The sequence below is a fragment of the Yoonia maritima genome (assembly GCF_002933395.1).
Lineage (GTDB): Bacteria > Pseudomonadota > Alphaproteobacteria > Rhodobacterales > Rhodobacteraceae > Yoonia > Yoonia maritima_A.
Map to the genome: position 1 here is coordinate 57,672 of NZ_CM009490.1, position 57,671 is coordinate 115,342.

Consider the following 57,671-nt stretch of genomic DNA (forward strand, 5'->3'; position numbering starts at 1 on the left):
GCTTGCGATACCCGTTTGCCGTGCTGTTTGAGATATGTTGCGATCAGTGGTCCTGCTTTGGCAGATGTCGCCCGGTGGGCTAGGGCAAGGATACCTTTGCTGTCCGCCCCAGAGTTGGGATAGCCAGACGACATGCCCCGCAGTATCTGTTCCGCAATCTGTTGTTCCGTGTAGCCGGCTAGGGCCATCCAGTTGTTTTGTTGGGCGACCATATGCTTCGCCATTTCTGCGGCCTTTGTGCGTGCCGCTTCGCCGACAGGGCGGTCGGTATCATAAGACACCCAACTGTTTAGGACCCAATCGGCGACTTCGCTCACGCTTTGCGGTGTCATTTGGTCAAAGTACAGGCCAAACAACGGTGACCCGAGCGGCGATTTTAATTTGAGCGCGAGCCGCAGCCAGCCGTCTAACACGACAGGGTCGGCGGTGGTTTTGTCTTTCCACTTCAGGCTGGGTGCCGTCGACAAAGGAAGCCAGTTCAGTTTTTCGTTGGGTAGCTTTTCAACAAACTTTTGGGCTTCTTTGATAAGGGCATCGCGGCCAAGATATGGCGTCGTATCGCCACCCAATCGCGAAACGGCAGAAATCAGATCAGCGCGGGCGAGTTCGGATTTTTCGGTTTTCAAACGTTTGGTCAGGGCGGGCAGGGCGGATTTCGCGCCCCGATCAGCCAAGAACCGCGCCGCGTTTGCGCGGACGGCTTGGCGTTTGTCAGACAAAATGGCGATCAATTGATCATCAATGCCCGGCGCATCAGCAAGCAGTTTTTGGGCAGGTTCACGCAAACGCGCCCTATCATCAATCGCCACAAATAGCAGCGGTTGCACAAGATCGGCAGGCAGGGACGGAAAGTCAGCGATGACTTCCATAGCGCGTATTGCCGTTTTGATGTCAGAACCGCGGGGGGGGAGTTTTTCAATCAGTATTGGCAAATGAGATGCCGCGATTGCCCAAATGCCACGGGGCACTGTGTACCTTCCATGATAATACGACTGTGGATAGATTACTTCAGTCAGATAATTTCCATCGTAGCCGATCTCGTCGTTTTTTGCGTAATTTGTGGATGAAACGTGGTTTTCTTCAGCAATAGTTACCAGCTGCGAAAGACTTATGCGACCATCAGTGATTGCGTTTTGCACATATGTGTTCAGTACGTCGTCCGTCCAAGTCAGTATTGATGATAGGGTATACGCGTTTCGGCAAGCCAGATCGATTACGCGGCGCAGAGGGAGTTTATCCAATGCAACCTCGATAACAGGTGCGACACTATCACGATGTTTGTGTGGAAGACGGTGACCAGTCGTGTGTCTTCCAGCAGGTTTTATTGTGACGGGTACGTTTAAGACTTCGAACCAAGCGGGACCAATTGGAAGGACTTTGTCTTTGGTCGGTTCGCTGTGTTTTTTGTTTTGCTTGATCCAGTAATCATAACTGTTTTGGTATCGGGTTTCGGCATCTTGGCGCATCTTTTCTTCGATGGGGTGGAACTGCGCGTTAAAGCTTTCGTCGAGAGGGGCGCTGCCGTCGTCGATGAGTTCAATATGCGGTGGCAGCGTGATGTGGGCGCCGTGGATATCGATGTAACCGTTTTCTATGGTCTTCGTTTCGACGACCGGTGCCCCGACAAAGAGTTCAAGCGCCGTCAGAACCGTTTGGCTTTTCTCGGTATCTTTGTGGGCTTTCAACATCGCAAGCGCGGAAGGCGTTCCGAGCATACCAAGCACCTGAACACCAAACGCGCGCGCTGTCGCCTTTTTTGATTTCAAGGTATCGGCGGCCATCGGTTCAACCGTCGCGCCGTTATGTTCGCGGAGCAGATCAACTGCCGTCGCACGTAATGTGGCCGATGTTTCTTCGGATTGTTTGAACAGATAGTTCAGAAATTCAGGAGAAGTTACAAAGCTTTGCTTTTTCAAACCTTTCAGAGCCATGTTACGCCCCTTGCCATCGCAGCGGTCCAGAGCGGTCATTAAGCTGGTTGGCTGGAATTGGCTCCATGTGGTTTCGTTCTTGGAGAGCTTTAGGTTGAGGCTTCGGTTTGAATAGCGTTCAGTTGGCAGAATAAATGTGATGATGTCCGCATCTGTGCCACCAAGTATTTCGACGGCTTTACGCAGGTCCGCCCATGACGTTGGTGTTTCCGTTTTAATGTTATGTCTGCGCTTTAGCACCTCTAGCAGAATGCGTATGTCTTCTGGGATCGTGTCTAAATGGCCTTGGCTTTTCCCGGTATATGTCGAAACGCCCCAATTCATCGCAACGCGTAGTTCAGCATAGCGCGCGAGCCGTTCTGGATGCCCGCCTAAGACAAAGCACAGGTCATTTGTCGCACTGGCCGCTTTCGAGTCTGTACGACCGGGCAAAAAGTTAGAGTTCTTAGCCATCATGGTCTTGATGTCGGCAAGGACGGCCCGATCTTCACCCGTGAGGAAGAATAATTCTGCACGTGCAGGGAGCCCGGATTTTAACGCATTCAGGTAGCGAAATGGCGATATGTCTTCTTGTGAAGAAGGTTGGCTTGGTTTGACGGTCTGCCCCATAAGGCCTTGTAGAATACGGCGTAGCACTCGTTAATATCTCCCTGAAATCGAACCCTCGGCGCGCAAAGGTTGATCGTAAGGTGATGGAAACACAGGCGTTTGAAAAGAAAAATCTGCAGGGGTTCGTGCCGCGCCGTTTGGCGCGACACGGGTTTTTATTTATACGCGTAGCATTGTTTTGATGGCACGGCGTTCGTCCATCGCCTTATAGCCTTCGGCGACTTGCGCGAGGGGGAGTTCAAGATCAAACACTTTGCCAGGGGCGATTTCACCTTTTAGGACCATGTCCATCAAATTGGGCAGATAGCGGCGTACCGGCGCTGGCCCGCCAAACAGACGTTTTTGCGCAAAGAATAACCCTTCGCCTGTGAACGTTACCTCGTGTGGGACACCAACAAAGCCGACAGAACCGCCGGGACGGCAGACGCCCATTGCCTGATCCATTGACTGCTGCAATCCAACACATTCCAGCACCGCATCCGCGCCAACGCCATTGGTCAGTTCAAGCACATCGCTGATCCCTTCTTCGCCGCGCGTTTCGACGATGTCCGTTGCACCGTATTCCAATGCCAGCTTTTGTCGGTCTTTATGGCGGCTCATGGCGATGATCCGTTCCGCGCCCTGAAGCTTAGCAGATAGAACGCCCATCAGCCCAACCGCGCCATCACCCACGACAACGGCTGTGGATCCTGCTTTTACGCCTGCGGCTTCGGCCGCGTAATACCCCGTGCCAAGTACATCAGATACCGCAAGCATATGTGGGATTTGATCGTCTGTTGGCAGTTCATCTGTGGCAACCAATGTCCCATCGGCAAGTGGCACGCGTGCATAGGGCGCTTGGGCACCTGTCATGAATTCGCGTTGATCGCATGATGAAGGGAACCCAAATTGGCAGTGTGGGCATGTGTTGTCGGATAGAACAAACGATCCGACCACGAATTGCCCCGGTTTAACAGATTTCACGTCAGCGCCGACTTCGACCACCACGCCGCAGTATTCGTGACCCATATGCATAGGCTGAGAAAAGTCGCCGTGCCCGCGATAGGGCCATAGATCGGAACCGCAAATGCAGGTCGCCGAAAGTTGGATAATTGCATCTGTAGATTTAAGAATTTTAGGGTCATCGACGGTGTCAAAGCGGACATCACCGGGACCATGCATTACTGTCGCTTTCATATTTTTTCCTTGGTTTGGGTGACGCGCATCGGGAGGAAGGACGCGTCAGGGTTTCAATAGGGATTTGCCATTACCGACAAGCGCAAGGGCAAGCAGCGCGAGGAAGATGCTGCCTGTAAAGGTCGCGTAAATGCTGATCGAGTCAAGCAAAGCGTCATGGACAAAACAGCGTTGTCAGCGTTTGTGATCGCTGATGGGGATGGATCGTTGGGGTTGTCATGCAGGTGCCTGGTTATTGCGCGCCTTCACGAGTTAAGGCGCGTTGTGAACCGCGACTATGGCCGAACCATTCATTGCGCCAATGAATAAAATTCATGAATAGGGGTTTTGGTTAGCGCGAAATATAAATAATCTGGGTCCGCAGCGTAGGTAGTATGAATGAAACGAGATGATATTGCGGATTTGACGGCTTTTGTCGCTGTCGTCGAAGAAGGGAGCTTTACCCAAGCGGCGGTTCGGCTTGGCGTATCGCAATCTGCAGTTAGTCATACCATCCGCAGGGTCGAAGCAGCGCTTGGCTTTCGTTTATTGAACCGGACTTCGCGAAGCGTGTCGACCACGGACATGGGTGAAAAGCTGCTTGCTACATTGCGTCCGGGACTGGCCGAGATTGAAACACGGATTGAAGAACTGCGTAGCCTTGGAGACAGCCCAAGCGGACATATACGGCTGACCACATCAATGACTGCGGCGCGCATGATCCTTTGGCCGGTGATGACAAGGCTTGTGAGCGATTATCCTGAAATCCAGATTGAGCTGAACACCAACGCCCGACTAGCGGATTTGGCAGAAGGGCGGTTTGACGCGGCGGTCCGACTGGCCGAGGCCGTGCCGCCCGATTTAATTGCAGTCCCTGTCGGCCCCGCGATTGAGATGGCCGCAGTGGGTACGCCTGCATATTTTGCACAACGTGGCGTTCCACAGGTACCTTCTGATTTGGATGACCATGACTGCATCACGATGCGGTTTGGCACGGATACGCCGCCTTATGACTGGGAATTCGAAAAGGATGGGCAAGAGCAGATAAAGCGCGTGTCTGGACCGTTCATTTTCAACGAAGGTGATTTTTGCATAGACGCTGCGCGGGCCGGTTACGGTATCGCCTTTGTGACCCTTTCCGAAGTGCAGGCGGAAATCGATAGGGGGACTTTGCAACGGGTGCTGGCCGATTGGTGCCCCCCCTTTGACGGTTTTCAAATTTGCTATCTAAGCCGCCGCCAGATGAATTCGGCGTTTCGGTTGTTGTTGGATCGGTTACGCGATCAAAACGCCGCGGGCGATTAACTGCACTGGTGGTTTGGGGCTGCTGCCTGATATTTCACCACATCGGCGCACGGAACTGTGAATTTCGATCAACTCATTGTGAAATAAAGGGAATTCATCGATTGTGCGTCAATTCACCACGGGGCGTGTCCCGATAGCATAGGCGTAGGCCGCGAATGTAACTCGTGTTCCGGTCTGCCGGTGACCTCCCAGTCTGGCAGATGTCGGACAAGAAGAAGAGGCACGCACTTGTTCAAATATATCAAATACTTGCTGGCATTGGCGGGCGCATTTGCGCTTTCTGGGTGTCAGTACCACATCTTATCCCCGCAGGGTTGGGTCGGCATCCAAGAGCGTAATCTTTTGGTTATTGCGACATTGCTGATGCTGATCATTATTATCCCGGTTTTGATCATGGCAGTCTATTTTCCGCTAAAGTATCGCGCGGACCGATCGGATCTATCGGACTATGACCCGACCTTTGAACATTCCAACAAAATCGAAGTCGCTGTTTGGGGTATCCCGATCCTGATTACTGCAGCGCTTGGCTGGTACACATATGTTTATACGCACCGGCTTGATCCGTATCGTCCGCTTGATCATTTGCAGGCTGGCATCCCGATCGAGGTCGACGCGGTGTCGTTGGATTGGAAATGGCTGTTTATCTACCCGGAATTTGGCGTTGCATCGGTGAACGAATTGGCCGTGCCGGTGGGGCGGCCAGTGAATTTTCGCCTGACCTCTTCTACGGTGATGAATACCCTGTCGATCCCGGCATTGGGTGGCATGGTCTATTCGATGGCAGGGATGGAAACCCAGTTGCATCTGGTTGCTGACGCGCCGGGTGTGTTTCCGGGGCGGTCGGCGCATTATTCCGGCCCTGGGTTTTCCCATATGACGTTCGATACACTGTCGATGTCTGACGCTGATTTCAACAGTTGGATCGCAAACGCGAAGTCGGATGGCACCGATCTGGGCCGCGAAACCTATCTTACATTGGAAAAGCCAAGCATTGCTGACCCAGTTCGTTACTTTGCCACGGTCGAGGATGGTCTGTTCGATCATGTGGTTGAAATGTGCGTCGATGGCGGCACCGTTTGTGCGGGCCAGATCATGACGCAAGACAAGACGGGCGGTGGCGGGATTGCTGGTGTCCCAAACGCGGCGGCGTATAGCTATGACAGCAAACGCGCCATCGACGGGTTTGGCGCGTTGATAGACCTGCCGACCCTCAACCCCGAAGCCTTTTACGAGGCTTTTTTAAACTCTCCCGATTATATTTGCGGCCCATCGGCACGCAAGGAGGCCGTTAGTCATGTCAATTGAAACAATTTCACCGCTGTTTGGTCGGCTTAGTTTAGATTGGATTCCTTACCAAGAACCGATCCTTGTTGGCACGTTTGCTGCGGTGGCCGTCGGCGGTTTCGCGGTATTGGTTTTGATGACCTATTACGGGCTATGGGGATCTTTTTGGCGCGACTGGGTGACGTCAGTTGATCACAAGAAGATTGGCATCATGTATATGGTGCTTGGCTTTATTATGATGGTGCGCGGTTTTGCGGATGCGTTGATGATGCGCGCGCAGCAGGCATTGGCGGCTGGCGGCGCGGAAGGATACCTTCCGCAGCACCATTTTGATCAGGTGTTTACGGCTCACGGCGTTATCATGATCTTTTTCGTGGCGATGGCCTTTGTCACGGGGATCATGAACTTTGTCATGCCAACCCAGATTGGCGCGCGCGATGTGGCGTTTCCGTTCCTGAACAACTTTTCGTTCTGGATGACGGTCGCTGGCGCGTTGTTGGTCAATATTTCCCTGTTCGTGGGGGAATTTGCGCGTGTCGGGTGGCTTGCGTTTCCACCGTTATCGGGGGCGTCGTTCAGCACAGGTCCGGGCATGGATTACTATCTATGGTCATTGCAGATTGCCGGAGTCGGGACGACCCTATCGGGAATTAACCTGATCGCCACTATCGTAAAGATGCGCGCACCGGGAATGAAAATGATGGATATGCCTGTCTTTACTTGGACTGCGCTGGCGACCAACGTTTTGATTGTTGCGGCGTTCCCTGTTTTGACTGCCACGCTCGCGCTGCTGACGTTGGATCGCTATTTCGGGATGCATTTTTTCACCAATGACTTTGGTGGCAACCCGATGATGTATATCAACCTGATTTGGATTTGGGGGCACCCAGAGGTCTATATTCTGATCATCCCAATTTTTGGTGTGATTTCCGAAGTCGTCGCGACCTTTTCCGGTAAGCCATTGTTTGGCTACAAGACGATGGTTTGGGCCACGGCTTGTATCATGGTGTTGTCGTTCATTGTGTGGCTGCACCACTTTTTCACGATGGGATCAGGGGCGAATGTAAACACTTTCTTTGGCATCACCACGATGATCATCGCGGTGCCTACGGGGGTTAAAATCTTTAACTGGTTGTTCACCATGTACAAAGGCCGTGTGCGCCTAGAGTTGCCGATGTATTGGACCATTGGGTTTTTGGTCACCTTTACCATTGGTGGCATGACGGGCGTTTTGCTGGCAGTGCCACCGGTTGATTTCCAGTTGCATAATACCCTGTTTCTGGTCGCGCATTTTCACAACGTGATTATCGGCGGCGTTGTGTTTGGCGTCTATGCTGCCGTCACCTATTGGTGGCCCAAAGCCTTTGGTTTCAAGCTGAACGATACATGGGGCAAGCGTAGTTTTTGGTTCTGGTTCGTTGGCTTTTACTTTGCGTTCATGCCGCTTTACGCGCTGGGTCTGATGGGCGTGACACGACGGATCAACCAATACCCTGATCCTGCATGGCAGCCCTATTTCATCATTGCCGCCTTTGGCGCTGTGTTGATTTTGCTGGGGATTTTGTCCACTTTCATCGGATTCTACGTGTCTGTGCGTGACCGCAAGGCGCTGGCATGTGGTGGTGACCCGTGGAATGCACGGACCCTAGAATGGGCGACGCAATCGCCGCCCGCGCCTTATAACTTCCCACATGATATACAGGTCCGTGGGCGTGATGAATTCTGGCGGATGAAGCAAGACGGGTTCGTTTGGTCGACCGCATATCAGCCGATCCACATGCCCAAAGGCACCGCCACTGGTGTGTATATTGCGGGTTTTGCGCTGGTGTTTGGCTTTGCAATGGTCTGGTACATTTGGTGGCTGGCGACCCTTAGCTTTGTTGCGATGGTCGCAATCGGGATCGGCCACACGTTCAACTATAACCGCGATTATTACATCCCCGCCCAAGACGTGGCGGCAACCGAAGCGAAAGGAGCGGTGACATGACCCCATTGGACAGCACGCAGTTAGCGCCGGTGATGGCCGTGAATGACCACGACCATGGCGCAGATCATGGCAGTCCGACACAGATCGGGTTTTGGATTTACCTCATGAGCGATTGCATCATCTTTGGTGCGTTGTTTGCCACCTATGCCGTTCTGGGCGGTCGTTACGCAGGGGGACCGGGGCCGCTTGATTTGTTCGAGCCAGAGTTCGTCGCGGTTGAGACAGCGTTGTTGCTGTTTTCATCGGTGACCTTTGGCTTGGCGATGCTGCAGGCGGTCAAGGGCAACCTGAATCGTACGCTTGTCTGGTTGGCGGTGACCGGGGTTTTAGGTGCCGGGTTTATCGGCATGGAACTGTACGAGTTTCGGCATTTGATCCACATCGGAGCGGGTCCTGACCGGTCTGCATTTTTATCAGCGTTCTTTGCGTTGGTGGGCACACATGGGCTTCATGTAACGGGCGGGATCATTTGGCTTGTGACGCTGATGGTGCAAATCAAAATGCACGGTCTGATCGATGCAAACATGCGCCGTTTGGTGACGTTGTCGATGTTCTGGCACTTTCTTGATTTGATTTGGATCGGTGTGTTTTCCTTTGTTTATCTTGTGAGGTTGGTGTGATGCTTGCAAAAACACACAATGGGCATGGCGCGGCTAAAGATCACGGAACGATGGCACAGTTGATGATCGGCTTTGGGCTTGCCGCGCTTTTGACGATTATCCCGTTTGTCTTGATCATCGCCGAGGTCGCGATCGCCCGCACCACGTTGATCGGGATCATCATGGGCCTTGGGGCGGTGCAGATTGTCGTGCATTTGGTATATTTTTTGCATGTGAACCGCAGCACAGAGCAGGGCTGGACCCTGTTTGCGTCGATCTTTGCGGTTCTGATCTTGGTGATTGTTCTTGCTGGGTCGCTTTGGGTGATGCGCAACATGAATGAAAACATGATGCCAATGCACGATATGGACCACATGACATCGCTGCAGTCGCAGCAGGGTTAATCCTAACCGGGGCCAAATCCGGCCCCGGTTCTTGCCGGAGAAATTCTATGCCGCTTTCGATCCGCTGGCCGCGGTTTATTTTCATCAGTCTTGTTGCGTTGGTTGGGATTGCGGGGTTTTCGTCGCTTGGTGTTTGGCAAATTCAGCGTCTTTACTGGAAACGTGACCTGATAGAACGGGTGGATAGCCGTATCCATGCCGTCCCCATTCCGGCTCCGGGGCCTACAGATTGGTCCGAACAAGACGCCTATCGTAGGGTTATTGTGACTGGCCGGTTTTTGCACGACGAAGACGTGTTGATTTATACGCCCTCTGATTACGGGCCAGCGGATTGGATCCTGACGCCGCTGGTGACCGATACCGGGATGATTATCATGGTGAACAGAGGCGTTGTGCCCGACGCGCGGGCGCGGGCTGGTGATTATGCGCGTGAAGATGGGACAGTGACGGTGGCCGGGTTACTGCGTGTGTCAGAGGATAAGGGGTGGCTGTTTTCGCGTGAAAACGATCCCGCCAACGGGCATTGGTATCGGCGTGATATAGGGTCGATTACGACTGCACTGGGCTATGACAGTGCCGCCCCATATTTCGTGGATCAAGAACGAGGCGCTGCGGCGGGTTGGCCGCGCGGCGGGCAAACTGTCGTTTACTTCAGGAACGCACACCTAAGCTATGCACTGACATGGTTTGCTTTGGCAGGTGTTGTATTTGCCGGTTATGTGCTGGTTTTGTGGGGCCACCGGACCGAACAGGTCTGTGTTGCGCCGGTCGTGGATCATCACGCCTAGCAGGCAGGCCGGGCGCAAAATGACTTTGCAGCAGAAACCGACAAAAACAGTGGTGCCGTTCAAGACCTGCTGATTTGGTTCAGTTATGTGGCGAGGCATATGCCCGGCGTGCACCGCTACGCCGGCTTTCGCTTAGCCAGCCGTGTGATTGCGTCCCTCGTGGTCAGGATATGCCAGCAAACAGATCCACAAACCAACCAAAAGGTTTTGACCACCGTGACCACACAACCCACCCGGCACCCGCGCGGCCGTCGGCTTTCCGCTCTTCTTTCTAGCTGTGCTATTTTTAGCGTCTTTTGTGCCGTTCCGGCTGTCGCGCAGGATACGCCATATCCGCTGGGTCAGATTGTTTTGGATGCCGATGACGACGATAGCGGCAGTATTGTTAGCAGCCAGACAAGCGCTGGATCAAAGCTATCGGGCGATGTGTTGGATACCGCGGCCAGCGTTTCGGTTATTACCCAACAGGAAATCACCCAGCGCGGCGCGAAGTCAGTGCAAGAAGTTTTACAGTATACATCTGGTGTCGTGACGAGCTTTTACGGGGCTGATGACCGTTTTGATTATTTCCGTATTCGCGGGTTTGACGCCTATGCCTATCGTGATGGGCTTTATCTGGGTGACCCGTTTGGTGGTGTACGCGAAGAACCCTATGCATTTGAACGCGTCGAAGTTCTGAAAGGGGCGAACTCTGCTGGGTTGGGTGTGTCTGATCCGGGTGGGGCTGTGAACTATGTCACGAAGACACCCAAAGATCACCGTTTCGGTGATGCCTATTTGACGGCTGGTTCCTTTAACCGGGTCGAGGCGGGTGTCGATTTTGGCGACACGCTGAACGAAGAAGGCACATTGTCATACCGGTTAACTGGCAAAGTCGTCGATGCCGAACGAGAGTATGACTATTCTCAAGACGATGAAACATTTGTCATGGGTGGCATAACTTGGGCGCCGACGGATGCGACCAGCCTGACCTTTGTTGTTGATTATCTGAACAAAGACAGCGTACCAGGAAGCGGTGGGCATCCTGTGGGTGTCGATCTTGATCCATCAACCTTTTTGGGTGAACCCGATTTTAACTATCGCGGTACTGATCGGACCACAGCAAGCCTGCTGTTCGAACATGACTTTGATGGCGGGTTCAGCCTGAATTCTACACATCGTTTCAGCGCGACGGAAACCGACTTTGGCTATGCTTATGTGGCTGGTACCGATGCCGGCGGTGGCACAATGGCCGATCGTTATTTCTTTGCGAATGATTATACGGCTGACGAATACGTTGGTGATGTGAACGTGCAGCTTGATCGCGATTTCGGCACCGTCCAAAGCCGCAGCGTTGTGGGTGTTGAACGTCGCACATCGGATATCGACAATACCAGCTATTGGGCTTTGGCACCTGATATTGACTGGACTGATCCAGTTTACACGGGCGGCATCGATCTAAGCACATTGACGCCTTACGCGGCCACCCAAACAGAGATCGAAGCGCACGCGGTTTATCTGCAAGAAGAACTGACCTTTGCAGATAAATTCATCGCCCAACTGGGGCTACGTCAGGATTGGATTGATGTTGAACAAGTCGATACTTTGTCTGGCGCAGTCACCAAAGGCGATTTCGAGGAAACAAGCAAACGGTTTGGTCTGACTTATCGCGCAACACCGGGGATGTCGGTTTACGGCAGCTATGCTGAATCCTTTGTGGCTGATAGTCTTGGTGTGGAACCCGAACGTGGCGAGCAGTACGAGCTGGGCGTCAAGTATCGGCCACAAAACGGTCGCGCGCTTTATACCGCTTCGATTTATGATCTGACCAAAAATAACATCACACGTACTGACCCGATCACTAGCATGCCTGAAACAATCGGCGAGGTGCGGGTGCGTGGTCTTGATCTAGAAGCAAAAGCAGAACTGTCAGAAACGATTAGTCTGACCGCATCTTATTCATTGATGGACAGTGAAATCGTTGAAAATGGGACCAGCGGTAACGAAGGGAATGCACTGTCGTTCGTGCCAGAGCAAACCATGTCTGTTTGGGCACGTTATCAGTTGGCTGGCACGGGATCGCGTGGTGATATGACCTTTGGCTTGGGCGCGCATTACGATGGGGCGTATTGGATGGACGACGGGAACACGTTGAAATCTGATCCAGCCGTTATCTTTGACGCGGCTGTGACGTATGCGGTCAACGACAGTACCAGCCTTGCGGTCAACGTCGCGAACGTGTTCGACGAACGCTATGTCGCTTATGGCGGGTTCGGATCTGACTACTACAATACAGGACGCGTGATTAACGCGACTTTGCGCCGTAGCTGGTAAGCGTGGCGTGATCGGCCGTCCGCGTTTTGGCGCGGGCGGTTTGGTATTAGGGCAGGGCGGTGATATGCCGTCGCCGCCAAGCAGCAGGCGTTTCGCCTGAAACTTGACGGAACACACGGGTCAGGTGCGCTTGATCTGAAAAACCAAGCCGGGCGGCGATATCGGATATGCTTAGCCCGGTTTCCAACAGCAGTTGGCAGGCAATTTCGATCCGCTTGTGCCGCTGCCACTGCACCGGAGGCATCCCAGTTGTGGTTTTGAACGCGTGGGCAAACCAGCTTTCTGACAGTCCTACAATTTGCGACATATCAGCGACGCTTAGCCTCGCATCGGGTGCGCTATCAAACCGCGCTGTCAGGCGCTGCATTTGCGCTGGGGTCAGGCCGCCTTGGGCGCCGTAAGATGTGTCACATTTCAAATCTAGCAATCCGGTCAAAATGCTGATTGCGAGGCTCTCTGCGTAAAGGGGATGATGATTTTGGTGATCAAGCTCTGTCGCCAAAAGCTGCCCAAGCGCCAAAAGCGGTTCGCTTGCCGCGTGTTCAACGGGTTGACGCAGCGCGGCCCATGTCTGTTGGCGGCCCAAAGCGGGCACAAATTTATCCAAAAGCCAGCTTTCTGCGAAATGCAAATCAAGATGTGAAAACCGATGTTCTGATGTGAACCGGGTCCAGATCGGCATTCCGGCGGGCACATATGTGGCCCGTAAAAGAGGACGCGCCGCCGATTTTTTCACATTAGGGGTGTCCGCAATAAGAACATGCGAAGAAATGTCCTCGAAAAAGATCATGATGCGCGGATCAGGCGCAAGGTAATATCCGCGGGCATCTGATTGCGCCTGCGCGCGCCAATGTACGGCAATAAATCCTTCGTATGACTGCCAAACCACCGGCGCGGTGCGCTCGATGCCTTCGACTTGTGTGGTCATGGAATGAAAAAAGCCCATCAAGTCAGCCCGCATCATTGTGGAATGGATATTCGCCCTGACATCGGGCGCACCACGGTTGCCGTAGTTATTCAGTGGCAGTTTAGGTTTGCACGCCAGAGACGGCCCTGAATTTCAGGTGTAAAATATACAAAAATAGTCAGGTACTCAAGCTGCATTGGTGGCGAAAAGAGTGGTGGGCTATCGTGCAAATGCAAAAGCCGCACCAGTTTGGTGCGGCTTTGAGAGGTGTTTGGTTGGGTTTGGGCTTAGCCGCCGAAATCGTCGAGCATGATGTCTTCGGGATCGACGCCCAGATCAATCAGCATATTTGTGACCGACTGGTTCATGATTGGCGGACCACACATGTAGAATTCGCAATCTTCGGGTGCTGGATGATCCTTGAGGTATTCTTCCATCAATACGTTATGGATGAAGCCTGTGTATCCTTTCCAGTTATCCTCGGGGAGGGCATCTGAAAGTGCGACGTGCCATTCAAAGTTATCGAACTGTTCAGCCAGATCGTCAAAATCTTTGACAAAGAACATTTCGCGCTTTGATCGGGCACCGTACCAGAATGAAATCTTACGATCACGGTTTTCAAGGCGCTTGAGCTGATCAAAGATATGGCTACGCATTGGCGCCATGCCAGCACCACCACCGATAAAGACCATCTCTTTTTTGGTGTCGCGCGCAAAGAATTCGCCATACGGACCGGAAATCGTGACTTTGTCGCCAGGCTTTAGGTTAAAGATGTAGGATGACATTTTCCCAGCTGGAATGTCAGTCGATCCCGGAGGAGGGGAGGCCACACGGACGTTCAGCATGATCATGCCTTTTTCGTCTGGGTAGTTGGCCATCGAATAGGCGCGTTCGACAGGTTCGTCGACCTTGGATTCAAAGTCCCAAAGTTTGAAACGGTCCCAGTCTTCGCGGTATTCTTCTTCGACGTCGAATTCTGAATATTTCAGGTGGTGTGCGGGGGCTTCGATTTGGATGTATCCACCAGCACGGAAATTCACGTCTTCGCCTTCTGGTAGGTCCAGAACAAGGGCCTTAATGAATGTTGCCACGTTTTCGTTTGAACGAACGGTACATTCCCATTTCTGGACGCCAAAGACTTCTTCTGGAACTTCGATTTCCATGTCCTGTTTGACCGCAACCTGACAGGACAGACGGTCGCCGCACGATGCTTCGCGTTTGGTGATGTGGCCTTCTTCGGTTGGCAGGATTGACCCGCCGCCTGAATGAACCCGCACACGACATTGCGCGCATGTACCGCCGCCGCCGCAAGCGGATGGGACGAACAGTTTTTGTTCGGACAGCGTTTGCAGCAATTTGCCGCCCGCCGGGACCGATATGGTTTTTTCGCCATTGATTGTGATGTTAACGTTGCCGCTGGACACAAGTTTTGAACGCGCGGCCAGAATGACTGTGACGAGCGCAATAACGATTGTTGTAAACAGCAAGATGCCTAGGCCAAAGGTTGCCACTAGATTTCTCCGCTCATAGTTTCACGCCAGAGAATGACATGAAGGCCATAGCCATCAGGCCAGCCGTGATGAAAGTGATACCTAGGCCTTGAAGGCCGTCAGGAATGTCCGAATATTTCAGCTTTTCGCGTACGCCCGCCATCGCAGTGATCGCAAGCGCCCAGCCAAAGCCAGAGGAGATCCCGTAAGTCAGGGATTCCGAAAAGTTATAGCTGCGTTCCACCATAAACAGTGACCCACCCAAGATGGCGCAGTTCACTGTGATCAAAGGCAAGAACACCCCAAGTGCGTTGTACAGCGGCGGAAAGTACTTATCGAGCACCATTTCCAAGATTTGCACCAAAGCCGCAATCACACCAATGTACGAAATAAGGCCAAGGAACGTCAGGTCAACATCTGCAAAACCTGCCCAGCTTAGCGCGCCTGGCGCCAAGAGATAGGTCAGGATCAGGTTGTTGGCGGGCACGGTGATCGCCTGCACCACCATCACAGAAATCCCCAGACCAATCGCAGTCGAGATTTTCTTAGAAACGGCGATAAACGTACACATGCCCAAGAAGAATGACAGCGCAAGGTTTTCGACGAAAATTGCCTTAACGGCGAGTGAGAGTAAGCCTTCCATTAGTGCGCATCCACAACTTGAATTTTGTATTCGCGTTCTTCCACTTGACTAGGTTTCCATGTGCGGAACCCCCAGATCAGAAGACCGATGATAAAGAACGCCGATGGCGGAAGCAGCAGCAGGCCGTTTGGCACATACCATCCACCATTGTTCACGGTCGGCAAGATGGTAAAGCCCATCAGGCTGCCGGATCCGAACAATTCTCTGATAATGCCGACGAGCATCAGGATGAAGCCATAGCCCAATCCGTTGCCGATCCCGTCGATAAAGCTGTCGATGGGTGGGTTTTTCATCGCGAAGGCCTCTGCGCGGCCCATCACGATACAGTTTGTGATGATCAGACCAACAAAGACAGACAGCGTTTTGGAAATCTCGAATGCGTAGGCCTTGAGCATCTGGTCGACCAGAATAACCAGTGACGCAATGATGACCATCTGCACAATGATCCGGATCGAGCTTGGGATATGGTTGCGGATCATCGAGATAAACATTGATGAAAACGCGGTCACAAGTGTCACGGCAATCGCCATAACAAGCGCGACTTTCAACGATGATGTCACAGCAAGCGCTGAACAAATGCCAAGCACCTGCAAAGTGATTGGGTTGTTATCGACCATCGGGTCGATCAACATTTCCCTACGTGTCTGTCCCATCAGATATCTCCTGCTTTTAGGTTCTCAAGGAAAGGACCGAAACCGGATTCTCCCATCCAGAACCTGACCAGATTGTTGACGCCGTTTGTTGTCAGCGTTGCACCCGCAAGCGCGTCGATGTGATAATCGTTGCCAGCGGCTGGTACTGTTTTTGACACGCTAATTTGTAGCGTCCCGTCATCGTCGGCCAAACGTTTGCCGTTCCACAATGCTTTCCAGCGTGGGTTATCGACTTCGGCGCCCAGACCGGGTGTTTCCGCGTGTTCATAAAACTGCAAACCATAGATGTCGTTGCCGTTTTCTTCGAGCGCGATAAACCCATAAAGCGTGGACCAAAGCCCATAACCGTGGATTGGCAAGATCAGCTTGTCGAGGTCGCCGTTGTCGTCACGCAGCAGATAGACCGTTACGTATTCGGCTTGGCGGACAATCCCTGCGGGATCATCATCAAGCGCAACTGACGTTTCCGGGTCGTTAGCCGCGGCGCGATCATCAAATGTCGCTGGGTCGAATTCGTCTGTGAATGTTCCGGTGCTTAGCTCAAGCACTTGTGGTTCAAACGCGGCAAAGGATTCAACCACGTCTGCATCTGGGTCATAAATACCCGCGACTTGCAGGATGTTGACCTGTTTGTCTTTCAACGCGTTGATTTCTTGCAGCGGGCGCAACGTGACGGCGGCCGCAGACACGATCATCGATGCGATCAGGCACAGCACCACCGCGACGAACACGGTTTTTGGCACCGAATCCGTTGGCAGCGCCATAAAGCGTGCAATTGGGCCTTTGGCCGGTTCGGGGAGGTTGTTTTGTTCTTCAGACATGACGTTTAGCCCTGCGACGAATGTTCGCTTGGACGACGAAGTAGTCGATCAACGGCGCGAATACATTACCAAATAGAATTGCGAGCATCATGCCCTCGGGAAAAGCGGGGTTCACGACGCGGATCATGACGACCATAAAGCCGATGAGCGCACCATAGATATAGCGGCCAGCGTTGGTGTGCGATCCGGAAACAGGTTCCGTGACCATAAACACAAGGCCAAATGCATAGCCGCCGACAACAAGGTGCCAGTACCACGGCATCGCAAACATTGGGTTCGTGTCGGACCCGATGGCGTTCAACAGCAGCGAAAACCCGATCATCCCAGCAAGACACCCGACCACCATCCGGTAGTTGGCGATTTTCGTGGCGAGCAAGAACGCGAGACCCAACAGTGCTGCGATTGTGGATGTTTCACCCATTGAACCGGGCAAGAAGCCGATAAAGCTGTCCCACCATGTCAGGCCATGTGCGGCGAGCGTCTGATAGCCGTCAGATGCCGAAACAGCCAATGCCGTCGCGCCAGTAAAGCCATCAACAGGCACCCAGACTGAATCACCTGAAAGCTGGGCAGGATAGGCAAAATACAAGAACGCGCGCCCGGTCAGGGCAGGGTTCAAGAAGTTCTTACCAGTTCCGCCAAAGACTTCTTTGCCGATGACCACACCAAAGATGATCCCTAGCGCGACTTGCCATAACGGCGTCGTTGCGGGCAGGATCAACGCATAAAGCATTGATGAAACAAGGAAACCTTCGTTGACTTCGTGGCGGCGCACCGTGGCAAACACCACTTCGAATACACCACCAGCGACAAGCGTGGTGATGTAGATCGGTAGGAAATACATCATCCCATGCAAGATATTAGCCAACGGGTTGCTTGGGTCGAACCCGATACCTAATGCGCCGATAACAGCCGCGCGCCAGCCCGACGGGCCAAAGTCTGCGATGGCTGCGTTTGTTTGCAGCCCGACGTTATATGTACCCATCAAAATGCAGGGGATCGTCGCAAGCACAACATAAGTCATGATGCGTTTCATATCGACATAGGACCGCGCGTGCGGCGCAACAGTGGTTACGGTTTTAGGTGTGTAAATGAAGCTCTCGATCATTTCATAGATCGGGAAGTAACGCTCCCATTTACCGCCTTTTTCGAAATCCGGTTCAATCCGGTCAAAGAAATTTCGAAGACCCATGGATCAACCCTCTTTTTCGATGGTGGCCAGACAGTCGCGCAGCGCAAGTCCGTATTCATATTTTGCGGGGCAGGCGAAACCAGCAAGCCCCAGATCTTCTTCGTCCAGCTCGAGCGCGCCAAGCGCCTGCGCCTGATCGGTATCCATCGTGATCAGCGCCCGCAACAGCTGCGTTGGCAGATAATCTTGGGGCATTAGCGTTTCAAACGTGCCGGTCGGGACCATTGCGCGGCGTCCGCCGTTCAAATTTGAAGTCAGCGGGAATTTGCGACGCGACAAGGAAGAGCCAAGGACGGGCTGCACCGCGTATTTATCGACCATTGGTCGAATCCAGCCCATCGGGATTTGTTTGCGGTCTTCTTCGATCAATGTGATTTGACGGGCATAACGGCCAAGATAGCCGTTGGCACCTTCGCCCATGCGTCCGCTTAGTACTGAACCGGAAATCATCCGAACTGGTGTATCGGCTGGCGTGTCATTGATCGCTAGATCGGCCATTGATGCGCCGACTACAGTGCGCACCAAACGTGGGTCGGCGCAGACTGGACCAGTCAATGCCACAACCCGTGTTGCGTCATATGTGCCAGTTTGCAGTAAACGTCCGATTGCGATCACGTCTTGATAACCGATCGTCCAAACAGTTTTGTCGCCGTACAGCGGTTCAAGAAAGTGAATATGTGTTCCAGCAAGCCCAGCCGGGTGCGGACCAGAGAAAGCAGCCGCTTCAACGCCAGCGACATCACTGCCCGGGATATCGGCACCGTCCGCATGGCAAAGGTATGTTTTGCCTTCGGTTAACAGTGCGATGGCTTTTAGACCGTCGATGAATGCATCGGATTGTTCGCGGATGATCGGCTGTGGATCGGCGGCCAGTGGCTCTGATTCCATCGCGGTTACAAAGATCGCAGAGGGGCGGCTTTCGGGGGTAGGGACCTTTGAATATGGCCGAGTGCGGAACGATGTCCACAAACCTGCGCTACAAAGGCGTTCCGCCAGCCCGTCGGCGGTTGTCGCATCGCCCACGGTCGAAAAGTCGACAGGTGCGGCATCGCCTTCAACCTGAATTTCCACACTGATCAATTTGCGCCGTGCGCCCCGATTGATCGCTTTGATTCGCCCAGCAACGGGTGAAACCACCTGCACCTGCGGCGTATCTTTGTGGGAAAATATTGGTGTTCCCGCAACAACACTATCGCCTTCGGCAACAGTGAGTCGGGGTTTGAGCCCAATGTAGTCATCACCAAGGATAGCGACAGTCTGTACTGCCGGTGCAGTCTCGACATCTTCTCTTGGCGCGCCCGCAATTGAGATGTTCAGACCTTTATGTAGTGCAAATCGCTGCAATGCTGACCTCGTCGAGACTGTTTTTTGATTTCCGCACGTCTATTGGCTGGCTGCCTGAGCGGAAATTGTGAAAAGTTAAGTGTGTGGCTTCATTTTGCCGTGGATAACCGAGGTAAAATCTGTTGAAAAGGCATTAATGGTCGCATGGCGCTGGCAGAAATGTCGTGTTAGACGGCGGCCCATCGAAAATTGAGGTAAATTGTGTCCCAGTCAGTCAAATTATCGCGCCGTAGCTTTATGCTAGTGCCGCTATGCCTTGCCGCTTGTAAGCCGGGCGAATCGCTTTTGAAGGTGTCGGGTCTGACCATGGGCACGACTTATAACGTAGCTGTTGCTGATGCGCCGCGCTTTGTGTCGCAATCGGATGTGAAGGCGGCGGTTGATGGCGCCTTGGCCACGGTCAACCAGCAGATGTCCAACTGGGACGCTAACTCTGAGATTTCGCGCTTTAATGCGCAGACAAGCACCGACGCACAGGTTATTTCTGCTGAATTGGCCGAAGTCATGACCGCAGCCGAGACTGTTCATCTGGCAAGTGGCGGTCGTTTTGACACGACGCTTGGTCCGGTGATCGAACTTTGGGGCTTTGGCGCTGATGATCATTCACTGTCTACACCGAACGAAGCAAGCCTGCTGGCTGCGCAAGCGAAATCAGGTCACGCCAACACATTGCGTGTCACGCCCGGTGCGCTGCAAAAAACACAACCAGACGCTAATATTTATTTGGCCGCGATTGGCAAAGGCTATGGTGCTGACCTTGTTGGTCGCGCGCTGGAGCAGTTGGGCGTACACAACTATTTGATCGAAATCGGCGGCGATCTTTATGCGTCGGGCCACAATGCTGATGGCACCGCATGGCAGATCGGTATCGAAACACCCGAAGCCCACGGGCGCGGTGTTTTGGATGTTGTGTCGGTGTCAAATGTTGGGCTGGCGTCATCTGGCGACTACCGCAACTTCTTTGAACAAGATGGTCAGCGTTATTCGCACCTGATTGATCCGCGCACTGGTCGTCCTGTCACGCACAACACCGCGTCGACAACTGTATTGGCTGAAAATGCGATGCTTGCTGATGCGTGGGCGACCGCGTTCCACATTATCGGACAAGAAGAAGGTCTGGTACTGGCAGAAGAGCTGGGCCTCGCGGTTCTGTTCACGCAACATAACGCAAATGCGAACGCGCACGGCTTTACAACAAGCGCAAGTTCACGTTTTACGGCCTTAACGCAGGTCTAAACCAAATAAAGAGACGCAGTTATGGCGACGTTTTTTCTGACATTCGGATTTTTGCTGGTCATCATGCTTGGCATGGCGGCTGGCGTGATCTTGATGGGGCGCACCATCAAAGGAAGCTGCGGCGGATTGAATGCAATCGCGGATGCTGATCAATGTCTTGTCTGTAAAAAAGACATTGATCCAGATAGCCCGCTGCGCGAACGTCTTGCGTGCCCACGTGCGCGCAAGATGTTGGAAAATGCTGGCTTAGACCAAACTGCTGATTAACTGACTTTGGCGAGCGGTATGAAACCGAGGGCCAAAAAAGAAACCCCAGCAAGCAGCCCGTAAACCCACAGCTTCCAAGTTGGTCCTTCGACTTTCCAAACTTGGCGGTATCTGTGGCCACCCCAACAGCCAAGCACAAAGATCATTGTTGCAATGGCGGGGGATAAAGTCAGATCAGACACGGTATTTTCCTAGCATGGTGATCTTGCTAGCTATCTTCATTAATTGTTGGCTTGGCAATAGCGTCTGCCGATACCGCGCAATGTTTAACGCGGTATCGGTTTGATCCTAGGTGGGATCTAAGTGCAGACCGCATTCGCGGTTTTGGCCAAAGAACCGTGTATCTTCTTCGCGCATACCATCTTCGAGCTTGCGCGTCGTGTGGGTGTCGCCAACACTGACATATCCCTGTTCCCAAAGCGGGTGATAGGGCAGGTCATGTTCCTTAAGGTACATGTGAACGTCACGGTTGGTCCAATCCACAATCGGGTGGAATTTGACGCGACCATGCTGGAACTCGAGGATTTTACGCTCCGCGCGGCTGTCGGCCTGAACGCGGCGCAGGCCGCTGTACCATGTGCCAGCACCAACATTGCCCATTGCGCGCTGCATTGGTTCAACTTTGTTGATTGTATTGTATTTCTTTAGACCTTCTTCGCCCTGATCCCAAAGCTGACCAAAACGGGCTTCTTGCCAGGCGGGGCTCATCTCTGCGCGGTAGACGTGCAGGTTCAGGCCAAGCCGTTCGGTCAGTTCGTCGATAAACCGATAGGTTTCAGGAAATAGATACCCAGTATCAAATAACAGGACAGGGATGTCTGGCACCTGCGCGGTCATCATATGCAACATGACCGCCGACTGGATGCCGAAGCTAGATGAAACAACGTGATCGCGGGGCAGGTTTTCCAGCGCCCATTCAACACGCGTTGTCGCGGTTTGGTCTTCGAGCCATTCATTGGCAGCAGAAAACACTTTGGGTCCATGCGACGCATGGTTCGGTTCGGTTTTTTGAGCAGCTTGAGTTTTCATATCATTGCACTTTGGTGTTAGTTCAGCTGTGATAATTCGTATGTGTTACTTTGGCTTAGACGATGGTCGTTGGTGTGTGACGTAATCGTCGAACCCTTTGTTAGCGTTACGTTCTCTTAGCTAATCGTAGCGTCGTTTCATTGGATACGTTGCCGTCGATTGCTCTGTCTTGCATCTGATAAAGCAACCCAGCCCGCGATTCACAAGGCAAGCCCGGTACGAAAGGACGATCGTGGCGGGTTTCATTCAAATCAAGAAACCCACATTCTTTATATGGTCGATAAGGGTGAACAACGTTTGGGCTGATCCGAAAGAAAAATCCTGAGACGCCGGGCCTTTCGATGATATTTTTGCTTTACATAGGCGCGATAAATGCGCACTGCCCCATTGAAAATACCCAAAATATTATGGCTCCGATGTATATATTGAAACCTAATCTCTTTTGGTATACGACCGCATACAGCGAGATCCCCTTGGGTCGACAGTTCCTGCCATCACCCAGTTCTGACAACATTTACACTTCCGGATAGCCATGAGCCTGTACACAGAATACCTGACCGAAATCGAAACGCGCAAAAAGCAAGCGTTGCACCCGAAACCCATCGAAGATGGCGCGCTGGTCAAAGAAATCATTGCGCAAATCAAAGATGCGGATAACGCGCATCGTGCAGATTCGCTTAAGTTTTTCATTTACAACACGCTGCCCGGTACAACGAGCGCAGCGGGCGAAAAGGCCGCGTTCCTGAAAGACATCATTCTGGGCGATGTGGTTGTTAACGAGATCACACCGACCTTTGCGTTCGAATTGCTTTCACACATGAAAGGCGGACCTTCGGTTGAGGTTCTTCTTGATTTGGCGTTGGGTGACGACCTAGACATCGCAAAACAGGCTGCTGATGTTCTGAAAACGCAGGTCTTTTTGTACGAAGCTGATACTGATCGCCTGAAAGCGGCCTATGATGCAGGTAATGCCGTCGCGACCGATATTCTGAACAGCTATGCCGCAGCCGAGTTTTTCACAAAGCTGCCCGACATCGAAGAAGAAATCAAAGTCGTGACTTATATCGCGGGTGAAGGCGATATTTCTACCGATTTGCTGTCACCGGGGAATCAGGCCCATTCGCGTTCTGACCGTGAATTGCACGGCAAATGCATGATCACACCCGAAGCACAGGTCGAAATTCAGGAACTGCAAAAACAACATCCCGACGCGCGCGTGATGCTGATCGCTGAAAAAGGCACAATGGGCGTTGGGTCTTCTCGGATGTCTGGCGTGAACAACGTGGCCTTGTGGACTGGTAAGCCAACCAGCCCTTATATTCCGTTCGTGAACAATGCGCCTGTTGTTGCGGGTACAAACGGCATTTCACCGATCTTTTTGACAACTGTTGGTGTGACCGGCGGTATCGGGATCGACCTTAAGAACTGGGTTAAGAAACTGGATTCAGACGGTAACCCGATCCTGAACAACGATGATAACCCTATCCTCGAGCAGAAATATTCGGTTGAGACAGGAACGATCCTGACCATCAACACCAAAGAAAAGAAGCTATATAACGACGCTGGCGATCAAGAGCTTGTCGATATGTCGTCTTCGTTCACTCCGCAAAAAGTCGAATTCATGAAGGCGGGCGGTTCTTATGCCATCGTCTTTGGTAAAAAGCTGCAAAGCTTTGCGTCCGAAACGCTGGGTCTTGAACTGAAATCTGCCTATGCGCCGTCCAAAGAAATTCACCACGAAGGTCAGGGCCTTACCGCTGTTGAAAAGATCTTTAACGCGAATGCTGTTGGTGTAACGCCGGGCACTGTTTTGCATGCTGGGTCTGATGCCCGCGTGAAAGTGAACATCGTTGGGTCGCAAGACACCACAGGTTTGATGACATCCCAAGAGCTTGAGGCGATGGCGGCGACTGTTCTTTCGCCAACTGTTGATGGTGCTTATCAATCCGGCTGTCACACGGCATCGGTTTGGGATTTCAAAGCCCAAGAAAACACTCCTAAGTTGATGAAGTTTATGCATAACTTTGGTCTGATCACCGCGCGTGACCCCAAAGGCGTTTACCATTCAATGACCGACGTTATTCACAAGGTGCTGAATGACATCACGGTGGATGATTGGGCAATCATCATCGGCGGCGATTCCCACACACGTATGTCCAAAGGCGTGGCCTTTGGTGCTGACTCGGGCACTGTTGCGCTTGCGCTTGCCACGGGCGAGGCAACAATGCCGATCCCTGAGTCCGTGAAAGTGACGTTCAAAGGCAAAATGGCCGACCACATGGATTTCCGTGATGTGGTACACGCGACGCAATTGCAGATGTTGAAGCAATTTGGCGATAACGTGTTCCAAGGCCGCATCATCGAAGTGCACCTAGGCACATTGCTTGCTGACCAAGCCTTTACGTTCACTGACTGGACTGCGGAAATGAAGGCCAAAGCCTCTATCTGTATTTCAGAAGACGACACGCTTATTGAATCGCTTGAGATCGCTAAGCACCGCATCCAGATCATGATTGAAAAGGGCATGGAGAACGACGCCAACATGCTGCAAGGTCTGATCGATATTGCGGATAAGCGGATTGCTGAAATCAAATCTGGCGCGAAACCAGCGCTGACCGCCGATGACAACGCGAAATACTTTGCCGAAGTTGTCGTGAACCTAGACGAGATCAACGAGCCAATGATCGCTGACCCTGATGTCAGCAACGCCGATGTGTCAAAGCGCTATACCCACGATACGATCCGCCCGATTTCTTACTATAAAGCAGAGAAAAAGGTCGATTTGGGCTTTGTTGGGTCCTGCATGGTGCACAAAGGCGACGTAAAAATCGTGGCGCAAATGCTGCGGAACCTTGAAAAGGCACAAGGCGAGGTCACGTTCAAAGCACCGCTGGTTGTCGCCGCGCCAACATACAACATCATCGATGAGCTGAAAGAAGAAGGCGACTGGTCCGTTCTTCAGAAATACTCTGGCTTTGAATTTGACGATTCAGCACCAAAGAATACCGCGCGTACAGAATACGAAAACATTCTGTATCTTGAACGCCCGGGCTGTAACCTTTGCATGGGTAACCAAGAAAAAGCCGCCAAAGGCGACACTGTTCTTGCGACATCTACCCGTTTGTTCAAAGGCCGCGTTGTGGAAGATGCTGACGGCAAAACAGGTGAATCGCTGCTGGCGTCCACGCCAGTTGTTGTGTTGTCCGCAATTTTGGGGCGTACCCCAACCGTCGAAGAATACATCACGGCTGTTGAAGGTATTGACCTGACAAAATTTGCGCCACCGCTTGAAAAGCCAGCAGGCACATTGTCAGCCCACTTCTAAGGCGCTGAAATGCAATAAAAAAGGGCCGGTGGATAATCCGCCGGCCCTTTGCGTTTATGATGTAGGTTGATTTGCCTTAACCTGCGGCTTCGGCGCGTTTTGCTTGTTGATGTTCATCTTCGATCAGGCCGATTTTCCAATATCCTGAAATATATGCGTCACCCTTCGGCACGCCGCGCTGGTTTACGATTTCGTCGCGTAGGATTTTGATCATGCTGCTTTCACCTGCAATACAGGTTTGCACTTGACCCGAAAGCTCCGGCAGGGCGCGTATTTTTTCGATGCTTTGCGCGTTTGGAACATGCGGGTCTGGATGGACAAGCCATTGAATTTCGACGCCTTCTGGCGCGTCTATCTCTTGCCTATCTTCTGGCGTGGTAATTTCGAAAAACGCGATCCCTTTGGCATCGCGCGGCATGGATTCAAGCGTTGCCGCAGCAACGGCCAAGGCCGACATGTCTGCCGCTAGCACATAGGTATCAGCGAAAAAGTCTTTTATCTTTACAGGGCCCGGTCCGGCAAATCCCACTACATCACCAGCTTTGCATCGCCGTGCCCATGCTGATGCAGGCCCGGCATCGCCGTGATCAACAAAATCGATGTCGATTTCACCTGCGTCAGCACGCAGATAGCGGATCGTATAGGTTCTTACGTCTGGTCGCGGTCCGTCGGTAAGCTGGGTCTTGAATGCGTCGATGGGTTGATCGACCTTGGGCATGAACAGCTTAAAATGCGCGCTGTCGATGCCCGTTTCCAATGTCTTGATCCAATCGGCGGTACATGTGACGCGGATCATGTTGGGGGTCAGCCACGATTTTTGGGTTACTGTCATCAGCCGTGGCGTGCGTTTCGGTGGTTTGCTCATTGGTCTGTGCTTTCGTGTTTTGCCAGTAAATGTGGCGTCTCTAAATAGAGTAGGATGCGGGCGGCAGCGATTCCAGTAGCGCATTCCAATATGTGATATCAGCCGCCGGATCAGCGCCTAAGATTGTGATAGCGCGTGATTTTTCATCGTAAATTTCAAGCTGGGACAGGCGGCCAAATCTGGTTACCCAGACCGATGCGATCTGCGCAAGATCAAGCGCAAAGTTGCTGTTGGTCCCGCTGACCAATAGGATTTGATCTGCCATCTGCGCAGTGCCAGAGGTGGCTAAATCACCTTGAATAAATCCTGATCCCGGAACAAGGCGTGCGTGACCTATTTTGCGGTCGCAAAGGAAAGACACAAAGCTGGTTAATGTTTGTTTGGCAACGGGCCAAGCCCGGCTTTTTCCGACATAGGGCAAGGTGGTGTGCCGTGTAACACCACCGTCCACCAATATATCGTTCAAATGATGCCCTGTTTCGCGCTGGTCCCAGTTGTCGCGGGCGTTGCGTACAGCAGCAAGCGGTACAACATCGCCGGGAATGGTTGGTGTTTGCGGCGCTGCGCATATTTCGTTTTGGGCCTCGATTGCGTTGATAACGCGGCCATCGTAATCACAGGCTGTTTCAATGCGGTGGGAAATGTCACCCTCTGTACATGCCAACACAAGTGATTGCCGGGTGTTCGTGGCGTCGTTGGACCTAAGCAGGTTGATCGGTACATCCGGCGCGATGCGCATATTGATCCGATTACGCGATAACCTAAATGGCATGGCGCTGGTTTGGTATGGGGCGTAACCGCCACGACCTGTCAAAAGTGCAACGCCATTGTTGGTACTGATAAGTGAATCAGACAACTGCGTCCCAACAAGAGCCAAAGTATCAAGCCCCGCCCCAAGGGAGGTAACCGGCCCTTGTTGGCGAAGCGCAGTCAATGTTCTGGGTAATGGTTGTTCCGAAGTACACAGGCAGGGGGCCTTAAGTTTGGGCATTTGGTGCGCCTTTAATAGACGTCCCGCACATAGCGTTTTTCACGCTTAAGGCGGTTAACGTAGTCTGTTGCCGCCTCGGGGGTCATGCCACCCTGGGTTTCGATGATGTGATGCAGCGCTGCGTCAACGTCCTTTGCCATATGGGTGGCGTCGCCGCAGACGTAAAAATACCCGCCTTCTTCAAGCTGCGCGTAAAGATCTTTGCCGTTTTCGGTCATCCGATGCTGAACATAGATTTTTTCGGATTGGTCGCGCGAAAAGGCCAGATCAAGCCGCGTTAGCAAGCCGCTTTTGCTGAATTTTCCGATCTCGTCTTCGTAGATAAAGTCGCTTGTGCGGTGCTGATCCCCGAAAAAGAGCCAGTTCGCACCGGTAGCCCCACGCGCGTGCCGTTCTTGCAAAAATGCGCGAAATGGCGCGATGCCTGTGCCGGGGCCAACCATGATCATCGGGACGCTGTTGTCTTCTGGTACCCGAAAGCTTTTGTTGGGGGACACGAAAACGCCAGCCGTTGATCCTTGTGAAACCAAATCAGAAAGGAACGTAGAACACACCCCACGGTGCGGTCGATTTTCATACATCCAGCGTACGGCGGCAACGGTCAGGTGGACCTCTCCGGGGTTTGCATTGGGGCTGGACGAGATCGAATAGGCCCGGTGTTGAATAGGCTTAAGCCATCCCAAGACCTGCGCGGGGTCAAGTACAAGGTCAGGCTTGAGGTTTAGCAAATCCAGCGTGTCCTTGCCCCACAAAAAATGCTCAAGCGCTTCTTTATCGCCGTTTGAGATGACGTGGCTCAGTTCGTGATCCGCGACCAAGGGTTCCAAGGCGCGGATCAGGTCACGCGATGGCGTTGTGATTTCAAATTGCGTGCTCAGCTGATCACCAATGGCGGTTCCATTAACATCTGTTTCAGCGGAAATACCCAAGCGATCCAGCCAACCTTGCACAAGGTCAGGGGCATTGATCGGCATCACACCAAGCGCATCGCCCGCTTCGTATTTTAGGCCGCTGTCACCCAGATCGAAACCGATGTGACGAATTTCCTTGGCGGATTTCGTACCCGACAGGACGCGGTTTTCAATCATTTTCGCAGCATATGGGTTTTTGCGACCCCAGCCGGATTTCACGGGTTTAGGGGGCTGCGCCGCAACAGGTGCGGCGGTGCCGGCATCTGGGATCGTGTTCGCAACCCATGCTTCGGCGGCGTCTTCGAAATCGACATCACAGTCGACCCGATCCGACAGACGTTTCGCCCCAAGCTGTTCAAGGCGCGTATCGACCAATTTTCCCGCTTGGCAAAATGCATCATAGCTAGTGTCGCCAAGCGCGAGAACACCGTAATTTAGGCTTTCCAAACGTGGGGCGGTACTGGCTGACAAGGCATCCCAGAACTGATGCGCATTGTCGGGCATTTCGCCTTCGCCATAGGTGGAAATGATGACGATCAGGTTTTGCATTGCCGCAAGTTGGTCGATGCTGATGTCGTCCATTTCTGCGACGCGGGGGGTGAAACCTTTGGTACGGGCCAGATTTGCGGCGCTTTCGGCAACCGTTTCTGCATTCCCAGTTTGTGTGCCAAAGATGATGTCGATCGGTTTGCTTTCGACGACCGCTGCCGCAGGTGCGGCCTGACCGGCACCTGTTGCCAGTCGCGAATGTAACCCGGCAAAGAAACCGCCCAGCCAATTCTTTTGCTCGCCAGAAAATGGTGCGTCATGGGGGATATAGGGGACTTTGGTGATGGTATCGTTCATTTTCTACTCCGCAGGGACCCGCGCCAAAAGGTCAGGCAGGGCGTTTTCAGCAAACAGTTCATCAAAGCTAGGGATGTGGCCCAAAGCGGCCCGGTTTTTGGCGCTTTGGTGCATGATCCATGCATAGGTGCCAGGGCTGTCCATGCTTAGGATGTTGCGCATGCTTAGCGCGCGTTTGAAATCCGACAGCCGTTTGTTCGCAACAAGTGCGGCAAGCCCCGCGTCATCGTAGTCTTCGACGGATTTCTTGGCGTATTTGGCAAGCGCAGACATGACGCCGAAATCTTCGGTCAGGATCAGATTTCGGGCGGCTTTGTCACGGGCAATACGGTCGGCCCCGCCAACCCGCTTTGTTGCGATGACCTGTGCCTGTTCCAGCACAATGTAACTGGCAAGAAGGCGGAACATTTCTGGTGTGTCCATTTCTCCGTAGGCTGGCAGCGCGCCACGGTGCACAGGCCGCCCTTTTTTCCAAGCGACCTTGAGCTCGGAAATTTGATGCGCGGCAAGCGCTGTGGAGAGTTCGTCGATCAGGTCTTTGCGCGACCGCGCCGCAAGGATGGCATCAGCATCCTGATATTGCAGCAACGCCTTTGGCATGATCCATGCCATGTGGTTGCGGGTTGTTTCCCAGTCATTGAGCAGGTCACGCCCAATGGCCGAACCGGTTGCGTTAATGTGCCACGACAGCATCTGCTTGATCGCGTCTTCGTGGATCGCAGCATGGTCAGACCCATCAACCAGCGTGCCCATCAGAACGGAATCATGGCTGATCATATCGGGAAGTCTGTTTTCAGGATCGAACTGATAAGCAAACCCGCCTGACATCCCGTTGCCATAGCCTTTGGCAAAGCCGCCTAAGTTCAATATCGCGCCGTTGGTCATGTATTCCGCGCAAAAATCACCGACACCTTCGACGACGGCTGTTGCGCCTGAATTACGTACGGCGAACCGATCCCCAGCTTGCCCTTCGATAAAGGTACGGCCGCCGGTCGCGCCAAATAACGCAAAATTACCAACAAGAACGTTTTCCGCCCCTTCGGCACCGCCCGGGCTTTGTACGATGATTTCGCCGCCTGATGCGCCTTTGCCGACGCCATCGTTACATGTGCCCGTGTGGGCCATGACCATGCCGTCATTGCAAAATGCACCAAAGCTTTGCCCCGCAGAGCCGTTGGTTACGATCCGAACGCTGTTGTGATCCAAATAGCGGCGACCGCGTTTGTCTTGGAATGCCGCCGCTGGAAGGTCTGGCAGCTCGTGGTTCAGCATCCGTTCGATATCAATACCAAGCTGCCCGCCAACTGTTTTATTTCGGTTATTCAGAGGGGCATTCGGGCGCAATTCAATCTGCTGTTCACCGCCGTCAATCAATCGTGCCTTAAGTTGATCCAGCAAAGCATCATCGACCGAAAAGTCTTTTTCCAAATACACAGGGTTATCGACCGGGTTTTCTGGAACGCGGGTCAGCATCGCACGTAGGTCTAATTTGCCTACCGACGCCGGATGATCCAGTAGATGCAACAGGTCAGTACGCCCGCGCGCCTGTTCCAAGGATGTTAGCCCCAGACCCGCAAGAATTTCACGGACTTCATGGGCGATGTTCAGCAAATATTGCGCAAGTGCGCGTGGATCGCCGTCGAATGCTTCGGCGTTTGTGGTCAGACCTGCGGGGCATTTTACGTTGCAGTTCTTTGCCATCACACATTTTAGCATCATCAAAGCGGTGGTGCCGAATTCAAAGCTGTCACCACCAAGCAACGCGCCTTTGACGACATCAGACCCAGTTTGCATTGCGCCTGAACAGCGCAACATCACCTTTTGCCGGATACCGTTGGCGCAAAGCGCCTGATGGACTTCGGCGATACCGATTTCCGCAGCGCGCCCGGTATATTTAAGCGAAGTCACTGCCGCAGCGCCTGTTCCCCCGGTGCCGCCAGCGACGTTAATGACATCTGCACCCGCTTTTGCGACGCCCACGGCGATGGTTCCGATGCCTTCGGAGCTGACCAGTTTGACGATAACGCGCACGCGTGCGGCCTTGGCATCGTGGATAAGCTGGCCAAGGTCTTCGATGGAATAGGTGTCGTGGTGGGGCGGCGGCGAGATAAGCTCTACCCCCGGTGTGCCGCCGCGTGCAGCGGCGATTTCGACGGTGACCTTTGGCGCTGGCAGTTGACCGCCTTCGCCGGGTTTCGCGCCTTGGCCGATTTTGATTTCGATTTCTTCGAGGTTAGGGTCCGCCAGATATCCGGCCCAGACACCAAAGCGCCCTGAAGCGAATTGTTTGATCCGGCTGGAACGAATGGTGCCGTAACGGCTGATATGTTCACCGCCTTCGCCAGAGTTGGACATCCCGCCAACCATGTTTGTGCCATGGGCGACGGCCTCGTGGGCCGAAGAAACCAAAGCCCCGTGTGACATCGCACCAGAGGCGAGCCGACCAGTAATGTCCGATGCAAGCTCAACTTGGCTCAGTTCAATGCGGTCTGGGGCTGTCCGCAGCCGCGATAAATAGTCAAACGCCATGCCGCGCGCCGCAACTTTGAGCACGCCTTTGGTGATGTGATGGCCTTCGATGTCGGGACCAAACCGGTCTACCAAGGTCGTTGCCAGCACATCCAACCGCCCGATATCCCCGGCCTTTGGTCCTGTGAGATGCAGCAGGAATTCGCCGTCATCTAAGGGTTCGCACCGCAGCCCACGGATCACGAAATTGCGGTTTCCTGCGCGGTTAAACAGCATCATCTCGCGCTTCATTTCTTGGGTGGTATCAAGAAACGTAATATCCGCAGGGAAAGCCAAAACATCGCGCAAAGCGGCCGGGCGGCGGTGCCGTTCTTCGGTCATTGTGCGGCTAAACGTGCGGTAGCCAGGGGTGATTTCAAAGCTGTTAATTTGGTCTGTGGTTAGTTTTTCAAATGACGTGTTCACATAGCCCGCATCATCAATACCAAATGCGTCGTCCATCTGGCGCAGCGTCAACAGACGCAATGGATCGGTTTCGCTTTCGGCCTTGGCAAAGCTGATGGGCTCTTCGGTCAGGTCCACAAACCCACGCACAGCCGTGGTGCCGTAACTATGGCCTGCACCTTCAGAGCGTTCTTTGAACAAACCAAGGATTGGGATGTCCTTGTCGCTTGCGACATTGAGCGCACGTTCGTGCCAATCGGCGACTGATTTGGCCACAACGTCAAACCGGACACCGCCAACTGGCGTTTTCATGTTTGGTAGATATTTTGCGAAAACCGGATCGTTTGTATCAAGAAAGTTAGGTTCAAAGAATTCGCCGCCGGAATAGCTTTCGACGGTACATAGGCCAACTTTACCCATGGTTTTCATCAGCGCTTTTTCGGCCGCTTTTTTGAATTTACCATAGGCAATGGCCGCGTCGGTTCCGAACAGTTCTTCGGCGCGCATCCTGACAGACAGCGGATAGACAGCCGCCGCGCCAAAGCCCAAAGCACAGGCGATGTGATGCGACGAACAAATTTGCCCGCTTTCGACAACTAACGATACCTTGAAACGCACACCTTCTTGGATCAGGCGTTGATTGATCGCGGAAACGGCCAATGTCATCGGCAGCGGCGATTTCGCGCGGCACAGGTGACGGTCAGTTAAAATAGCGATGCCACCTTGTGTGCGCGCGAAGTCGACAACTTGGTTGGCCACGTCGTCAATAGCGTCAATAAGGGCGGTTTCATTGGCAGCGGCGTCACTGAAAACCGGCGTGTACAGCGTATCAAAACGCGCCCAAGGGGTGTCTTTTTGCGCTTTGATCTTAAGCATATCGATCATGCGCAAGACCGGCGAATTCACCACAATCTGACGTGAACGGCTGTGGCCAAGGTGCGGTTTTTCACCAAGCGCGACCCGCAGCGTCATCCCGTCAGATTCGCGGATTGAATCAAGCGGTGGGTTTGTGACCTGTGCAAAACGCTGGCTAAAGTATTTCGCAACGCCGCCTTCATTGTCAGACAATGCGTTGATCGCATTGCCGTATCCCATTGCGGATACCTTTTCGACCCCGGTTTGCAGCATTGGGTCCATCAGGAATTTGAAGCTTTCCTGATTGAGCGTGTAACCAACGTAGCGGGCAGGGCGTTCCAAGTCGCCTTCATAGCGGCCTGCGGCCTCTGCCGGGTTACTCTCGGAGTGGGGAAGATCGTCAATGTTGATCTGTGCGGCGGCCAACAGCGCGGGATAGTCTTTGGCCTTGGCTAGCATTTCTAGCGCTTCGGTGGTTTCGTATGTTCGGCCCGTGCTGTGGTCGAAATAAATCATCCCACCTGCTTCGACGCGGCCACGGCGCAGCACGTCATTGGGCGGAAAGTTAATCTGCCCCGCCTCTGACATGACGGCAAGATATTCACGTGTTTCAACCGAACGCATTGGCCGCAAGCCAAGCCGGTCTAGCCGCGCCCCGATCAGGGTTCCATTGCCAAACACAAGCGCGGCGGGGCCGTCGTTTTTCTCTTCGGACAGAGAGAAATATTCAAGCATGGTACGCACTTGGGGGGACAGGCGCGTGTCATTTTCCCATGCGGGGGGCATCATGGCGACAACGGCTGTGATCAGGTCGAGCCCTTCGTCGTAGACACGAGAGTTCAGAGTCTGATCCAAGCGGCAGCTATCAGATTGCCCTTTGGGGCGCTGAATGGATTTGTTGCGGGCGAGCGCAATTGCGGCCTCGGACAGTCGGTTCTTTTTATCTGTGTTCAGCTCTCCGTTATGCGCCATGAGCCGAAATGGCTGGGCCATTGATGGGTGCGGATCAGTATTGGTCGAAAATCGCGTGTGGAAATACATCGTGTGAACCGAGTGTTCAGGGTCGGACAGGTCCTTGAAATAGGGGATGATTTCCCATGAATTTAAGCGACCTTTGAAAACCTGCATCCGCGATGACAACGAAAGCGGGTATAACCCATCAAGTGCTGGTTGGGTGTATGCGTCGGCTTCGATTGCTAATAATACTTGATGAATACGGCGATCAAACGTGTCTTGCGGCATTCTATCGGGGGCCGCGAAAATCCATTGACGCACCAACAATTGATGTTTGACAGCGCGGTCGCCGATTGCACTATTGTCGACGGGAACATCGCGGCTGTGCAGGACTGTCATGCCCTCGGCCAGAAGCGCGGTTTCGATCAGGGTGTTCGCCTGTTCATGTTGCGCAATATCCACCGGCAGAAAGAAATTCCCAACGCCAAATTGCCCAGCTGATAGGGGCTGACCGCAAAGTTTGCTAAAGAAATTCAGCGACAAATCAACAGATATGCCTGCCCCGTCGCCAACGCCTTCGGATGACATGCCACCGCGATGCGGCACCGCACACAAGGCTTCGTGCCCACGCTTCAGAACGTCATACGTCTGCTGGCCATCTTTTCGGGTCAGGAACCCAACGCCACATGCGCTGTGTTCAAGTGTTGGATCATAAAGACCGTATGTCGATGGATTGACCTGCAAGCCGATCTCCCAAAAGTCAAAGAGTGCGCAAAGGGTTAACTTTACGGCACAATGATTTATGTGGTGTCTGGCTATTCGCTGGATCGCTTTGAAAGCGTGAAATGTCGATAAACGTCAAATCCCAAAACTGCAAGAATATGAGATGAAAATTCGTGTGGCGGCGCGAATGAATGCACCGGGCCACTATCAATTTCTGCCGCGTAGCTTAAGGGAGGTTGGATATTAAGGAGAATGAACGATGGAAACTTCACAAACTGTGCCGGAACTGGTTGCGGCTGCGCAGGCCGATGCAAAAACGTCCCAAGACAAGATTGTAGCGGTTCGGGAACATTTTGAAGGCTCCGACGGATCAAAGGCACAAGTTGAAGACTTGCGCGCCGCCTATGTTGCGCTTGAAGCTGTTGTTGTGGACACGTTTACGTTGTTCGAACGGCAGATGCAGCACCACTTTAGGCGCGGACCGTTTTCGCGAAAACTAACAGCAGCGTTATCGGATGCTGGGAAAGCCGACCTCGCGGAGCGGGTGCATCAATACTATCTTGCGGTGAATGTGCTGAAACATGGTAAGGGCGCGAGCTATCGTGAACTGCTTGCTGCGCCTTCTGGAATTATCCATGTCAGACCTGCTGAAATTTCGTATCAAGATGAAGGGCCGGCACCTTCTGGGTTGATTGATATTGGTGTTCCGGGATTCTTTGACGGGCTCGCGGCGACGCTTCTTGAGGCGTATCAGTTTTTGGAAAATCGCTAGTGCTGTGAACGCATTAGAATAGTAAAGCGGCGTCTGCGCCCCCAATTAAGAAAGTCCACTCATCCAATGGCTGATCCATGCATGAAAATGGTGTTGGTAACACCTGAAATTCCTTACAATACCGGCGCTATTGGGCGGACAAGCGTTGCTTTGAATCTCGAACTGATCTTAATCAAACCCTATGGGTTTTCCTTAGATGAAAAAGCCGTGCGGCGTGCCGGAACGGATTATTGGAAACATGTAAATCTGACGGAATATGACAGTTGGCAGTGCTTTTTGGATGATCAAAAACCATCGTTAGATCAGCTTTTCTTTTTCGAAGAACACGGGTCGCAAACGATCTATGATCCCGTTTACCCGGAGGATGCCTATTTGGTATTTGGATGTGAATCCAAAGGGCTACCGCCCGAGGTTTTAAATGGCATGGACGATCGGATATTCAGTTTGCCGATGCTTGATACCCGTGTGCGATCGTTGAATTTGGCCAATGTCGCCACTGCTGTCATCTATCAAGCAATGCGCGGCCAGTTGGGCGGCTGAAAACAGCCGACAACGAATGTGTGTCACATCCGTGTCACTTAAAGATCGTCACCTTTGATCAACCCCAAGTGGTTTTGTGATGCAAGGCCACGCAGATCAAAAAGGTGCCCCCATGCCCAACGTTAGTGCGTCCACCCCATCGAGTGCAGTTGACCCGTCTTCGGTCGATCCAGATAACATTGCGGCGTGGGAAGATGCCCAAGAACAAGCCAAAGATGCAGGTATTCGTTGGGAACGTCCGGCGAATGACAGGCGCACAGCGCAAGAAATCGTTGATGACAGCCCGCTGTTAAAAAACCTTGGCAATCAAAGCGGTGTGCGGGATGCGCTGGAAAAGCGGGTTGGTGGTAAGATTGGTGTTGACGCTGATGCCACCTATCGCGCGGCGCAGGTTTTGGAGCATATCGAACGTTTTGATGCCAAAGGCGATCGTCAGGTTGGCGGCGGCGTAGGCGATGATAAAATCAATGGTTTTAAGAAAAGCGGTGATGCGGTTCATGGAACCGAGGCAGGTCGCTTACAAGATTTCGGCAAATACGGGTTTTCGCACCTTGAGGGCGAGTTGCAGCATATCACGACAGCTGCCGAAGACCCTGTTGCGCGTGAGCAGGCAGAGGCGCTTGGGATTGTGTGGGAATTGCCAGATGGTGATACCCGTAGTGCGCAAGATATTATCGATGACAATCCGCTGCTGCGGAACCTAGGCACGCAAAGCAACGTCAAAGAGATGCTAAAAGAACGGGTTGGCGACTTTGAAAATGATGCAGATGCTGCTTATCGCGCGGTACAAGTTTTGCGGCATGTTGAACAGTTTGATGGCGACGGAAACCGGATCGCGAACACCGACATCGGGAACGGCAGGATTGACGGTTTCACGAGCAGCGACGAAGCGCGGAATGGAACCGAAGCAGGGCGCCTGCAAGACTTTGGCAAATATGGGTTGTCCAATCTGAAAGGCCAAATTCGACAGACGTCAAAGGCTGCAGACAACACGAAGGCACAGGAACTGGCTGCCGCGCTAGGGATTCAATGGGAACGCCCCGAAGGCGATCAACGCAGCGCCCGCCAGATTATTGACGATGCCCCGTTACTGAAAAACCTTGGTAACCAAAGCGACATTAAAACAATGCTGAAAGAGCAGGTCGGCGATTTCGAAAACGATCCTGATGCGGCGTTTCGTGCGGTTCAGGTTCTAAAACACATCGAAACCTATGATGATGACGGGAACAGTACCGGCGGTGGGAACGTCGGCAATGGAAGCATCGATGGCTTTGGCAAAAGCGGAGAGGCAAAGCACGGCAGTGAAGCTGGGCGGTTGCAGGATTTCGGAAAATTCGGGTTCTCAAGCCTTAAAGGTGAAATGGAGGATGTGATTACTCCTGCAATGGACGCCAAAGAAACCAAAGAACGCACGGATGCTGTGAACGCTGCACGCGAGGAAGCGGGCCTGCCGCGCTTGGAAGAGCTTGACATCGCGGCATTGGATACAACGGAAAAAGACAAAGACGGTAATGTCCTAACGGTTACCGAATTGGCATGGCAGACTGTTATGGCCGATTGGAAGGCTGGTATCGACGACGGGTCGATTGCGGCGGATGACGACCGTGCCAAATTGTTTCGGGCGCTTAAGGCTGGGTCGTATCTGGATGATGGTGCAGGGGTGTTTACCTTGAACATCAGCACAGGTGTCGATGTAGAACCCGTGCTGGGCCGCGATTTTGAAGACATCATTGATGAAACCAAAGTGAACGACACAATTGCTGAATTGATGAGTTCGGAGGCTGTATCGGCGGATATTACAGAGGCCCGCGAGATCGCGTTAGGCAAGGTTGAAGGCGGCGCTGATATTGTCCAAGACCTAAAGGATATGGCCTTTGGCGCGGATTATGTGAAAATGATCCAAGACCTGATTACTGATGGGAAAGATCAAGTCGCTCAGGATGATATCACAGCAACCTATACGTCATTGTTGGCGGCCGATCCCGACGCAGCGGCAGAGTTCGCCCAAAACATGGAGCTGAATTCCATGACGATGGAGCTGGACAGCCTGATGGCGGACCCCAGCATGATTAGCGAAGAAAACCTGACCCAAGCGGGTACTGACCTTGTTAAAGTGTTCCTGACGCTAATCAAAAAAGGCGGGCTTGATCTGGGGCGGCGTGGTGCCGAGGCCGAAAAATTCTTTACCGAGATGCTGGGAAATAAAAAAACCGCCAAAGATTTCAGTGCCGCACTTCAGGAACTGGGTGCGACTTATTCTAAGACAGGCACTGTGACAGAAAAAGACGTCGATAAGGTGCTAGGTAATGGCAAATATAGCAGCCTAGAGGGATCGACCGTTCGTGCCGTCTTTAATGACCTGACCAAGAAAGGCATCATCGGATCATTGGGGGGTGCGGTGTCCCTGATTTCAGCGATTTATCAACTGTCTGGTAAGGGTGGCACGCTGGCCGACACCCCAGAAGAACGATTGGCGATAGCCAAGGATTTCATCAGCTTTATCGGGTCGGGAAAACACTTTGCTGATTTGGCGAACAACATCATCGGCGACTACAATAAAGAGGTCAAAGCCTATAACGAGAATATCGACCGCGAGTATGAAAATGCAGGACGCCCTGCGGACCAAGACCCGGACGCCAAAAAGAAGTCTCCAGCTAAGCCACTGATTGGAATGGATAAGACTCTTGATGATTTGCTCAAGGCCCCGTCCGAGGTCACCCACGGCGAAAACCGGGATATTCGTGCGTTTGAAGCCGCATTTGAAAGCGCGATTGATAGCGCGTCAAAGGGCGATACCTACAAAAGCACCGTCATTGACATGAGCGATGCTGAATACGGAAAACTGGTTCAAGGTATCGAGCAAGGTTATCAGCTGCGCCCCGAAGTCAAAGGGCCGGATGGCAAGCCAGCTTCTGGTTTCCACAAGGCCGCCTCTGCGGCGCTGGTCGTGATGAGCGCAGGCGCGGATACTTTTGCAGGGGCCGCCGATATCGTGATTGGGGCGCTGACCATCGAAAAAGGTTTGGCCAAAGGGGATGATGTCACCACATCAAAGGGCGCACTTCAGGTTGCGGCTGGTGGGTTCGGGCTTGTCGGGGGATTTGCGTCATCTTTGGGACTGGTGAAAGGGCTTAGCTTTATTAAATCGGCGGCTGCGCCATCATTCTTTATCTCAGCTATCTTGTCGATTGCGACGGTTATTCCGGACATTCTAAACGACATCAAACGGACCAAGCAAATCACCGGCTATCGTGAAGACATGCAAGACTTTTTTAAACAGTTAGACGCAGACGGGTTGTTGACAGAAGATGGGTTAGACAAGTTCCGTTTTCTGGATGCCTATATGGCTAACTATGGGCAGCGGGATGCGCCCGATGGGATCAGCCTATTTGATTATCGCCGCGATGAAGTGGCGCATTTCCTTGAGTATTGGGAAGGCGAAAAAGGCGCGGCAGCACGGGACCGCGGACAGTTTTCTTCTGGGTTCGGATTGGACGAAGATAACCACAAAGATTATGGTGGCGATGGTGATAACCTATCGTCCGATCTTGAAGGTACCGGTGGATTGTCGTGAAAATTACAGAGCCAGCATCGCGTCGCGATTGCTGGCTCTTTTGATGTTATCCGTTATGGATCGCGCGGCGGTCTGCTATTTTAGATAGTAGTTTTCGTCGTTCCCTGCGCCACCTTTGAACATTTTGTCTAATTCCGCTTCGGCTTTGGCGTGCTTTTGTCCTTGCAACGCCATTTTGCCGATGGTCGCCACAGCAACGACGGCCAAACCAAAGCCAGTCATAATCGGGAACAGAGGTCCGCTGAGTGCCGAAACTTCGAGAACGCCACCAATCCAACCAGCGGCACCAAACCCGCCTGACAATGTCAGACCAACCCCGGCCAAGGTATCAAGCGTACCCATTTCATATTCGCCCGCGCTAAAGTCGTTATACGCGGCGTCATAATTCAGGCCTGCGTACAGCAAATCCCCAATTGGCGCGAGCCCAACAAGCACCTTTAGGAAATAGGCGGCCCCCTTGGATGACGTTGCTTCGACCAGCCTTCCTACGGCTTCGTCGCCGCCATTTTCGGAGATTTCAGCGATTTGTTCGTGTACCAGTTCAGGGTTTGAGAGCGCTTCCTCTTCTGTGATGGTTTCTAGACCATGCTCTTCGCGCAGGCCGCTGACATTGAGTGCTTCGTTCAGGTCGGCAGTCATATCGGGATGCATGTTTTCGATGCCGTCAGGGGTTGGAACGTCAAAATCCAGATCGGGATTGAATGCGGGAATTGGATCAAGGCCTGCGTCTTCGAATATCTGCGATATTTCCTGTTCGATGTCGTCGACGCTGACGGTAGTGTTTTCAGGAAAATAGTCTTTGCCAAAGAAATCAGTAGCGAATTGATCAATATCTTCCACCGTGGACAAATCAATGGCTTCGTAATTGATCGGCTCTCCTCCGACGCCCATTGTATCGCGGAACCGTTCGATCGCGGCATCAATTGCCGCCTTGCCCTTTGCGTTTGGAGCAGCGTTTCTAATGTCCACCATTTCCATTGGGGTGATGATGCCATCTGCCAGGGCTTCATCGACGATTTCGGGGATTTTGCCACCGAAGGCTTGCTTGACGGACTGATAGAAATTTTGTGTCGCCGCGATAAGATTGCGGGCCTTTGGAGCAATACCAATGGCCTTCCAGAATGGTACGCTGCCTGCGATCTGACCTGTCATTGAAAATGCATCAGCCACAAATAGCAACTTTTGCTGAGGGGTTAGTTCTTGGCCACCCACGTTGCGGAAGTTAGCAAAAAAAGCGACCCCAGCAAGGACAGTCCCGAATACGCCAAGCGCTTCAGAGGCTTTGAGCTGGGCAACTATCTCTTCTCCGGCGTTCGCTTCAGCCGTCGTAAGATCAGAATGGTTATTGAACAACTCGCTAAGTTCGCTTGGCTTTTTGCCGCTTGTAAAGAATTCGGCGATTGCTGTTGCCACGCGTTCCCGGCTTTCTGTGCTTAATTTTTCATAAGCCCCAGCAAAGCTGCCGACGGTCCCGTTCGTGATACGCGAAATAGAAAGCGATCCAGTCAACATCTGTTCGACGTAAACGGTCAGTTCTTCGACTGTCATGTTTTCAAGATTGGTTGGGTCCAGAATGTCGTCCAATGTGCGACTTGCCTCGGCACCACGTAATTCGTTTGCCTTCTTAGAGTCGAACATGCCCACGGTGTCGATCAGGTTTTTGACGTATCGTGCACGCACGCCGGGTTCCAATTGATCCAAACGGTCTTGGACTTCTGCATGGCTCAGAATGTCTTCGACCTCTGCAACAACTTGATCGCCTGTTTTACCCGTAACTTCGCGACATACGGTGTCTTCGATCCGTTCTTGGATCGCGACGATTTCGGGGTCGTCCAACAGGGCGGCGATGTCTTTTTCCAGCTTGTCCTTGTCGACCTTGCCTTTGAATTTCGGTTGATCCGCATTGGCATACATGTGGATGAGATTGTGCAAAATTTTGGCTTTTGAACCTTTTGGCGCTTTGTCCAGCTCTTCGTTCAGCATTTCATGGGCTTTGGTGCTGATTTCTTCGCGGTCATCCAGCGACAGGGGCATTGCGGGCAGGTCGTCAGGCGCGCCTATCCCGTCGCGCGGAATGTCGCGTTTGTCCAGCCCAACAGGAATGCCATCAATGTCAGCATGGCCGGTTAGCGTGCTATACCCGTGATCAATAAAGTCTTGGAAACGGCCCGCTTCGGTGCCGTGTTTTGCTTCTGACTTTGGATCGTTTCGATTGGCGCGCGTAAAGCCGTTGATCGCGCCGTTATGCACGTCTTTGCCAGTTAGCCGGTTCCCGTCGGCATCAAAGTATTCGATATGGTTCAAAACGGCGACCGCCCGGAATGCGGCATCCGGGTCGTTTTCAAAATCACCAACCCGCCGTTTGAGCGCTTGTTTATCCTTGTCCGACAGATTGGCGAGGATTGGATTGTCTTCGATGATGTCCTTGGCGGATCTATCATCGCCGGTTGGCCGGACGGATTCTGCGGATATTTCGCCATGTATTCGGGTGTGTTCCGGGGGCTTTGTATCCTTTTTCATCCCGTGGATGGTCGCGTCATCCCCGTGCAGGGTCCGAAAGCCATTGTTGCCAAAATCCTCTAGTCGCTGTTTGCGGTATTTTGGATAGGCAGAGGCCGCTTTGCTTCCTGTACGCTTTGCGGTCGGGACAAAGTTACCGTTAGCGTCGAAATTACGAATGTGGTTCAGGACAGACACCGCCCGATAGGCCGCGTCTGCATCGTTTTCAAAATCCCCGCAGTGCTTTTTGAGATAAGATTTTTCCTTGTCGGACAGATTTTTCAGCTCTGGGTTATCATTGATGATCTGCTTGGCCGAGCGCGGATCGTCATCGGGGCGGGTGGTAAAGCGATCAAGCCCGCTGTCGGCGACATCGCCGTTGTATTTGCCATCGGCTGCGGCGTCGCCTTTAAGTGATTCAAACCCATATTTGATGAAATCCTGAAACCGGCCCGCTTCGGTGCCATGTTTTGCTTCGGATTTTCTGTCATTGCGGTTGGCACGTGTCCAACCGCTGATCGTGCCGTCACCAACCTTGTCACCAAACAGTTCATTGCCGCTTTCATCGAAATGTTCGATTTGGTTGATCACAGATGAGGCCCGATAGGCCGCGTCCGCATCGGTTTCGAAATCACCGACAAGATCTTTCAACGCGTCTTTGTCTTTCTTAGACAGATTAGCGAGCGATGGGTTGTCTTTGATAATATCTTCGGCGCTACGGCTGTCGGCTTTGGGGCGTTTGGTATTTTGGTTCAACCCATTGCTGGCCTCGCCATTAACGGGCCGACCTTCGATTGGGATTTTATCGTCAAAGGCACTGAAACCTTCGTCTAAAAAATCTTCGAACCGGGCGGCTTCGCTGCCGCCTTTGGCTTTGCGGTCAATATGTGCGGTGAACCAAGCATAGAATGGAATTGTTGAATCAAAATCGAGTGCTTTGTAATAGCCGTCGATCTTACCATTGCCAGTATCCCCATTATAAAGCGGGGTGCCGTCAGCGCTGTAATTCTCAATCATGTTGATGACAGCAACCGCGCGATAGGCGGCGTCAGCGTCATTTTCAAAGTCGCCGACTTTTAGTTTCAGGCGCTCTTTGTCGCCGGGGGCAAGGTTTTTTAATGTTGGGCACGTGTCGATGATGTCCTGAGCAGAGCGGGTATCGCCCTCAGGCCGCACGGTAAATCGATCCAATCCATTGGCGGCTTCGTCACCGCGCGGCTTACCATCGGCGGCGGTGTCGCCCTTAAAGAACGAATAGCCATATTTGGTGAAATCCTGAAAGCGCCCGGCCTCTGTGCCGTGCTTTGCTTCGGATTTGCGATCATTGCGGTTGGCGCGTGTCCAGCCGCTGATGGTACCATCGCCCACACTGTCGCCGGTGATTTCTTTGCCGTCTTCGTCGAAATGTTCGATGTGATTAATGACAGATGATGCGCGGTAGGCGGCGTCGGGATCATTGTGATAATCACCGACCTTTTCAGCCAACGCTTTTTGGTCTTTTGCGGCAAGATGCGCGAGCGTGGGGTTTGATTTAATAATCTCTTCTGCGGAACGGTCATCGCCGCGGGGGCGTTTCATATCAGGGCCGAATTTTTGTTCGCCGGGTAGGGGGCGATCATCAACCGTAGAGGGCTTGGGGTGCTTTTTGAGAAATTTAGTAATGTCGGGGGTTTCCCCGGCTTCGGTCTTTGGAACTGCGACCCCCAAAACAAGCTTTGTGATAAATGCCGATTCTAGCGTTACTTCGCTGGGATCAAATTTTGATGGTTCGTCGCTTGTGATGGAATTCGCCATGTCTATCTCCTTGTACGATCTTAAGAAGAATAAAGACGGCGAATACCTATGGTATCATATGCGCTACGTAGAACACTACGCAGGACCTAGGGGTGTCAAATGTCTAATACGAACTTTTCCAGATCCTGCATCGAGCTACAGTCGGTCTTGCGGTAAATGTTGTGCCGGTGGGTTTCGACAGTGCGCACAGAAATGTTTAGGTTTTCTGCGACTTCGCGTGTTGATGCGCCGCTGACGCAGGCTTCTAGAACTTCCATTTCTCGCGATGATAATCCAAACATATTTCCGCTACGCACCAGACTGCGGCGTGCATCCAGAAACGCCGAAATGATGTCTGTTGGCAGGTAGGAATGATTTTTAAGCGCCGCGCGCACGGCGTTTAGATAGTCATCGGCGCTTGCCTTGCGGGTTAGAACGCTGATCACCCCCTTGGACAAAGCATATATCGCGTTTGGCACAGATGTATCTTCGGTAACAGCAATGATTTTTAGGTCAGGCAGGCTCGACCTTAGACGTGAAAGCGTTTCAACCCCAGATGGATAAGCGATCGCCATATCAAGAAGAAGGATGTCTGGTTGAAACTGTCGACACGCTTTGATCGTGCTATAACCATCATCCGTTTCGGCTGCCACGGTAATGCCACAATTGTCTGCGATGTGTCGCGCAACCGTTTCACGAACGATCTCTTGTGTTTCGGCAACTATGACGGTTGGTCTTGTATCATGCGTCATGTGATCTCCCCCTATTTCCGAAAAGCCAACGACTGATCAGAAATTGACCATGTTAATAGTGCCTTTAGGGTGCAGCTTATGGTTGGGAAGTAAATCTTTTTTGTCTTTGTTTGGCTTTCAGTAATTTCTCAAAAACTGGCAGATCTGAGAGCCAAAATTCATGTTCTGAATGTCTAATACAAATGAATTATTGTCTGATACGTTTCGCCACAGAAATGACATTATTGGGGGGCTCCGAGAACTGAAAGCGGAAAACTACGTACGTCCTGGGCGATTTCATGCGGCGCAAAGACCATAAGATCGATGTTATTTGCGGCGAGAATCCGCCGAAAGCGACGCCGCAAATCCGAAGATATTACAACCGCAACGTGCTTGCTGCGTGATCCGCTGTCTCGAATCAAATTGTGAAGATCGGCAAGAACTGATTCCAACGTTCCTTCGGGTAAATTCAGGTCATTTTCCTGAATCGCGGTATCGGCGCGACGGCCTGAAATACGCTTGCGCAGGGCTCGTTCTAGCTCTGGACCGACCATGACCAGCCCCAAAATATCATCGTCGCCAACAGCCGCATGACACATTTGACGGCGCATGGATAACCGTATTCCGTCTGCCAATGCTTCGGGTTCAACGACGCCTTTTTCGTCGACCCACGCTTGCAATCCTGACAGCAATAAATTGAGCGGCCTAAGCGGCACGCCTTCTTCGACCAAATGGCGAAAGGCGGCAAATAGCGCTGCAGAACCTGTTTTCGTGACCGCGCTTTCGATTGCGCTTTGATCGACGGCGCGGCAACGGTCGATCAGGTCATCAAATTGCGGCCGCGAAAACAGATTACCAACATAGCGTTGATGCATTCCGAACAGTTGATCCCCCAAGGCGGTGCCTAATGCGATTTCTCCGATGGCGGGATCGTCGGTTGTTGCGTTGGCCAGCGTATTGCCGGCTTCGATTTCTGATACGGCAACACCGTTGAATGCATGCCAATCGATAGGGCGCAGTTTGTGGCTGTCACATTGTGCAAGGGTCGCGGCCTTGTCGACGGATAGCCGGAACAAGCGTGTGTAGGCGGGAATATTGTCACGCAAAACGGGGACCTCATCCAGTTCAAGCGCAAAGCTGTCAGGATCAAGATCGGGCGAAACAATAATATCGGGGCGTTGAAAATTGACCCCGCTACGTTGGTTTAGCGTCAGAAACTGGCGTTCGGCCCGGTCACACATAGCAGTGATATTCACGCGGTCGGCAAGGTTGGAACCCAGTCGTAAAACCAACCGATTGCTGATTTCAAGCGTTGGGTTAGGCACCAGCAGGTCGTCTGCTGACGATGGCGCCTCTGTCGCGTCTATATCATCGACAGGGGCTGCATTATCGCGTTTCAGTTTTGTCGCGGTCAAAACCGACAACACCAAAAGAACGGCTGCCGCGCTACCAAACATAACGATGGGAAAGCCGGGCACCAAGCCGATGCCCAAAACGACCACCGCTGCGACGGCAGGAACGCGGGGTTCTGTGATCAGCTCTTTTCCGATGTCAGACCCAAGGTCTTGGTTGTCGGCGTTGGTGGCGCGCGTCACGATAATACCGGCACAAAGGGACATCAAAAGCGCGGGAACTTGGGCGACCAAGCCGTCACCGATAGTCAGCAGTGAAAACACGGCTCCTGCCTCGGATAGGCTTAGGTCATGGGTTGTCACGCCAACAGCAATGCCGCCAATCAGGTTGATTGCGATAATGATCAGCCCGGCAATCGCATCACCTTTGACGAATTTCATTGCCCCATCCATTGACCCAAAAAATTGGCTGTCCCGATACAGCCGCTTGCGCATTTGTTCGCCAACTTCGGGGTCAAGCGTGCCAGCGCGGATGTCAGCGTCAATGCTCATTTGCTTGCCGGGCAGGGCATCAAGCGCAAAGCGCGCGCCAACTTCAGCGACCCGTTCGGCACCTTTGGTCACAACAAGAAATTGCACGACCGTGATGATCAAAAAGATAACAAGCCCGATAGCGACGCTGCCTTGGACGACGAAATTACCAAAGGTTTCGATGATCGCGCCGCCGTCTGCCTCGCTAAGGATCAGGCGGGTGGTGCCGATCGATAGCGCCAGCCGAAACGCGGTGCCAATCAAGATGACAGAGGGAAAAGTAGAAAAATCAGAGGGTTGTTTCAGGTAAATTGCGACCGTCAGCAGAACAACCGCCAGCGTGATATTCACCGAAAGAAGGAGATCAATCACCATCTGGTCAAGCGGGATGATCATGAGCATCAAAATGGCCACCAGAAGGCCAACGAGCAATAGATCCTTACGAAGTGACATGCGGGTGTTTCCCTCTATCTCGGTTTGCGCTGAAACGTCTTGCGCTAAAAATGAATTGGGGCGGTCGTTGGACCGCCCCAATTCGAAACGATAGGGCCAATTTAGCCTTTACCAGCGTTCTGGTTGTCAGTCTTAAAGGGCTCAACGGCTTCTTTAAATTCGACCTGCTTTTCCATCATTTTGATGTAAAGCGCTTGGAAACGACCTTCGAGAGCGGCTTGGTTCGCATCAGATGCTTCGAGGTCACCTTCGCCCGCTGACGAGCTTACTGTATCTGCCATGTTTGGCTCCTTGTTTTGACTTTGCTTATCGGGCTGTTTGGCCCCCACATCCGGCGCCCCTTTGGGACACCGATCTTTCCCGGATTTCCTTTCAACCTTGGTGCGGCATGCGCCATTTGATGTTGAAAGTTCGGGATCTCGTAGAATGCGTTTGAAGGCATCGTCGTTCCCGTGGCGTGTGAAACGGGATGCGCAACCGCGCTGACTTTTGTCGATGCTAAAACTCATTCCAAATCTCCTTCCTTGCTTCATTTTGTGACATGCGCGGTGCGATGCGGACTGTGATTGATACGCAAAATGCTACGTGCCACTTTTCAATCTGAAATGGGGGTGTTGCTTTGTTCAGCGGTGATGCCGCGGCGCACAATCACGTTGCGACCCGGTCGCGCAGGGGCGGAAAACGCGACCTTTGCAGGCACAGATTCAATCACCGCCTCGACCAGTGCCAACATCCGTGGCGGGCCGGAAATGGCGACGGTCGATTCCTCGGCTGTGGCCCGGATCGGATAGCGTTCAAGCTTTAGACCCGCTTCATCAAGCACGTCGATGGCGTCGTCAGGGCTTAGGTCGCCAAGACGGATCAGCCGTGTCATGGCTTCTTCGCGGGCCGAAACATGAACAACCCCGTTGAAGGCAAACCAGTCTAGCCGCTGTGAATCTGCAACATCATCCAAGATTTCGCTGACGGTGCCGGTCAAGCGTGTGTCGCTGATCGTTCCCCTGACCCGATCCGATACATCAAGCCGAAGCCCGCGATTTTGCGCCATAAGTTCAAGGAACGCGGCAACAGGTTGGCGCAGAACCAAATAGTCATCGGTTTGGGTCAGCGCGGCATCCGTGTTTGTTTGATCTGTGATGGCCGCAGTGGCGGACTGCGTATCTGCCCATACCGTCATCGGTGCACTGCAAGCCAAGGCGACCGCGGCGCATCTTAATATAGCCTGTTTGGTTTGGGGCATTGGCGCGTCCTTTGTTGCGGCTGTTGCGCTTAGAATGACCGTGCGCAGGCCACGTCGTCTTGCGCGGCGGCTACGTAGTTTTCTACGTGCCACAGGCCGCGATGCGTAGCGCACGTCATGCCCGCAATCGGCGCTGTCGGGCATGTTCCATGATGACAACTGGCCGTTCATGCCACGAAAAAGGAGCAATTGATGGAACCCGTAGACGGTGAAACCGCAGCGCCCGAGACTGAACCAACTGAAGAAGAAATTCAGGAAAAAGCATTCGAGTTGATCGCAACCATGCTTTTGACCGATTTGATAACCGACAACATCCGCGACAATGAATAGCTGCGTTGCCGATATCACCCCTGACGAAGGCCTGTCACAGACGACGTGTATGACACTGGACGAGGCGATGGGGCAGGCCCGGTCAGAGGCGGCGCAGCAATCCAACTTTGCCGATATCGCATCGCGTGCGGTCGGGCAGGCGACAACACGGCCTGCGGTGCACAACGATTTTATGCAGGCCGAACGTGACGCGCTGTCTGGGCCGGGGTCCGGCGCAGTTGGCGATGCAAAGCAGCAGGTGCTGTCTGATGTCGAACGGCCCGGTGCCGCCAAACGCGATGATAACGTCGATGGCGCGGATCAGGGCGAGCAGCTCGAAGATCGTGTGCGTTCGCTTTATTTGGAACTGACCAACTATCAAGTGGCTTGGAAAATCGCACAGCGTATTCAACAAGACACGTCGCAGCTTTTAAGGGGGCAATAACCGATGATCGGTGACTTGCCATCGCAGTTCCAATGGCTTTGGGGGCGCGCACGTGCGCGTCTGTCAGGTTTTGTACAAGACGACCCTGCCGTTTCGGTCGAGATCACCGTCACCAGCGGTCTGATGCAAGGCGAAATGGCGACCTTTGCCCAAAACGAAATATCGCTGGGTTCCGGTGATCATGATGACAGTCAGTTGTTTGACGAAGGGATTGTCGAAGGCCACGCGGTGCTGTGCTTGCGCCGTTCTATCTTTGGGACGTTGGCGACAGTGCAGACAGGCGACGGCAAGGTTCAATTCGCAGGCGAAACCGTTGCGCAAAACACGAGGTCGGGTGAATACCGGCTGCCGGTCGATATTGTGCTGGGCGGAACGACGTTGCACATGCGTGGTTGTGCTGTGCCAGAAACACAAACAGGCCGGTTCATTGCTGGGGCTTTGGTGTCTGCCGTTGCCGCCTTTGGTTTGTTGGCTGTGCTGTTGGTCCCGTCGCAAAAGTCGACACTGACATTCCGCGCCGTGGAAAGCCCACGCGCTATTGTTACCAATGTGGCTGACACGCCATTTATCGCAACATCGGTCCATGCGCGCAGTCGGCTGATCGCATTGGGGCTTACACCCTATCTGAACACAGATGTCGCTGATAATGGTACGCTGACAGTATCAGGTGTCATACCCAGCCGACTTGAACGCGATTGGCAGCAATTTACGCAGTGGTACGATAGCCAGCCTAGCGCCCCAGTGCTTGTGCGGCAGGTGACGGTAACCCAAGGCTTAAACGATCTGCCTCCGATTGCGCTGATCCAACTGCATCCGCCAAAGCGCGTGGTCTTTGCGGATGGTACGGTGTCGGTGCAGGGGGATGTTATCTTTGATAATTGGGCAATCGACGCGATTGACACGGATGCCCTGACCTTGACCCGTCAGGGCGAACGTATTCGCGTCGCGTATTGAACGAAAAAGGGTAGGATATGACACGTATCGGTACATCACCCACAGGCTTAGGGCATATACCTGCGCCACGCCGCAATCAGGTTGATCCGGTGTCAGAGCCGGTCGATTTAGGCCAAGACCCCAAGTCGGAGCGCATCCCACAGTCACCCGTTCGCGCAGGTTTGTATGAACAGGATACCCCGGGCTGGACAACGATGATTGATCCGGCTTTGGCTGACCCCGCGTTGATTGCCCGCATTGCCAATGCAGAACCACGGCAGTTGGCCTATGACGTGGCGACGACATCGTTGCGGCTGCGCGCCCAAGCCGAAGAAACAGGCGCGCAGGATGCATTACCCGGTTGCGACGCTTTGGATCGACAGGCGTTGCTGTTCGAACATTTGCATATGCTATGCACTGAATCGCCCGAGGTGATCGGATGAAACACGAAACCGACCCCTTTGTGGCTGATGTGGCGGACCAATCTAACGTGCAGATGAATGCTGATGTGGCGCTGATCAACGGGCTCGCGGCGGTGCATATATCCTATGGGCGATTCAATTCGGCTGCAGATCTGATTGGCCTTGCCCAATGGTGCGCGCCAGCAGACCCCGAAACCCAAGGGCTCGCTGCACGTTTGGCGGCAAAGCGTGGGGACCAGACGACGGCAATCACCATCTTACGCAAAATCCGCCGCGACAACGACACGATGCCCGCACGCGACGTTGCTTTATTGGCCCGGCTCACGCGCTTGGCCCATTAGCCAAGCAGGTGTTTACGATGAAATTCCGCTAGCTTTTCGCTTTGTCAGATCAACTGTTTCGTGCGTTCTTGTAGGGCGGGAATGATGTCGTCTTCGAACCACGGGTTGGCTTTCAACCATCGGTTATTTCTGGGGCTGGGGTGCGGTAAGATCAGTTGCTTTGGCCACAGCCGAACCCATGATTTTACGGCAGCGGTTACTGTGGAACTGGAATACGTGGGTAGGTGCCAATCAATGGCATAACGCCCGATGATCAGAGTTAGCTCAACAGCTTGCAGCGTTGGCAGTATGCGCTCTCTCCAGGTTAAGGCGCATTCGGTACGCGGAGGCAGGTCGCCGCTTTTACCGGTTCCGGGAAAAACGCGGTTATATAACATGTAAATTGTCTATTCCATGGCTATCCAATTGATATCCCTATGTTTTCCCGTGAAGTCAAAATAAAACCGTCTATAGACAGTTTCTTTCGAGTAACTGCTCAGCGAAAAGTGAGTTATTTCCTCTCAGATTCACTTAGATTTTGTCTCACGCTTTGCTGAATTCTTGGAATGACATCAGCTTCGAACCAAGGGTTTTGCCTAAGCCATCTGTTGTTTCGCGGACTTGGGTGGGGCAGTACAAAGAACCGGTCTTGGCCTTCAGAAGACTGTTTGACTGCTTCTGCAACGGTCTTTCCATTCAGGTGAGGCAAGTGCCATGCGATGGCATAGGCACCCAAGACCAAAGTCAGTTCGACACTCTTGAGAGCTGCCATTGTTTTCTTCCGCCATGTTGTCGCGCAAATTTCTGGTGGAGGTTTGTCGCCTGAAGAACCTGCACCAGGGAAGCAAAGTCCCATTGGAAAAATGCCGATCTGGGGATCCGCGTAGAAAGCAGACTTATCAATCCCAAGCCATTCTCGCAAACGATCCCCAGAGGGATCGTCAAAGGGGCGATTTTTTAGATGAGTAATGCGTCCGGGAGCTTGGCCAATGATCAAGATCTTTGCCCGCTCATCCAGCTGAAAAATGGGGTTTGGACCAAGCGGAAGATCCTTACATAGCCTGCAAGCCTGCATCTCCAATTTGAGCCTATGAAAGTCCTTTAGCATCCGTTCCCAACTAATCAGTTTCAATACCTACAGACTAAAACTGTGAGTATATTCTCGCTCTCATACTTTTTTGCCCATGTCAGCAATATGCTTTCTCAATCTCTTGTTGTCATCCGCCAGCCTTTCTTTCGTTTCGATCGCTTGCTGCAGCGCTCGTTCGGCTTGCACCAAGCTGACTTCTACATGGCTCAAACGCAGTTCTGATCGTTCAAGATTCTTCCTCATAGTACGACATTCGACCCTTAGTTCTTCTACTTGCCTAGCCCTGTTAGCCGTTTGTCGACCACCTGCGATGAGTGTCTTAAGGTCGCGATACTTGGCTGTGTGCAGAGTCGAAAGCCCGCGTGATGCCTCCAAAGCGACTGTCGAATTATTGAGCTTGAGTTTGCCTTGAATTGCTTTCAGCTTGAGCGCTTCATTTATCGGTTTCCCTAGTTTGATTCGCTCAATTGCTTCCAAGAAATCTTGCCTTACACTATCAATCACGAACTCCCCCATCAGTGATGTCCAATTTCGGACTTTGACCACCACCCCTTGAAGGGGGCCCCGCGTTAAGAGTAGAATCTTCAGGTGGGAGAGGCTCTCCGATGCCTCGAAGGAGTGCCTCAGCCTGCCTTGTTCTGTCCTTTATGATGCGAAGTGAGGCGGCGTCAGCCCCTTGCGCTAGCGCGCTTTCAATGAATTGTTTGCCCGCTCGGTATCGTTCAGTCCAAAAAGCTCTGTGCGAGCCCATCATGATGAAATTTTTACAACCGACACATGTCCCTGCGGAACGCTTACTTAGATTAGGTTGATGATCATCCAAGAATTCGGGTTTATCGTTTCGCGCCTTGCAGCGCATTTCAGATGGAGCGACATTTAGACACCCACCGTGAGAACTCTCATAAAAGCGCAGGTCGTGCTTCTGAATCCACTTTGCGGTCTCGATCCAAATCTGTTGACCGCTATTTTGCGTATCAGCCTTCAGTTGCTGGAAATCGTCGTCCATGGCTAGTGCGGAGACAGCTCTACCGGTGACCGCTTCACCATTTATCAGTTCCATCATTCTTCGCAGCGTCAATGCACGCTCGACTTCATCTGCTGATTCGAGCTGCTTAGGGTTGTGGGTATACTGATAGGTCATCGCCAACGACGAGTGCCCGTACTGAACACGTAGGGCTTCGACAAGGCGCGGGTCAGTTATGTAAGCAAAGTTAGCGTAAAGCTTTCTTATCATATGGTTCGAAATGCCCGTGTTGGTGTTTGTAGCTTGACGAAGAAAGCAGCAAGTTTGAGGTTTCTAGGTCAATATCACCATTCGACTTCTTTTCATATCGGGAAGACAAAAGTTCGCAAATTTCAAATACCAAATAGTCTTGAAATGCGGCATTTTCTAAGTCTGTGAAGTGCGATCTAGCACTTTGAATCTCTTCAAGTATTTGGTGCGCGCGATATATGGGACTAACCCTATAGTCCGATGAAAGAGCGTAGAATAATATCCGCACCAGCGACTTCAATCGCGCAAACGCATCTGCGCGTTGGTCAATCGCAACACTCCCAGAACACAGAACTCCCAACGCTTTCACTGATTTTGATACATCTGAGTATATTCGGCTACTTATTGTACTAAAATCAGCGCTGGTACGACCAACGATCAGGCGAAGTTCCTCCAAGAAGAATCTAAATTCCGCCTTGGTTTTCCGCTGGTCGTCAGGGTCACTGTCGAGCGGTTTTTCCGCAGTCTTGAGCATATCTCCACAAAGCGCGGCAACCGACTGCTTCGCACTGGTGATGTCTGTAACAAATGGGCGTGGCAAAACTTGGCGTTTGGCAGAGTTAGCGTACAGTTTATACGCCTCAAGTTGTTCATTTATGGTTTCTTCGATTGCCGTCAGGGACGCCTCAGTTTTAGCAAAAATAAAGAAGTCATCAACGTAGCGTCGGAGCGCGTAATCTGTATCCTCGTCAAACCTTGCATTCAATGCACTGGTAATGTTGAGGTCAATTCTCTGAAAAATCACCTCAGCAAAAACCCGTGAAATTTCCGGGCCTACAACTATCCCATTAGTTTCATTGAAATTTGCCCTTTGCATCAATGTATCAAATTGTTGTTCGAAGGAATATTTTTGGGCATGGATTTTGGAAAATTCCTTCCCTTTGATCGCCCAACTTACCGAATGGGTATAGATATTGAAGAAACACTTTGTAACATCAAGCCGTAACAAAAAGGGGAATCTGCTTTCAAGCCGCAGTAATTCATTTGACGAGTAGAAGCTGTCCAGAAGATTGTATTTTCTCAGGCTGAAATATGAAGGGGCAAAGTTTAGATCTAAAACTCCTTCACTGGGAGCGATGTGCGGTATCCCGAGTTTCTTTACCTTGCCAACCTTCTTCATCGCGCTTTTCGTTACAGCAGGGAGTATTTGATGCGGGGCACGCAGCGTGTTTTGGCTCTTACTACACTCGTTGATCAGCGTCTGTTCATGAAGAAAAACAAAGTTCGCCATCTTTAACTGATGGAGCGGATGAACAATACTGAGAGTGTTCACAGAACTGCCACCCTTTCGGATCTTGTAGTTTAGTGGCTTTGTATATTTGGTTACTTCAGGCCTGATTTTTCCGAGTGCGGTTTTCAAGTCTTGCGAAAGCTTCTCTCGTCGGACCTCCGAGACCAAAAGCATCTCGTTGGAAAACACAATGGGCACTTCATATGGCAATGTTTAGGTAAGAAGTGCGCGCCTTTTTCGTGCTATTATCTGGAGGTTAGGCATTTTGCCAAGCCTTTCTAATGTCTGAGACTTGTGCCCGTGTAAACCGCTTGGTCATACGTTTACTGAAGCCAGCATAGAATGAAAGTTGGCGAAGCGCCGCCATTTCAGCTAACGACAAGTTTACCTCAACTTGCGACCGAAATTCGCTGTTCGCGCCCCATAGTAGAGAATTCATAAATCCGTCTAACGCTTTGAGATCATGCGCATCATGTTCAGCTAGTCTTTACCGCGCATCCTCATTTTGCAGGCGTCGCAGGAACAGCGCCGCTGGCGCCATTCTAGACACGAGGATCAGACTGCCTGCCGATCCGCTTGGCCATGTGCCTTGGCCCAGTGTCGCATGTGTTGGATGAACAGCGTGAAGGCGCGCATCTGATGCGTGCGGTCGGGATAATATAGGTGCAGCTCAGGCAGTGGCGGCACCCACTTGTCCAGAACAGATTCCAGATCGCCGGATGCCAGATGCGCGCTTACCAGATCCAGCGGCATGTAACTGAGGCCGGTTCCTGACAAGGTGGCATTCAGCGCGACCTGGGCGTCCGAGACGATCAGTTGCGACGGCACCCGTACGCGAAAGTCGCGGTCGCCTTCTTCGAACTCCCATGCGAACAGTTCACCGCTGCCGGAAAATCGCATATTGATGCAGCTGTGCCGCGCCAGATCGGCGGGGTGTTCGGGGCGGGCGCGGCGCGCGAAATAGGCGGGCGCACCGACGATGCGGACTGGCATCGCATCGCGTACGCGAAAGGAAATCATATCCTGTTCGACACTTTCGCCCACTCGAATCCCCGCATCGAATTTACCCGCCACGATATCGACCAGCCCGTTGTCGATCACCGCTTCTACGGCAATGCCCGAATGCGCGGTCAAAAAATCCCGCATCGCCGGTTCCAGCACGACAAGCGCGGCATACTCGGATGTCGTGATCCGCAGCATGCCCTCGGCAGCCTCGCTTTGCGAACCGAGCGCGTCGATCTCACGTCGGATCGTGCCAAGGCCGTCGCTGACGGCGGTGAACATGCGTTCTCCCGCGGGTGTCATCGCAACCGAGCGCGTGGAGCGTACCAACAAGCGCAGACCAAGGCGCGCCTCAAGGCGGCGGATCGCCTGACTGAGGGCAGAGGCGCTGATGTTCAGCCGTGCTGCCGCGCGGGTAAAGTTCAGTTCCTCGGCCACCACCAGAAAGCTATCAAGATCGTCGAATTGGCCCGCCATTATTAATCCTCACTTCACAAGCCTTGCGCAAATGCGCATATTATTTCACCTGACTTCAATTGATAGGGTTTGTCCAGAGCGCGCACCTCCTGCGCGACCTAGACAAAGGACAGATCATGCGTTTCACCTCTCCCCCTGCCACCTCTTGCCTTGCTTTTGCGGCGGCATTTTCGATTTTTGGCAGCACGGCATTTGCCGATGCGGTCTCACCTGCGACCTTGACGCTGATTGATATGGCGGACAGTGCGCCGATGTCAGCGGCAGCCGTTGATCTTACGGCATTTGGGTACAGCGAGTTGGAGTTTTTCACCGAAGGGACAGCACAGCGCTATCGCGGTGCCACACTTGGTGAGATGGACACCGCCGAGGTGATCGACGACGGCTATTCCTATCGCAGCCGCGTGCTGTTACGCCGCCCTTCGCAAGAGGCCTTCAACGGTACGTTAGTGGTGGAATGGACAAATGTGACCGCGGGGCAGGACATCGATTTTGCCTTTGCAGAAATGCACGAACATTTGCTTTCACAAGGCTATGCTGTGGCCGTTATTTCGGCTCAGAAGAACGGAGTGGATCGACTGAAAACCTGGAGCCTTGAACGCTACGGTAGCCTCACCGTTGATGCCGACAATGTCGATCCGCAAGGCGGGGTGGTGGATACTTGCGTCGCGGGGCCAGATTGTCCGGTCGATCCGCTGGCCTGGGATATCTTTTCACAAACGGTGGTCACTTTGAAAAGCACGGGCAACGGGGCACCTCTGGCGGGTTATGACATCGAGACCGTCATAGCTTTGGGGCAATCACAATCTGCGTTCCGTCTTTCAAGCTATTACAACACAATCCAACCGTTGACGGGTTTGTTCAACGGCTTCTTGTTTGACGATCTTGCCCCGCAACTGCGCACCGATCTGCAAGTGCCAGCAATAAGCGTAAATTCCGAGGTGACGGCGGACATGTTCCCGCCCACTGAGCCAAGCGATTTTGTACGGATCTGGGATCTGGCGGGGGCGGCGCACAGTTCTGTCTATGGCGCGGAATATGTCGACCGTATGGTGCTGCGCGATGCGTCCTATCCGGGCGCAAACGGGCCGCTCAGCTTTACGGAGACGCTTGCCAGCCAGAATTGCGCCATGCCGTCCAGCTATTCTGAGGTGGACACCGGCGCGGCGCTTTCGGCGGCTTTGGTGTCGCTGGAGGCATGGGCCGAAGAGGGTACGCCAGCCCCGGCATCGCAGGTCTTTGCCCGCGATGCGGACGGAAAGGTGCTGCGCGATGCGGAGGGGCTGCCGATTGGAGGACTGCAATTGCCTGAATTCGCCGTTCCCGCAACCAGCAATGCGATCAACGGACCCACAGTTTTCTGCACCCTTTCGGGCTATTCGCAGGACCTGACTCCCGACGAAATGACCACCCGCTACGGTACAAAAGACGCCTATGTCGCGGCTGTGCAGGCATCCGGGCAGGATTTGATAGAAGCCGGATATTTACTGCCCGACGACGCCAAAGCAAGTGTCGCACGGGCTGAAGCGGTCGATTTTGCACAATAACGTCACTTTGCATCCCGCACGTCGTGCGGGGTGCCTATTCCCGATAACGCAGCCGATCCAAGAGTAGAGAAAAGGCGGCTGAGGGATGTTTGCGACTGGGATAATACAGATGATATCCGGGAAAAGACGGGCACCAATCTTCCAGAACCCGCACGAGACGGCCCGCAGCGATATGGCCAAGAACCTGATCTTCGGGCAGATAGGCGATCCCCAAGCCATCCAGCGCCGCCGAAATTCGCAAGCCAAGCGTGTTAAGCACCATTTGGCCCTCGCTGCGCACCTTCACCTGATGCCCGTTCTTTTCCAGCCCCCACTGAAAAATGCTGCCGTAGGTCGGCAAGCGCGAACTGATGCAGTTATGCGCCATCAGGTCTTCGGCCGTATGCGGAGCCGGACGGCGGGCAAAATAACTGGGCGCAGCCACGACGGCCATCCGCATCTCGGGCCCGATCCGGATCGCAACCATATCTTTTTCCAGCTGCTCCCCCAGCCGAACCCCCGCGTCAAACCCCTGCGCGACAATGTCGGCGAGTCCGTAGTCGACAATCAGTTCAACCTTGATCTCGGGAAATCCGGGCAGGAACTCTGCCAGAGCCGGTTGGAGGATCGAAACAGCTGGATGTTCCCCGGCCGTAAGACGGATGGTGCCTGCAGGTCGGTCACGCATGGCGCGCAGATCAGCAATGGCGTGCTCTATCTCTTCAAATTTCGGAGAGATTGTCGTGAGCAGCCTCTCTCCCGCTTCCGTCGGAGCCACACTGCGCGTGGTGCGCGTCAACAGCCGCACCCCAAGCCGCGCCTCCAGATTCTGGACCTGCTG

General features: G+C 52.9%; 46 protein-coding genes (2 of these 46 cut by a window edge). 19 read left to right on the forward strand and 27 right to left on the reverse strand.

Features of this window, described 5'->3' with window-relative positions; all coding sequences use genetic code 11:
• Both CYQ09_RS00340 and CYQ09_RS00345 read right to left on the reverse strand, forming a co-directional pair.
• Positions 1 to 2,567, reverse strand: partial view of a DUF4132 domain-containing protein gene (locus CYQ09_RS00340; protein WP_106743428.1) — the 5' portion only. It extends 1,126 nt beyond the left edge of the window; 2,567 of the gene's 3,693 nt are visible here — the first part of the coding sequence; it begins with the start codon at positions 2,565 to 2,567; the stop codon falls past the left edge of the window.
• 132 nt (positions 2,568 to 2,699) lie between these two features.
• A complete protein-coding gene (locus CYQ09_RS00345) occupies positions 2,700 to 3,716 on the reverse strand; it encodes a zinc-dependent alcohol dehydrogenase family protein (RefSeq protein ID WP_106743429.1) in 1,017 nt (338 codons plus the stop codon).
• Positions 3,717 to 4,094: 378 nt separating this feature from the next.
• Between CYQ09_RS00345 and CYQ09_RS00350 the strand changes: the two genes are divergently transcribed.
• The 7 genes from CYQ09_RS00350 (at position 4,095) to CYQ09_RS00380 (ending at position 12,375) form a co-directional block, all read left to right on the forward strand.
• Positions 4,095 to 5,000, forward strand: a complete 906-nt coding sequence (locus CYQ09_RS00350; protein ID WP_106743430.1) for a LysR family transcriptional regulator — start codon at positions 4,095 to 4,097, stop codon at positions 4,998 to 5,000.
• A 228-nt stretch (positions 5,001 to 5,228) separates the two neighbouring features.
• Positions 5,229 to 6,305, forward strand: coding sequence for a ubiquinol oxidase subunit II (cyoA, locus tag CYQ09_RS00355; RefSeq protein ID WP_239495816.1), 1,077 nt, complete (start codon positions 5,229 to 5,231; stop codon positions 6,303 to 6,305).
• Positions 6,295 to 8,271: a cytochrome o ubiquinol oxidase subunit I gene (gene cyoB, locus CYQ09_RS00360; protein WP_106743431.1), complete on the forward strand. Its 1,977-nt coding sequence runs from the start codon at positions 6,295 to 6,297 to the stop codon at positions 8,269 to 8,271. The genes cyoA and cyoB overlap by 11 nt, the downstream gene beginning before the upstream one ends.
• Positions 8,272 to 8,303: 32 nt before the next feature.
• Positions 8,304 to 8,891, forward strand: a complete 588-nt coding sequence (gene cyoC / locus CYQ09_RS00365) for a cytochrome o ubiquinol oxidase subunit III (RefSeq protein ID WP_239495819.1) — start codon at positions 8,304 to 8,306, stop codon at positions 8,889 to 8,891.
• Positions 8,891 to 9,274, forward strand: coding sequence for a cytochrome o ubiquinol oxidase subunit IV (gene cyoD / locus CYQ09_RS00370; RefSeq protein WP_106743433.1), 384 nt, complete (start codon positions 8,891 to 8,893; stop codon positions 9,272 to 9,274). Before cyoC ends, cyoD begins: the two co-directional genes overlap by 1 nt.
• A 47-nt stretch (positions 9,275 to 9,321) precedes the next feature.
• Positions 9,322 to 10,062, forward strand: a complete 741-nt coding sequence (locus CYQ09_RS00375; RefSeq protein WP_106743434.1) for an SURF1 family protein — start codon at positions 9,322 to 9,324, stop codon at positions 10,060 to 10,062.
• A 216-nt stretch (positions 10,063 to 10,278) separates the two neighbouring features.
• Positions 10,279 to 12,375: a TonB-dependent siderophore receptor gene (locus tag CYQ09_RS00380; RefSeq protein ID WP_239495817.1), complete on the forward strand. Its 2,097-nt coding sequence runs from the start codon at positions 10,279 to 10,281 to the stop codon at positions 12,373 to 12,375.
• Positions 12,376 to 12,421: 46 nt separating this feature from the next.
• Here the strand turns inward: CYQ09_RS00380 and CYQ09_RS00385 are convergent, their stop codons facing one another.
• The 7 genes from CYQ09_RS00385 to CYQ09_RS00415 form a co-directional block, all read right to left on the reverse strand.
• Positions 12,422 to 13,321, reverse strand: a complete 900-nt coding sequence (locus CYQ09_RS00385; RefSeq protein WP_106743555.1) for a helix-turn-helix domain-containing protein — start codon at positions 13,319 to 13,321, stop codon at positions 12,422 to 12,424.
• 248 nt (positions 13,322 to 13,569) lie between these two features.
• On the reverse strand, positions 13,570 to 14,793 hold the full coding sequence (nqrF, locus tag CYQ09_RS00390; RefSeq protein WP_106743436.1) for an NADH:ubiquinone reductase (Na(+)-transporting) subunit F: 1,224 nt from the start codon (positions 14,791 to 14,793) through the stop codon (positions 13,570 to 13,572).
• Between the two features lie 13 nt (positions 14,794 to 14,806).
• The gene (gene nqrE / locus CYQ09_RS00395; RefSeq protein ID WP_106743437.1) at positions 14,807 to 15,415 is read right to left on the reverse strand and encodes an NADH:ubiquinone reductase (Na(+)-transporting) subunit E; all 609 of its coding nucleotides are present in this window, start codon (positions 15,413 to 15,415) and stop codon (positions 14,807 to 14,809) included.
• On the reverse strand, positions 15,415 to 16,068 hold the full coding sequence (locus CYQ09_RS00400; RefSeq protein WP_106358241.1) for an NADH:ubiquinone reductase (Na(+)-transporting) subunit D: 654 nt from the start codon (positions 16,066 to 16,068) through the stop codon (positions 15,415 to 15,417). Before CYQ09_RS00400 ends, nqrE begins: the two co-directional genes overlap by 1 nt.
• Positions 16,068 to 16,889, reverse strand: a complete 822-nt coding sequence (locus CYQ09_RS00405; protein ID WP_106743438.1) for a Na(+)-translocating NADH-quinone reductase subunit C — start codon at positions 16,887 to 16,889, stop codon at positions 16,068 to 16,070. Before CYQ09_RS00405 ends, CYQ09_RS00400 begins: the two co-directional genes overlap by 1 nt.
• A complete protein-coding gene (locus CYQ09_RS00410; RefSeq protein ID WP_106743439.1) occupies positions 16,882 to 18,081 on the reverse strand; it encodes an NADH:ubiquinone reductase (Na(+)-transporting) subunit B in 1,200 nt (399 codons plus the stop codon). Before CYQ09_RS00410 ends, CYQ09_RS00405 begins: the two co-directional genes overlap by 8 nt.
• A gap of 3 nt (positions 18,082 to 18,084) precedes the next feature.
• Complete coding sequence (locus CYQ09_RS00415) at positions 18,085 to 19,425, reverse strand: Na(+)-translocating NADH-quinone reductase subunit A (protein WP_106743440.1); 1,341 nt, start codon at positions 19,423 to 19,425, stop codon at positions 18,085 to 18,087.
• A gap of 201 nt (positions 19,426 to 19,626) precedes the next feature.
• Between CYQ09_RS00415 and CYQ09_RS00420 the strand changes: the two genes are divergently transcribed.
• Together CYQ09_RS00420 and nqrM are read left to right on the forward strand one after the other, a co-directional pair.
• The gene (locus CYQ09_RS00420; protein WP_106743441.1) at positions 19,627 to 20,661 is read left to right on the forward strand and encodes an FAD:protein FMN transferase; all 1,035 of its coding nucleotides are present in this window, start codon (positions 19,627 to 19,629) and stop codon (positions 20,659 to 20,661) included.
• Positions 20,662 to 20,682: 21 nt separating this feature from the next.
• The gene (gene nqrM, locus CYQ09_RS00425) at positions 20,683 to 20,928 is read left to right on the forward strand and encodes a (Na+)-NQR maturation NqrM (RefSeq protein ID WP_106743442.1); all 246 of its coding nucleotides are present in this window, start codon (positions 20,683 to 20,685) and stop codon (positions 20,926 to 20,928) included.
• On the opposite strand, the gene CYQ09_RS00430 is transcribed toward nqrM, so the two are convergent.
• A complete protein-coding gene (locus CYQ09_RS00430) occupies positions 20,925 to 21,110 on the reverse strand; it encodes a hypothetical protein (protein ID WP_106743443.1) in 186 nt (61 codons plus the stop codon). The genes nqrM and CYQ09_RS00430 overlap by 4 nt on opposite strands.
• Positions 21,111 to 21,216: 106 nt before the next feature.
• Positions 21,217 to 21,957, reverse strand: coding sequence for a phosphoadenylyl-sulfate reductase (locus CYQ09_RS00435; protein WP_106358248.1), 741 nt, complete (start codon positions 21,955 to 21,957; stop codon positions 21,217 to 21,219).
• A 532-nt stretch (positions 21,958 to 22,489) separates the two neighbouring features.
• On the opposite strand from CYQ09_RS00435, the gene CYQ09_RS00440 reads away from it, so the two are divergent.
• Entirely contained in the window at positions 22,490 to 25,282 is a 2,793-nt protein-coding gene (locus CYQ09_RS00440; RefSeq protein WP_106743444.1) for a bifunctional aconitate hydratase 2/2-methylisocitrate dehydratase, read from the forward strand.
• 76 nt (positions 25,283 to 25,358) lie between these two features.
• Here the strand turns inward: CYQ09_RS00440 and CYQ09_RS00445 are convergent, their stop codons facing one another.
• From CYQ09_RS00445 to CYQ09_RS00460, 4 genes are read right to left on the reverse strand one after another with little or no spacing between them, the layout of a single operon-like run.
• Entirely contained in the window at positions 25,359 to 26,147 is a 789-nt protein-coding gene (locus tag CYQ09_RS00445; RefSeq protein ID WP_239495818.1) for a siderophore-interacting protein, read from the reverse strand.
• Between the two features lie 40 nt (positions 26,148 to 26,187).
• Positions 26,188 to 27,138, reverse strand: coding sequence for a hypothetical protein (locus CYQ09_RS00450; protein ID WP_162617499.1), 951 nt, complete (start codon positions 27,136 to 27,138; stop codon positions 26,188 to 26,190).
• An 11-nt stretch (positions 27,139 to 27,149) separates the two neighbouring features.
• On the reverse strand, positions 27,150 to 28,895 hold the full coding sequence (locus CYQ09_RS00455) for a diflavin oxidoreductase (RefSeq protein WP_106743446.1): 1,746 nt from the start codon (positions 28,893 to 28,895) through the stop codon (positions 27,150 to 27,152).
• A gap of 3 nt (positions 28,896 to 28,898) precedes the next feature.
• Positions 28,899 to 34,361 (reverse strand): glutamate synthase-related protein, encoded by a 5,463-nt coding sequence (locus CYQ09_RS00460; RefSeq protein ID WP_106743447.1) that lies wholly within the window; start codon positions 34,359 to 34,361, stop codon positions 28,899 to 28,901.
• Between the two features lie 238 nt (positions 34,362 to 34,599).
• On the opposite strand from CYQ09_RS00460, the gene CYQ09_RS00465 reads away from it, so the two are divergent.
• From CYQ09_RS00465 to CYQ09_RS00475, 3 genes are all read left to right on the forward strand, one after another.
• Positions 34,600 to 35,112, forward strand: coding sequence for a hypothetical protein (locus tag CYQ09_RS00465; protein WP_106743448.1), 513 nt, complete (start codon positions 34,600 to 34,602; stop codon positions 35,110 to 35,112).
• A 66-nt stretch (positions 35,113 to 35,178) separates the two neighbouring features.
• Positions 35,179 to 35,652, forward strand: coding sequence for a tRNA (cytidine(34)-2'-O)-methyltransferase (locus tag CYQ09_RS00470; protein WP_106743449.1), 474 nt, complete (start codon positions 35,179 to 35,181; stop codon positions 35,650 to 35,652).
• 112 nt (positions 35,653 to 35,764) lie between these two features.
• The gene (locus tag CYQ09_RS00475; RefSeq protein ID WP_162617500.1) at positions 35,765 to 39,226 is read left to right on the forward strand and encodes a hypothetical protein; all 3,462 of its coding nucleotides are present in this window, start codon (positions 35,765 to 35,767) and stop codon (positions 39,224 to 39,226) included.
• 75 nt (positions 39,227 to 39,301) lie between these two features.
• Here the strand turns inward: CYQ09_RS00475 and CYQ09_RS00480 are convergent, their stop codons facing one another.
• The 5 genes from CYQ09_RS00480 to CYQ09_RS00500 all read right to left on the reverse strand — a co-directional run bounded on the left by CYQ09_RS00480 (position 39,302) and on the right by CYQ09_RS00500 (position 47,994).
• Positions 39,302 to 43,519 carry a hypothetical protein gene (locus CYQ09_RS00480; RefSeq protein ID WP_106743451.1) on the reverse strand — a complete coding sequence of 1,406 codons (4,218 nt, stop codon included), beginning with the start codon at positions 43,517 to 43,519 and terminating at the stop codon, positions 39,302 to 39,304.
• A gap of 95 nt (positions 43,520 to 43,614) precedes the next feature.
• Positions 43,615 to 44,250 carry a LuxR C-terminal-related transcriptional regulator gene (locus CYQ09_RS00485; RefSeq protein WP_106743452.1) on the reverse strand — a complete coding sequence of 212 codons (636 nt, stop codon included), beginning with the start codon at positions 44,248 to 44,250 and terminating at the stop codon, positions 43,615 to 43,617.
• Between the two features lie 221 nt (positions 44,251 to 44,471).
• The gene (locus CYQ09_RS00490) at positions 44,472 to 46,565 is read right to left on the reverse strand and encodes an FHIPEP family type III secretion protein (RefSeq protein ID WP_106743557.1); all 2,094 of its coding nucleotides are present in this window, start codon (positions 46,563 to 46,565) and stop codon (positions 44,472 to 44,474) included.
• Positions 46,566 to 46,666: 101 nt separating this feature from the next.
• Complete coding sequence (locus tag CYQ09_RS18200) at positions 46,667 to 46,846, reverse strand: hypothetical protein (RefSeq protein WP_162617501.1); 180 nt, start codon at positions 46,844 to 46,846, stop codon at positions 46,667 to 46,669.
• A gap of 314 nt (positions 46,847 to 47,160) precedes the next feature.
• Complete coding sequence (locus CYQ09_RS00500) at positions 47,161 to 47,994, reverse strand: hypothetical protein (protein WP_162617502.1); 834 nt, start codon at positions 47,992 to 47,994, stop codon at positions 47,161 to 47,163.
• Between the two features lie 3 nt (positions 47,995 to 47,997).
• On the opposite strand from CYQ09_RS00500, the gene CYQ09_RS18205 reads away from it, so the two are divergent.
• From CYQ09_RS18205 to CYQ09_RS00520, 5 genes are read left to right on the forward strand one after another with little or no spacing between them, the layout of a single operon-like run.
• Positions 47,998 to 48,135 (forward strand): hypothetical protein, encoded by a 138-nt coding sequence (locus CYQ09_RS18205; protein ID WP_162617503.1) that lies wholly within the window; start codon positions 47,998 to 48,000, stop codon positions 48,133 to 48,135.
• The gene (locus tag CYQ09_RS00505; protein WP_106743455.1) at positions 48,128 to 48,559 is read left to right on the forward strand and encodes a hypothetical protein; all 432 of its coding nucleotides are present in this window, start codon (positions 48,128 to 48,130) and stop codon (positions 48,557 to 48,559) included. The genes CYQ09_RS18205 and CYQ09_RS00505 overlap by 8 nt, the downstream gene beginning before the upstream one ends.
• Positions 48,560 to 48,562: 3 nt before the next feature.
• Entirely contained in the window at positions 48,563 to 49,513 is a 951-nt protein-coding gene (locus CYQ09_RS00510; RefSeq protein ID WP_106743456.1) for a hypothetical protein, read from the forward strand.
• Between the two features lie 17 nt (positions 49,514 to 49,530).
• Positions 49,531 to 49,935, forward strand: a complete 405-nt coding sequence (locus CYQ09_RS00515) for a hypothetical protein (protein ID WP_106743457.1) — start codon at positions 49,531 to 49,533, stop codon at positions 49,933 to 49,935.
• The gene (locus CYQ09_RS00520) at positions 49,932 to 50,255 is read left to right on the forward strand and encodes a hypothetical protein (protein WP_106743458.1); all 324 of its coding nucleotides are present in this window, start codon (positions 49,932 to 49,934) and stop codon (positions 50,253 to 50,255) included. The genes CYQ09_RS00515 and CYQ09_RS00520 overlap by 4 nt, the downstream gene beginning before the upstream one ends.
• 44 nt (positions 50,256 to 50,299) lie before the next feature.
• Here CYQ09_RS00520 and CYQ09_RS00525 read toward each other — a convergent pair whose 3' ends face one another.
• The 6 genes from CYQ09_RS00525 to CYQ09_RS00550 form a co-directional block, all read right to left on the reverse strand.
• The gene (locus tag CYQ09_RS00525; RefSeq protein ID WP_106743459.1) at positions 50,300 to 50,632 is read right to left on the reverse strand and encodes a uracil-DNA glycosylase family protein; all 333 of its coding nucleotides are present in this window, start codon (positions 50,630 to 50,632) and stop codon (positions 50,300 to 50,302) included.
• Positions 50,633 to 50,745: 113 nt separating this feature from the next.
• The gene (locus CYQ09_RS00530; RefSeq protein ID WP_430383314.1) at positions 50,746 to 51,366 is read right to left on the reverse strand and encodes a uracil-DNA glycosylase family protein; all 621 of its coding nucleotides are present in this window, start codon (positions 51,364 to 51,366) and stop codon (positions 50,746 to 50,748) included.
• 36 nt (positions 51,367 to 51,402) lie between these two features.
• A complete protein-coding gene (locus tag CYQ09_RS00535) occupies positions 51,403 to 51,828 on the reverse strand; it encodes a hypothetical protein (protein ID WP_162617504.1) in 426 nt (141 codons plus the stop codon).
• A complete protein-coding gene (locus CYQ09_RS00540; RefSeq protein WP_162617505.1) occupies positions 51,821 to 52,471 on the reverse strand; it encodes a hypothetical protein in 651 nt (216 codons plus the stop codon). Before CYQ09_RS00540 ends, CYQ09_RS00535 begins: the two co-directional genes overlap by 8 nt.
• Positions 52,472 to 52,535: 64 nt before the next feature.
• Positions 52,536 to 54,038 (reverse strand): antiviral reverse transcriptase Drt3b, encoded by a 1,503-nt coding sequence (gene drt3b, locus CYQ09_RS00545; protein WP_343229845.1) that lies wholly within the window; start codon positions 54,036 to 54,038, stop codon positions 52,536 to 52,538.
• A gap of 345 nt (positions 54,039 to 54,383) precedes the next feature.
• Entirely contained in the window at positions 54,384 to 55,307 is a 924-nt protein-coding gene (locus CYQ09_RS00550; RefSeq protein WP_106743464.1) for a LysR family transcriptional regulator, read from the reverse strand.
• A 116-nt stretch (positions 55,308 to 55,423) separates the two neighbouring features.
• Between CYQ09_RS00550 and CYQ09_RS00555 the strand changes: the two genes are divergently transcribed.
• Positions 55,424 to 56,851: an alpha/beta hydrolase domain-containing protein gene (locus CYQ09_RS00555; protein ID WP_162617507.1), complete on the forward strand. Its 1,428-nt coding sequence runs from the start codon at positions 55,424 to 55,426 to the stop codon at positions 56,849 to 56,851.
• Positions 56,852 to 56,885: 34 nt separating this feature from the next.
• On the opposite strand, the gene CYQ09_RS00560 is transcribed toward CYQ09_RS00555, so the two are convergent.
• Positions 56,886 to 57,671: the 3' portion of a LysR family transcriptional regulator gene (locus CYQ09_RS00560; protein WP_204353885.1), read on the reverse strand. Its footprint extends 105 nt past the window's final position; the window shows 786 of its 891 coding nt (coding positions 106-891); its start codon lies beyond the right edge, outside the window — the gene reads right to left on this strand; its stop codon occupies positions 56,886 to 56,888.

Excerpts from the sequence above, each read along its gene's own strand:
- CYQ09_RS00345 (WP_106743429.1), bottom strand. The coding sequence starts at position 3,716 with ATGAAAGCGACAGTAATGCATGGTCCCGGTGATGTCCGCTTTGACACC.
- CYQ09_RS00350 (WP_106743430.1), top strand. The coding sequence starts at position 4,095 with ATGAAACGAGATGATATTGCGGATTTGACGGCTTTTGTCGCTGTCGTC.
- cyoB (WP_106743431.1), top strand. The coding sequence starts at position 6,295 with ATGTCAATTGAAACAATTTCACCGCTGTTTGGTCGGCTTAGTTTAGAT.
- cyoC (WP_239495819.1), top strand. The coding sequence starts at position 8,304 with ATGGCCGTGAATGACCACGACCATGGCGCAGATCATGGCAGTCCGACA.
- cyoD (WP_106743433.1), top strand. The coding sequence starts at position 8,891 with ATGCTTGCAAAAACACACAATGGGCATGGCGCGGCTAAAGATCACGGA.
- CYQ09_RS00375 (WP_106743434.1), top strand. The coding sequence starts at position 9,322 with ATGCCGCTTTCGATCCGCTGGCCGCGGTTTATTTTCATCAGTCTTGTT.
- CYQ09_RS00385 (WP_106743555.1), bottom strand. The coding sequence starts at position 13,321 with ATGGGCTTTTTTCATTCCATGACCACACAAGTCGAAGGCATCGAGCGC.
- nqrE (WP_106743437.1), bottom strand. The coding sequence starts at position 15,415 with ATGGAAGGCTTACTCTCACTCGCCGTTAAGGCAATTTTCGTCGAAAAC.
- CYQ09_RS00400 (WP_106358241.1), bottom strand. The coding sequence starts at position 16,068 with ATGGGACAGACACGTAGGGAAATGTTGATCGACCCGATGGTCGATAAC.
- CYQ09_RS00405 (WP_106743438.1), bottom strand. The coding sequence starts at position 16,889 with ATGTCTGAAGAACAAAACAACCTCCCCGAACCGGCCAAAGGCCCAATT.
- CYQ09_RS00410 (WP_106743439.1), bottom strand. The coding sequence starts at position 18,081 with ATGGGTCTTCGAAATTTCTTTGACCGGATTGAACCGGATTTCGAAAAA.
- nqrM (WP_106743442.1), top strand. The coding sequence starts at position 20,683 with ATGGCGACGTTTTTTCTGACATTCGGATTTTTGCTGGTCATCATGCTT.
- CYQ09_RS00435 (WP_106358248.1), bottom strand. The coding sequence starts at position 21,957 with ATGAAAACTCAAGCTGCTCAAAAAACCGAACCGAACCATGCGTCGCAT.
- CYQ09_RS00440 (WP_106743444.1), top strand. The coding sequence starts at position 22,490 with ATGAGCCTGTACACAGAATACCTGACCGAAATCGAAACGCGCAAAAAG.
- CYQ09_RS00445 (WP_239495818.1), bottom strand. The coding sequence starts at position 26,147 with ATGAGCAAACCACCGAAACGCACGCCACGGCTGATGACAGTAACCCAA.
- CYQ09_RS00450 (WP_162617499.1), bottom strand. The coding sequence starts at position 27,138 with ATGCCCAAACTTAAGGCCCCCTGCCTGTGTACTTCGGAACAACCATTA.
- CYQ09_RS00455 (WP_106743446.1), bottom strand. The coding sequence starts at position 28,895 with ATGAACGATACCATCACCAAAGTCCCCTATATCCCCCATGACGCACCA.
- CYQ09_RS00465 (WP_106743448.1), top strand. The coding sequence starts at position 34,600 with ATGGAAACTTCACAAACTGTGCCGGAACTGGTTGCGGCTGCGCAGGCC.
- CYQ09_RS00470 (WP_106743449.1), top strand. The coding sequence starts at position 35,179 with ATGGCTGATCCATGCATGAAAATGGTGTTGGTAACACCTGAAATTCCT.
- CYQ09_RS00475 (WP_162617500.1), top strand. The coding sequence starts at position 35,765 with ATGCCCAACGTTAGTGCGTCCACCCCATCGAGTGCAGTTGACCCGTCT.
- CYQ09_RS00480 (WP_106743451.1), bottom strand. The coding sequence starts at position 43,519 with ATGGCGAATTCCATCACAAGCGACGAACCATCAAAATTTGATCCCAGC.
- CYQ09_RS00485 (WP_106743452.1), bottom strand. The coding sequence starts at position 44,250 with ATGACGCATGATACAAGACCAACCGTCATAGTTGCCGAAACACAAGAG.
- CYQ09_RS00490 (WP_106743557.1), bottom strand. The coding sequence starts at position 46,565 with ATGTCACTTCGTAAGGATCTATTGCTCGTTGGCCTTCTGGTGGCCATT.
- CYQ09_RS18200 (WP_162617501.1), bottom strand. The coding sequence starts at position 46,846 with ATGGCAGATACAGTAAGCTCGTCAGCGGGCGAAGGTGACCTCGAAGCA.
- CYQ09_RS18205 (WP_162617503.1), top strand. The coding sequence starts at position 47,998 with ATGGAACCCGTAGACGGTGAAACCGCAGCGCCCGAGACTGAACCAACT.
- CYQ09_RS00505 (WP_106743455.1), top strand. The coding sequence starts at position 48,128 with ATGAATAGCTGCGTTGCCGATATCACCCCTGACGAAGGCCTGTCACAG.
- CYQ09_RS00510 (WP_106743456.1), top strand. The coding sequence starts at position 48,563 with ATGATCGGTGACTTGCCATCGCAGTTCCAATGGCTTTGGGGGCGCGCA.
- CYQ09_RS00515 (WP_106743457.1), top strand. The coding sequence starts at position 49,531 with ATGACACGTATCGGTACATCACCCACAGGCTTAGGGCATATACCTGCG.
- CYQ09_RS00520 (WP_106743458.1), top strand. The coding sequence starts at position 49,932 with ATGAAACACGAAACCGACCCCTTTGTGGCTGATGTGGCGGACCAATCT.
- CYQ09_RS00525 (WP_106743459.1), bottom strand. The coding sequence starts at position 50,632 with ATGTTATATAACCGCGTTTTTCCCGGAACCGGTAAAAGCGGCGACCTG.
- CYQ09_RS00550 (WP_106743464.1), bottom strand. The coding sequence starts at position 55,307 with ATGGCGGGCCAATTCGACGATCTTGATAGCTTTCTGGTGGTGGCCGAG.
- CYQ09_RS00555 (WP_162617507.1), top strand. The coding sequence starts at position 55,424 with ATGCGTTTCACCTCTCCCCCTGCCACCTCTTGCCTTGCTTTTGCGGCG.